General features: G+C 65.3%; 56 protein-coding genes (2 of these 56 running past the window's edge). 34 read left to right on the top strand and 22 right to left on the bottom strand.

All coding sequences use genetic code 11. The features are described 5' to 3' along the window. Positions 1-659: the 5' portion of a LysR substrate-binding domain-containing protein gene (locus FJ430_RS17535; RefSeq protein WP_140652546.1), read on the bottom strand. The gene continues 229 nt to the left of window position 1, outside the view; only the first 659 of its 888 coding nucleotides appear in the window; it begins with the start codon at positions 657-659; the stop codon falls past the left edge of the window. Between the two features lie 170 nt (positions 660-829). Between FJ430_RS17535 and FJ430_RS17530 the strand changes: the two genes are divergently transcribed. The 10 genes from FJ430_RS17530 to FJ430_RS17485 are packed head-to-tail and all read left to right on the top strand — an operon-like array spanning position 830 to position 12,130. Then, complete coding sequence (locus FJ430_RS17530; protein ID WP_226891747.1) at positions 830-2,227, top strand: MmgE/PrpD family protein; 1,398 nt, start codon at positions 830-832, stop codon at positions 2,225-2,227. Between the two features lie 8 nt (positions 2,228-2,235). Continuing rightward, positions 2,236-3,477 carry an FAD-dependent oxidoreductase gene (locus FJ430_RS17525; RefSeq protein ID WP_140711172.1) on the top strand — a complete coding sequence of 414 codons (1,242 nt, stop codon included), beginning with the start codon at positions 2,236-2,238 and terminating at the stop codon, positions 3,475-3,477. A 2-nt stretch (positions 3,478-3,479) separates the two neighbouring features. Further along, entirely contained in the window at positions 3,480-3,746 is a 267-nt protein-coding gene (locus tag FJ430_RS17520) for a sarcosine oxidase subunit delta (RefSeq protein WP_140652550.1), read from the top strand. Further along, a complete protein-coding gene (locus FJ430_RS17515; RefSeq protein ID WP_140711173.1) occupies positions 3,743-6,598 on the top strand; it encodes a 2Fe-2S iron-sulfur cluster-binding protein in 2,856 nt (951 codons plus the stop codon). Before FJ430_RS17520 ends, FJ430_RS17515 begins: the two co-directional genes overlap by 4 nt. Beyond that, positions 6,599-7,186 carry a sarcosine oxidase gene (locus tag FJ430_RS17510; RefSeq protein ID WP_140711174.1) on the top strand — a complete coding sequence of 196 codons (588 nt, stop codon included), beginning with the start codon at positions 6,599-6,601 and terminating at the stop codon, positions 7,184-7,186. Further along, positions 7,183-8,091 (top strand): dihydrodipicolinate synthase family protein, encoded by a 909-nt coding sequence (locus FJ430_RS17505; RefSeq protein ID WP_140711175.1) that lies wholly within the window; start codon positions 7,183-7,185, stop codon positions 8,089-8,091. The genes FJ430_RS17510 and FJ430_RS17505 overlap by 4 nt, the downstream gene beginning before the upstream one ends. Before the next feature lie 7 nt (positions 8,092-8,098). Beyond that, on the top strand, positions 8,099-9,067 hold the full coding sequence (locus FJ430_RS17500; protein WP_140711176.1) for a D-2-hydroxyacid dehydrogenase: 969 nt from the start codon (positions 8,099-8,101) through the stop codon (positions 9,065-9,067). 20 nt (positions 9,068-9,087) lie between these two features. Then, positions 9,088-10,629 carry a trimethylamine methyltransferase family protein gene (locus tag FJ430_RS17495; RefSeq protein ID WP_140711177.1) on the top strand — a complete coding sequence of 514 codons (1,542 nt, stop codon included), beginning with the start codon at positions 9,088-9,090 and terminating at the stop codon, positions 10,627-10,629. 11 nt (positions 10,630-10,640) lie between these two features. Continuing rightward, the gene (locus FJ430_RS17490; RefSeq protein ID WP_226891746.1) at positions 10,641-10,889 is read left to right on the top strand and encodes an amidohydrolase family protein; all 249 of its coding nucleotides are present in this window, start codon (positions 10,641-10,643) and stop codon (positions 10,887-10,889) included. Next, the gene (locus FJ430_RS17485; protein WP_226891745.1) at positions 10,886-12,130 is read left to right on the top strand and encodes an N-acyl-D-amino-acid deacylase family protein; all 1,245 of its coding nucleotides are present in this window, start codon (positions 10,886-10,888) and stop codon (positions 12,128-12,130) included. Before FJ430_RS17490 ends, FJ430_RS17485 begins: the two co-directional genes overlap by 4 nt. Here FJ430_RS17485 and FJ430_RS17480 read toward each other — a convergent pair. Genes FJ430_RS17480 through FJ430_RS17450 form a run of 7 tightly spaced genes read right to left on the bottom strand, consistent with a single transcriptional unit; the run spans position 12,115 to position 19,243 of the window. Then, entirely contained in the window at positions 12,115-12,780 is a 666-nt protein-coding gene (locus FJ430_RS17480) for a cysteine hydrolase family protein (RefSeq protein WP_140711178.1), read from the bottom strand. The genes FJ430_RS17485 and FJ430_RS17480 overlap by 16 nt on opposite strands. Next, on the bottom strand, positions 12,777-14,060 hold the full coding sequence (locus FJ430_RS17475; RefSeq protein ID WP_140711179.1) for a Zn-dependent hydrolase: 1,284 nt from the start codon (positions 14,058-14,060) through the stop codon (positions 12,777-12,779). The genes FJ430_RS17480 and FJ430_RS17475 overlap by 4 nt, the downstream gene beginning before the upstream one ends. Beyond that, the gene (locus FJ430_RS17470) at positions 14,057-15,217 is read right to left on the bottom strand and encodes an NAD(P)/FAD-dependent oxidoreductase (protein WP_140711180.1); all 1,161 of its coding nucleotides are present in this window, start codon (positions 15,215-15,217) and stop codon (positions 14,057-14,059) included. The genes FJ430_RS17475 and FJ430_RS17470 overlap by 4 nt, the downstream gene beginning before the upstream one ends. Further along, positions 15,214-16,533 carry a Coenzyme F420 hydrogenase/dehydrogenase, beta subunit C-terminal domain gene (locus FJ430_RS17465; RefSeq protein WP_140711181.1) on the bottom strand — a complete coding sequence of 440 codons (1,320 nt, stop codon included), beginning with the start codon at positions 16,531-16,533 and terminating at the stop codon, positions 15,214-15,216. The genes FJ430_RS17470 and FJ430_RS17465 overlap by 4 nt, the downstream gene beginning before the upstream one ends. 7 nt (positions 16,534-16,540) lie before the next feature. Further along, the gene (locus FJ430_RS17460) at positions 16,541-17,455 is read right to left on the bottom strand and encodes a nitrilase-related carbon-nitrogen hydrolase (protein WP_140711182.1); all 915 of its coding nucleotides are present in this window, start codon (positions 17,453-17,455) and stop codon (positions 16,541-16,543) included. Beyond that, positions 17,440-18,870 (bottom strand): dihydropyrimidinase, encoded by a 1,431-nt coding sequence (gene hydA / locus FJ430_RS17455; RefSeq protein ID WP_140711183.1) that lies wholly within the window; start codon positions 18,868-18,870, stop codon positions 17,440-17,442. The genes FJ430_RS17460 and hydA overlap by 16 nt, the downstream gene beginning before the upstream one ends. 22 nt (positions 18,871-18,892) lie before the next feature. After that, entirely contained in the window at positions 18,893-19,243 is a 351-nt protein-coding gene (locus tag FJ430_RS17450) for a RidA family protein (protein ID WP_140711184.1), read from the bottom strand. Between the two features lie 234 nt (positions 19,244-19,477). On the opposite strand from FJ430_RS17450, the gene FJ430_RS17445 reads away from it, so the two are divergent. The 10 genes from FJ430_RS17445 (at position 19,478) to FJ430_RS17400 (ending at position 29,670) form a co-directional block, all read left to right on the top strand. Next, positions 19,478-20,725, top strand: a complete 1,248-nt coding sequence (locus FJ430_RS17445; RefSeq protein WP_140711185.1) for an MFS transporter — start codon at positions 19,478-19,480, stop codon at positions 20,723-20,725. Next, complete coding sequence (locus FJ430_RS17440) at positions 20,725-21,489, top strand: SDR family NAD(P)-dependent oxidoreductase (RefSeq protein ID WP_140711186.1); 765 nt, start codon at positions 20,725-20,727, stop codon at positions 21,487-21,489. The genes FJ430_RS17445 and FJ430_RS17440 overlap by 1 nt, the downstream gene beginning before the upstream one ends. 27 nt (positions 21,490-21,516) lie before the next feature. After that, positions 21,517-22,539, top strand: a complete 1,023-nt coding sequence (locus FJ430_RS17435; protein ID WP_140711187.1) for an NAD-dependent epimerase/dehydratase family protein — start codon at positions 21,517-21,519, stop codon at positions 22,537-22,539. Between the two features lie 72 nt (positions 22,540-22,611). Then, positions 22,612-23,535, top strand: a complete 924-nt coding sequence (locus FJ430_RS17430; protein WP_140711188.1) for an allantoinase PuuE — start codon at positions 22,612-22,614, stop codon at positions 23,533-23,535. Beyond that, positions 23,510-24,874 (top strand): dihydroorotase, encoded by a 1,365-nt coding sequence (locus FJ430_RS17425; RefSeq protein ID WP_226891744.1) that lies wholly within the window; start codon positions 23,510-23,512, stop codon positions 24,872-24,874. The genes FJ430_RS17430 and FJ430_RS17425 overlap by 26 nt, the downstream gene beginning before the upstream one ends. Before the next feature lie 5 nt (positions 24,875-24,879). Beyond that, positions 24,880-25,653: an SDR family NAD(P)-dependent oxidoreductase gene (locus FJ430_RS17420; RefSeq protein WP_140711189.1), complete on the top strand. Its 774-nt coding sequence runs from the start codon at positions 24,880-24,882 to the stop codon at positions 25,651-25,653. Positions 25,654-25,864: 211 nt separating this feature from the next. Then, positions 25,865-26,959: an HlyD family secretion protein gene (locus FJ430_RS17415; RefSeq protein WP_140711190.1), complete on the top strand. Its 1,095-nt coding sequence runs from the start codon at positions 25,865-25,867 to the stop codon at positions 26,957-26,959. Continuing rightward, positions 26,956-28,572, top strand: a complete 1,617-nt coding sequence (locus FJ430_RS17410) for a DHA2 family efflux MFS transporter permease subunit (protein WP_226891743.1) — start codon at positions 26,956-26,958, stop codon at positions 28,570-28,572. Before FJ430_RS17415 ends, FJ430_RS17410 begins: the two co-directional genes overlap by 4 nt. Positions 28,573-28,735: 163 nt before the next feature. After that, positions 28,736-29,014 carry a hypothetical protein gene (locus FJ430_RS17405; RefSeq protein ID WP_140647699.1) on the top strand — a complete coding sequence of 93 codons (279 nt, stop codon included), beginning with the start codon at positions 28,736-28,738 and terminating at the stop codon, positions 29,012-29,014. A gap of 224 nt (positions 29,015-29,238) precedes the next feature. After that, on the top strand, positions 29,239-29,670 hold the full coding sequence (locus tag FJ430_RS17400) for a cupin domain-containing protein (RefSeq protein WP_140710697.1): 432 nt from the start codon (positions 29,239-29,241) through the stop codon (positions 29,668-29,670). 42 nt (positions 29,671-29,712) lie between these two features. Here the strand turns inward: FJ430_RS17400 and FJ430_RS17395 are convergent, their stop codons facing one another. Then, positions 29,713-30,168, bottom strand: coding sequence for a carboxymuconolactone decarboxylase family protein (locus tag FJ430_RS17395; RefSeq protein WP_140647695.1), 456 nt, complete (start codon positions 30,166-30,168; stop codon positions 29,713-29,715). Positions 30,169-30,349: 181 nt separating this feature from the next. Here FJ430_RS17395 and FJ430_RS17390 point away from each other — a divergent pair, with 181 nt between their 5' ends. Together FJ430_RS17390 and FJ430_RS17385 are read left to right on the top strand one after the other, a co-directional pair. Next, a complete protein-coding gene (locus FJ430_RS17390) occupies positions 30,350-31,105 on the top strand; it encodes a copper homeostasis protein CutC (RefSeq protein ID WP_140710694.1) in 756 nt (251 codons plus the stop codon). Further along, the gene (locus FJ430_RS17385; protein ID WP_226891742.1) at positions 31,105-31,614 is read left to right on the top strand and encodes a GNAT family N-acetyltransferase; all 510 of its coding nucleotides are present in this window, start codon (positions 31,105-31,107) and stop codon (positions 31,612-31,614) included. The genes FJ430_RS17390 and FJ430_RS17385 overlap by 1 nt, the downstream gene beginning before the upstream one ends. A 134-nt stretch (positions 31,615-31,748) precedes the next feature. Here the strand turns inward: FJ430_RS17385 and FJ430_RS17380 are convergent, their stop codons facing one another. From FJ430_RS17380 to FJ430_RS17365, 4 genes are all read right to left on the bottom strand, one after another. After that, a complete protein-coding gene (locus tag FJ430_RS17380; RefSeq protein ID WP_140710692.1) occupies positions 31,749-32,771 on the bottom strand; it encodes an acyltransferase family protein in 1,023 nt (340 codons plus the stop codon). A gap of 208 nt (positions 32,772-32,979) precedes the next feature. Continuing rightward, a complete protein-coding gene (locus FJ430_RS17375; protein WP_140710690.1) occupies positions 32,980-33,777 on the bottom strand; it encodes an FAD binding domain-containing protein in 798 nt (265 codons plus the stop codon). Between the two features lie 12 nt (positions 33,778-33,789). Next, positions 33,790-36,138, bottom strand: a complete 2,349-nt coding sequence (locus tag FJ430_RS17370) for a xanthine dehydrogenase family protein molybdopterin-binding subunit (protein WP_140710688.1) — start codon at positions 36,136-36,138, stop codon at positions 33,790-33,792. Positions 36,139-36,251: 113 nt separating this feature from the next. Beyond that, positions 36,252-36,752: a (2Fe-2S)-binding protein gene (locus FJ430_RS17365; protein ID WP_140710686.1), complete on the bottom strand. Its 501-nt coding sequence runs from the start codon at positions 36,750-36,752 to the stop codon at positions 36,252-36,254. A gap of 260 nt (positions 36,753-37,012) precedes the next feature. On the opposite strand from FJ430_RS17365, the gene FJ430_RS17360 reads away from it, so the two are divergent. Both FJ430_RS17360 and FJ430_RS17355 read left to right on the top strand, forming a co-directional pair. Further along, on the top strand, positions 37,013-38,197 hold the full coding sequence (locus FJ430_RS17360) for an FIST signal transduction protein (protein ID WP_140710684.1): 1,185 nt from the start codon (positions 37,013-37,015) through the stop codon (positions 38,195-38,197). Between the two features lie 4 nt (positions 38,198-38,201). Further along, positions 38,202-39,539 carry a hybrid sensor histidine kinase/response regulator gene (locus FJ430_RS17355; RefSeq protein WP_140710682.1) on the top strand — a complete coding sequence of 446 codons (1,338 nt, stop codon included), beginning with the start codon at positions 38,202-38,204 and terminating at the stop codon, positions 39,537-39,539. A 10-nt stretch (positions 39,540-39,549) separates the two neighbouring features. Here FJ430_RS17355 and FJ430_RS17350 read toward each other — a convergent pair whose 3' ends face one another. Continuing rightward, positions 39,550-40,233: a response regulator gene (locus tag FJ430_RS17350; protein WP_040981753.1), complete on the bottom strand. Its 684-nt coding sequence runs from the start codon at positions 40,231-40,233 to the stop codon at positions 39,550-39,552. Between the two features lie 204 nt (positions 40,234-40,437). Between FJ430_RS17350 and FJ430_RS17345 the strand changes: the two genes are divergently transcribed. From FJ430_RS17345 to FJ430_RS17335, 3 genes are read left to right on the top strand one after another with little or no spacing between them, the layout of a single operon-like run. Beyond that, positions 40,438-41,136, top strand: coding sequence for a fumarylacetoacetate hydrolase family protein (locus FJ430_RS17345; RefSeq protein ID WP_140710680.1), 699 nt, complete (start codon positions 40,438-40,440; stop codon positions 41,134-41,136). Next, the gene (gene maiA, locus FJ430_RS17340; protein WP_140710679.1) at positions 41,133-41,783 is read left to right on the top strand and encodes a maleylacetoacetate isomerase; all 651 of its coding nucleotides are present in this window, start codon (positions 41,133-41,135) and stop codon (positions 41,781-41,783) included. The genes FJ430_RS17345 and maiA overlap by 4 nt, the downstream gene beginning before the upstream one ends. Continuing rightward, entirely contained in the window at positions 41,773-42,246 is a 474-nt protein-coding gene (locus FJ430_RS17335; protein ID WP_140647685.1) for a DUF4262 domain-containing protein, read from the top strand. The genes maiA and FJ430_RS17335 overlap by 11 nt, the downstream gene beginning before the upstream one ends. On the opposite strand, the gene FJ430_RS17330 is transcribed toward FJ430_RS17335, so the two are convergent. Further along, positions 42,247-42,588 (bottom strand): hypothetical protein, encoded by a 342-nt coding sequence (locus tag FJ430_RS17330; protein WP_319022982.1) that lies wholly within the window; start codon positions 42,586-42,588, stop codon positions 42,247-42,249. It lies immediately after the preceding gene. 3 nt (positions 42,589-42,591) lie between these two features. On the opposite strand from FJ430_RS17330, the gene FJ430_RS17325 reads away from it, so the two are divergent. Continuing rightward, the gene (locus FJ430_RS17325) at positions 42,592-42,783 is read left to right on the top strand and encodes a hypothetical protein (protein ID WP_226891741.1); all 192 of its coding nucleotides are present in this window, start codon (positions 42,592-42,594) and stop codon (positions 42,781-42,783) included. A 103-nt stretch (positions 42,784-42,886) separates the two neighbouring features. After that, positions 42,887-43,927: a zinc-dependent alcohol dehydrogenase family protein gene (locus FJ430_RS17320; protein ID WP_140710678.1), complete on the top strand. Its 1,041-nt coding sequence runs from the start codon at positions 42,887-42,889 to the stop codon at positions 43,925-43,927. Positions 43,928-43,993: 66 nt separating this feature from the next. Here the strand turns inward: FJ430_RS17320 and FJ430_RS17315 are convergent, their stop codons facing one another. Then, on the bottom strand, positions 43,994-44,857 hold the full coding sequence (locus tag FJ430_RS17315; RefSeq protein ID WP_140710677.1) for a DMT family transporter: 864 nt from the start codon (positions 44,855-44,857) through the stop codon (positions 43,994-43,996). Positions 44,858-44,958: 101 nt separating this feature from the next. Between FJ430_RS17315 and FJ430_RS17310 the strand changes: the two genes are divergently transcribed. From FJ430_RS17310 to FJ430_RS17295, 4 genes are all read left to right on the top strand, one after another. Next, positions 44,959-46,380: a PLP-dependent aminotransferase family protein gene (locus tag FJ430_RS17310; RefSeq protein ID WP_140710675.1), complete on the top strand. Its 1,422-nt coding sequence runs from the start codon at positions 44,959-44,961 to the stop codon at positions 46,378-46,380. A 300-nt stretch (positions 46,381-46,680) separates the two neighbouring features. Next, on the top strand, positions 46,681-47,880 hold the full coding sequence (cml, locus tag FJ430_RS17305; RefSeq protein ID WP_140710673.1) for a CmlA/FloR family chloramphenicol efflux MFS transporter: 1,200 nt from the start codon (positions 46,681-46,683) through the stop codon (positions 47,878-47,880). Positions 47,881-48,054: 174 nt separating this feature from the next. Continuing rightward, a complete protein-coding gene (locus FJ430_RS17300; protein WP_140710671.1) occupies positions 48,055-48,636 on the top strand; it encodes a TetR/AcrR family transcriptional regulator in 582 nt (193 codons plus the stop codon). After that, the gene (locus FJ430_RS17295; RefSeq protein WP_140710669.1) at positions 48,633-49,469 is read left to right on the top strand and encodes an EamA family transporter; all 837 of its coding nucleotides are present in this window, start codon (positions 48,633-48,635) and stop codon (positions 49,467-49,469) included. The genes FJ430_RS17300 and FJ430_RS17295 overlap by 4 nt, the downstream gene beginning before the upstream one ends. Before the next feature lie 16 nt (positions 49,470-49,485). Here the strand turns inward: FJ430_RS17295 and FJ430_RS17290 are convergent, their stop codons facing one another. From FJ430_RS17290 to FJ430_RS17280, 3 genes are all read right to left on the bottom strand, one after another. Beyond that, complete coding sequence (locus tag FJ430_RS17290; protein WP_140647679.1) at positions 49,486-49,983, bottom strand: MaoC family dehydratase; 498 nt, start codon at positions 49,981-49,983, stop codon at positions 49,486-49,488. 180 nt (positions 49,984-50,163) lie between these two features. Then, the gene (locus FJ430_RS17285) at positions 50,164-50,592 is read right to left on the bottom strand and encodes a phasin family protein (protein WP_140710667.1); all 429 of its coding nucleotides are present in this window, start codon (positions 50,590-50,592) and stop codon (positions 50,164-50,166) included. Positions 50,593-50,715: 123 nt separating this feature from the next. Continuing rightward, positions 50,716-52,011 (bottom strand): DUF445 domain-containing protein, encoded by a 1,296-nt coding sequence (locus FJ430_RS17280; protein ID WP_140710665.1) that lies wholly within the window; start codon positions 52,009-52,011, stop codon positions 50,716-50,718. Between the two features lie 209 nt (positions 52,012-52,220). On the opposite strand from FJ430_RS17280, the gene rirA reads away from it, so the two are divergent. After that, complete coding sequence (rirA, locus tag FJ430_RS17275; protein WP_140647676.1) at positions 52,221-52,682, top strand: iron-responsive transcriptional regulator RirA; 462 nt, start codon at positions 52,221-52,223, stop codon at positions 52,680-52,682. A gap of 295 nt (positions 52,683-52,977) precedes the next feature. Here the strand turns inward: rirA and FJ430_RS17270 are convergent, their stop codons facing one another. The 3 genes in view from FJ430_RS17270 to FJ430_RS17260 are tightly spaced (at most 7 nt apart) and all read right to left on the bottom strand, a layout consistent with a single transcriptional unit that may run on beyond the window. After that, complete coding sequence (locus FJ430_RS17270; protein ID WP_140710663.1) at positions 52,978-53,766, bottom strand: heme ABC transporter ATP-binding protein; 789 nt, start codon at positions 53,764-53,766, stop codon at positions 52,978-52,980. A gap of 7 nt (positions 53,767-53,773) precedes the next feature. Next, positions 53,774-54,871, bottom strand: a complete 1,098-nt coding sequence (locus FJ430_RS17265) for a FecCD family ABC transporter permease (protein WP_140710661.1) — start codon at positions 54,869-54,871, stop codon at positions 53,774-53,776. 6 nt (positions 54,872-54,877) lie between these two features. Next, on the bottom strand, positions 54,878-55,607 hold the 3' portion of the coding sequence (locus tag FJ430_RS17260) for a heme/hemin ABC transporter substrate-binding protein (protein WP_140710659.1). It continues 164 nt past the right edge of the window; the window shows 730 of its 894 coding nt (coding positions 165-894); the start codon falls outside the window, past its right edge; it ends in the stop codon at positions 54,878-54,880.

Genomic DNA, 55,607 nt, shown 5'->3' with positions numbered 1-55,607 from the left:
TTGGTCGACAGGCCTTTGTCGTGGTCCTCCAGGTCGACGCCGAGCGCATCGGTCACCACCTGCCAATATTCCTGGCGGCCATGCACGAAGATCCAGTCCACCTTGAGCATATCCTGCGGCGTCTTCAGCGCATGCTCGCCCTCGAGCACGGCGGGAGCGCAAAGCAGGACCAGTTCGTCGTTCCAGAGCGGGATTGCCGAAGGCGGCCTGTCGTCGAAGCGCCGCGTCGAGATGGTGATGTCGGCGATCTGCTCGCTCAAGTCTTCCCAGATCGTGCCGTGCAGCACGATCTCGATCTCAGGGTGCTTCTTGCGGAAGGCGGCCATGCAACCGGCCAGCCAGTTCTCGGCAAGGCTCATCGGGCAGGAAACGACCACCGTGCGGTTGCGCGAGGACGCGACGATCGCCTCGGTCGCCTGGTCGATCTGGTCGAGCGCCTGGCGCAAGGTCGGCAGGAACGCCTCCCCCATCTCGGTCAGCTTCAGGCTGCGCGGATAGCGGATGAACAGCTGCCGGCCGATATAATGTTCAAGGGCACGCACATGCGTGCTGACCGCCGCTTGCGTGTAGCCCAACTCCTTGGCCGCCGTGGTGAAGCTCAAATGGCGGGCCGAGCTCTCGAACGAGCGGATATAATTCAACGGTGGCGGCGGCTTCATCCGGGTCTCCTGCTCCACGATCGCCATAGCTATCGCATGGGCAACCGGCCATTCAATCGCAGACAAGCGACATGGCATCAATATTTTTGGTCAAAGCCGCCAAACTAATCGCGTGCTTGCGCGATGAACCCAATTTATTGATGTTGTGGAGAGACAGGGGAGATAAGCGCGTGGCTGTGCCGTCATACCGGCGTGAGGGGCCTGTCGTCAGTTCCGATACGTTCACGCGCCTCGCCGATTTCGTGCTGCGGCGCCCCGCTTCCGTCTTTCCCCAACCGGTGCTGGCACAGGCGCGTTACCTGCTGCTCGACACACTCGGCATCGCCATCGCGGCCGGGCCGATGGACGCGGGCCGGATCGCGCGCGACGCCGCCGTACTGCTCTATGGTTCAAGCGATCCGCAATATTCGGCCCGCATGCTGTTCGACGGACGCCGCGCCAGCATTGCCGGCGCGGCCTACGCCGTTGCCACGCAGACCGATAATCTCGATGGCCACGATGGCTACAGCCCGACCAAGGGCCATATCGGCGTCGCGGTCGTGCCGGCGCTTGCCGCGCTCGCGGAAGCGAGGCCCGACCTTACCGGGCCGGAGGCGCTGGCGTCCCTGGTCGTCGGCTACGAAGTCGCCGGCCGGGCCGGTATCGCCTTGCATGCGACGGTGAGCGACTACCATACCTCGGGCGCGTGGAATGCCTTGGGCGTGGCCGCTGTCGCGGCACGCCTGCGGCGGCTCGACGAAACGCAATTGCGCGAGGCGCTCGGCATTGCCGAGTATCACGGCCCGCGCAGCCAGATGATGCGCGAGATCGCCACGCCGACGATGCTGCATGACGGCTCCGGTCCCGGCGCCCTCATCGGCGTTTCGGCGGCGGTGCTCGCCGAACGCGGCTTCACCGGAGCGCCGGCGATCACGGTGGAGGCGCCGGACGTCGCGACGCATTGGCAGGATCTCGGCGTCTTCTGGCAGGTGCTGCACCAATATGTAAAACCCTACCCGATCTGCCGCTGGGCGCATGCGGCGATCGACGCGGTGCGCGGGCTCTGCCTGGCGCACAATCTCGCTCCGTCCGACATCGCCGGCGTCCAGGTCAACAGCTTCCATTATGCGGCCACGCTGTTCGACGGCATGCCGGACACGACCTCGAAGGCGCAGTACAGCCTGCGCTTCGCCGTCGCTACCTTCATCATCCATGGGCGCATCGGACTGGAGCATATTTCCGGCACCGGGCTCGCCGACGCCGCGGTCGCCGACATGCTCACCCGCATCGCGGTGACCGAATCCGAACGCCACAGCGCCCGCTTCCCGGCCGGCCGCTGGGCCGACGTCGTCATCTCGACGACGGACGGACGCGTGCTGGCGTCGGGCGACGTGCATGCGCGCGGCGGCCCTGAGGCACCGATGACGGCGCAGGACGTCGAGGCCAAATACATGGAGTTCGCCGCACCTGTGCTCGGATCCGGCCGCGCCGCGGCGATCCGCGACGCGGTGCTCTCGCTCGACGACCGCGACAGCCGCTTCTCCGATCTCTCGGCGCTGCTCTACGATCCTCCCAAGACTTTGAGCTGAGCCGTGCAATGCCCCTCAGGCTTCTGAAATACGGTCTCAGCAGGGACTATCCGGTCAGCGGCGACATCCCCGCCACGCCCGAGCTGAAGCCGGCCTACGATGTCGTCATCATCGGCGGCGGCGGGCATGGACTGTCCTGCGCGCATCATCTTACCAAATATCACGGCATAAAGAGTGTTGCGGTGCTGGAGAAAGGCTACCTCGCCGGCGGCAACACGGCGCGCAACACCACCACCATCCGCTCCAACTACATCACGCCTGAAGGCATCGCCTTCTACAAGGAGGGCGTCGAGCTGTTCGAGCGCCTGTCGCAAGAACTGGACTTCAACGTCATGTTCTCGCAGCGCGGCCAGCTCACGCTTGCGCATAGCGAGGCGACGATGCGCAGTTTCCACATGCGCGCCGAAATGGGCAAGCACATGGGCACGCGCACCGAGGTCGTCGACCAGAAGGGCGTCGAGGAACTCTGCCCGCTGCTGAATATGGACTATGGCGGCCCGCTCGAAATCCTCGGCGGGCTCTGGCATGCCGACGGCGGAACGGCGCGCCACGACGCCGTCGCCTGGGGCTACGCCGCCCAAGCGTCGCGGCGCGGCGTCGAGATCCACCAGCGTACCGAGGTGCAGGGCTTCGAGGTCGTCGGCGATCGCGTCCAGGCCGTCAAGACGAACAGGGGCCGCATCGCCTGTGGCCAGCTGCTGATCGCCACCGGCGGCATGAACTACGACGTGGCGCTGATGGCCGGCGTCGAGCTTCCCATCCGCTGCTATCCGCTGCAGGCGATGGTGACCCAGCCCCTGAAACCCTGGCTCAACACGCTGGTCTCGTCGGTGTCGCTGCACACCTATCTCGTGCAGTCGTCGCGCGGCGAGGTCGTCATCGGCGGCGGCTCCGATCCCTACCAGCTCTATTCGACGCGCTCGACACTCGACATGAAGGAGCACCTCGCCGAAGGCGCCGTCCACCTCTTTCCTTTCCTGCAAGGCGTGCGCCTGCTCAGGCAATGGGCCGGCATCACCGACATGACGCCGGACTACAGCCCGATCATGGGTGCGAGCCCGCTCGCCAATCTGTGGCTCGACTGCGGCTGGGGCACATGGGGCTTCAAGGCGACGCCGGTCGCTGGAAAGCGGATGGCCCAAACCATCGCCGAAGGTCGCGTGCCCGACATCCTGAAACCATTTGCATTGGAGCGGTTCGAGACCTTCAGGCTGCTCAACGAAATGGGCGCGACCGCGGCGAGCCATTGACGATGAAGCTTTTGACCTGCCCGATGAATGGCCCGCGCAACATCGACGAGTTCCAGTCCTTCGGACCGGTGCGCGCGAGGCCGGATCCGAACGACACCGCAGACAGGGAATGGTCGCGGCACCTGTTCCGCGCCGAAAACCGCAAAGGCATCGTGGTCGAGTGGTGGCGGCATGTGCCGAGCAACTATTTCTTCCTGGCCGAGCGCGATCTCGTCAGCAACGAGATCATCCGCACCTTCGACGCTTCCGAGCAGCGGGACCGCGCATGAACCGGCTGCCCGCCCCTTTCGGAAGCCGGATCGATAGAAGCCGCCGCATCCGCTTCACCTTCGAGGGCAAGCCCTTCGAGGGCTACGAAGGCGACAGCATCGCCAGCGCGCTCGCCGCTTCCGGTCAATGGGTACTGTCGCGCTCGTTCAAATACCATCGCCCGCGCGGCATCCTGTCGATGACCGGAGCCGACGCCAATGCGCTGGTGCAACTGCCGTCAGAGCCGAACGCCGCCGCCGAGCGCACGCCGATCAGCGAAGGGCTGCGGGTCAGCGCTCAGAACGTCAACGGCTCGCTCGAACGCGACCGCGACGCTGTGATCGACAGGTTCGGCCGCTTCCTGCCGGTCGGCTTCTACTACCGCGCCTTCATGGGTCCGCGCCGCGACAGCTGGCTGAAATTGTGGGAGCCGATCATCCGCCGCAAGGCAGGCCTGGGCGTGGTCGACACCAAGGCTCCGCATCGGCATTTCGACAAGACGCACCTGCATTGCGATGTGCTCGTTGTCGGCGCCGGTCCGGCAGGACTGAGCGCCGCGATTGCCGCAGCGGAGGCCGGCGCCGATGTGGTGCTGTGTGACGAGAACCCCGAGGTCGGCGGCTCGTTGAGCTACGGCCGCTGCGATCCAGCCACCCTCTCCGGCCTGTCATCGCGGCTAGAGGCGCTGCCCAATCTCAAGGTGCTGACCGGTACCGTTTGCAATGGCTGGTACGAAGACAACTGGCTGCCGCTGATCGAGGGCAATCAGCTTCATCGCACGCGTGCCCGCGAGGTGATCCTGGCGACCGGCGCCATCGAGCAGCCGGCTGTCTTCCGCAACAACGACCTGCCGGGAATCATGCTCGGCGGCGCTGCCCAGCGGCTGATCCGGTACTATGGCGTGCGGCCCGGTCACAGCGCCGTGGTGCTGGCCGCGAATGAAGACGGCTACCGGACGGCGCTCGATCTGCTGGACGCAGGCGTATCGGTCGTCGAGCTCGTCGATCCGAGACCGGTCGGCGATGCCGGCCCGCTGGAGGCCGAACTCCGCGGCAAGGGTGTCGCCATCCGGAAAGGCGCAACTGTCGAGGCGGCGGAAGGCATGGCCGGAAACCGCCATCTTGCCCGCGTCCGTGTCGGCGGAAGCTGGATCGCCTGCGACCTGCTGGCTGTTTCGACCGGCCAGGCGCCGGCATGGCAATTGCCGTGTCAGGCCGGCGGCAAGGTCGGCTACGATGCCGGCACGCAAACGATGACGATCATGCTCCCGGAAGGTCCCGTCCAACTCGCCGGCGCCGTTGCCGGAACGGACGAGTTGCAGGACGCAATCGCCAGCGGCCGGCATGCGGCTGCAACCGCGCTTTCGCGGATTGGCCATGCTGTGGCGGCAGAACCTCCGGTCACGCCGAAGAGCGTTCGGCCGCGCTATGTGCAGCCGATCGCCGCCGATCCCAAGGGACGCGACTTCGTCGATTTCGACGAGGACCTCCAGGTCAAGGACCTGCAGAACGCGACCAAGGACGGCTATCGCGAGATCGAGCTGGTCAAGCGCTTCACCACCGTCGGCATGGGCCCGAGCCAGGGACGTCATTCGGCCCTGGCGACGGCCCGTATCGTCGCCGAGGCAACCGGTAGGACTGTCGGCGAGATCGGCATCACCACGGCGCGTCCTCCGGTCGGGCCGGAAACGCTCGGCGTGCTCGCCGGCCACCACGAGGTGCTGGAGCGCCGCACCGCGCTGCATGCGCGGCACGTCGCGCTGAAGGCTGCGATGAAACCGGTCGGCGCATGGTGGCGGCCTTATTACTATGGTGACGCAGGCGGTGCTGAGGAAGCGGTCCGCGAGGAAATCCTCGCCGTGCGCGAAGGCGTCGGCCTGCTCGACGTCTCGACGCTCGGCAAGCTGGAGATCCGTGGGCCGGACGCCGGTGAATTTCTCGACCGCCTCTACACGATGGCGCATGCCAACCAGCCCACCGGCCGCGTCCGCTACTGCCTGATGCTCAACGAGATGGGTTCGGTGATCGACGACGGCGTCGCCTACCGGATGGCCGAGGACCGGTTCTATGTGACGGCGACCACCGGGGCCGTCGCGCGCGTCTATGCCGACATGCTGTTCTGGAACGCCGAGTGGCGCCTGAAGGTCGATGTGCTCAACCTCACCGGCGCATTCTCAGGCCTCAACGTCACCGGACCCAAGGCGCGCCTGGTGCTTGAGGCGCTGGACGGCGACATCGATTTCAGCAGCGACGCCTTCCCTTATCTCAGCGGCCGCGACGGCACCGTCGCCGGTGTCCCGGTGCGGGTGATGCGCATCGGCTTCACGGGCGAGCTAAGCTACGAATTGCATTGCCCTTCGAGCCTGGCGCCCAGCCTTTGGGACGCGGTGACCGCGGCGGGAAGACCACATGGCCTGCGTCCCTACGGACTGGAAGCGTCGCGCATATTGCGCCTGGAGAAAGGCCATATCCTGATCGGCCAGGACACGGATGCGATCACCACGCCCGACGAGCTGGGCTTCGGCTGGGCGGTCTCGAAGAAGAAACCGTTCTTCGTCGGCAAGCGCTCCATCGAGATGCGCGCAAGGCTCGGGCAGACCCGCAAGCTGGTCGGCCTGCAATTCCCCGCCGGCAGTCGCAACATTCCCGGCGAGAGCTGCCTGGTGCTGCGCGGCGGCGCCCCTGTCGGCCAGATCACATCGGTCGGATACTCGCCGTCGCTCAGACGCCATATCGCGCTCGCCTATGTCCATGTCGACGACCAGGCGGAAGGCAGTCGCGTGACGGTGAAGTGCCGCAATGGCGAGTTGGTCGAGGCGCCGGTCGTCGCTCACGCCTTCTTCGACCCGACCAACGCGCGGCAGGAGATCTAGATGGCCGCCGGCACCGCGACACGCGTCTACCCCTTCATGCCCGGCGGCGCGGCCGACGGCACGAAGCTGATTTCCGGCGCGGTCGCGCTGAGCGATCTTACAGACAAGCCGCGCTTCGGCCTGAAAGGCGGCGGCAGCGCCGCCTGGCTCGCCGCGCAAGGGATTCCGCTCCCGGCCGTCAATCGCATCGGCGACCATCGCGGCATGCGGGTCCTGCGCCTAGGCAACGAGGACATCCTGCTTCTCGCCGAGGACGCCGGCGAGACAGTCGCCGACGTCAAAAACACCTGGCATGTCGCGGCGGCGCCGAAAGGCTATTCGTCATGGCGCGAGGAAGGCTGGGCGTGGATGCGCCTTTCCGGTCCTCGCCTTGCCGAAGCGATGAGCGGGCTTTGCGCGCCGGACCTGAGACCCCAAAAATTCGGTGCAGACGATATCGCACAGACGCGCGTCGGCCATATCGAGGCCGTGACGTTCCGTTCGCCGGCAGGTTTCGACATACTCTTCGACATCACCGCCTCGGCCTACTTCGCCCGCGCCGTCGCGGCGATGGCCGGCCACACAGACCAGCATAGAGGACATTCATGACCCGCCCGCAAGGAACCATCGCGCCGATCCTGACGCCGTTCGAAGACGACGGCCGCATCGCGCGCGATCTCTGGATTTCTCATGCCAAATGGGTGCTCGGCCAGGGCGCGCATTTCCTCTCGCCCTTCGGCACGACGGGCGAAGCGCTGTCTGTCTCCCTGCGCGAGCGCATGCAGGCGCTGGAATGGCTGGTCGAGGCCGGCATCGCGCCGGACCGGCTGATGCCCGGCACTGGCGTCACCGCTCTGCCGGAAACGGTCGAATTGTCGGCCCATGCCGTTGGCCTCGGCTGCGCCGCGGTCATGGTGCTGCCTTCCTTCTTCTACACCGGCGCCGGCGACAACGGTCAGGCGCGTTACTACAGCGAGCTGATCGAGAAGGTGGCAAAACCTTCGATGCGCGTGATCCTCTATCACATCCCGCAGAACTCGGGCGTGCCGGTCAGCCCGGCCCTGACGGCAAGGCTGAGCAAGGCATTTCCGGACACTGTGGTCGCCTACAAGGACAGCGCCGGCGACTGGAACAACACGGCCGCCGTTATCGCCGCCGCGCCCGGTATTTCGGTCTTTCCGAGTTCCGAGGCGCAGCTCACCAAGGGTCTGGCGAGCGGCGCGGCCGGCTGCATTTCGGCGACCGTCAATCTCAACGCCGCCGCCATCCGCCACCTCTATGACGCGGCCCGGAAGGGCGAGGACGTCGCCGAAGCGGATGCCGCCATCAAGGCGTTCCGGAAGGTGATCCAGGACGCCGGGCTGATCCCGGCGATGAAGGCGGTGCTTGCGGTCAAGTCCGGCGACCGGCGCTGGCTGAACCTGCGCGCGCCGCATGAGAATGCGACGCTGGAAAACGGCCAGGCGCTGCTTGCCGCCCTCGGCAGCGCCGCCGACCATATCGGCCGCAAGTGAGGTCGGGATGTCGGCGCGCCCAACCGTCATCCTGCACACCGACAAGCCGGCCGGCGCGCTTGCGGTGCTCGCCGAAACGCATCCGGACCTCGATATCCATGCCTGCGACACTTATGCCGGCCTTCCCGCGCTGATCGAGCGGACCGCCGCGGAAGTGGTCTATTCGATCCGTTTCGACGGCACGCCGCGCTATCCGCGCCAGGCGCTCGTCGAGAGCCCGACGGTGAAATGGGTGTCGATCGGCGGCTCCGGCACCGACCATCTCGGGCGTTGGGATCCTGCGCACGTGACGGTGACGAACTCGGCTGGCGTCGCCGCCGGCATGCTGGCCGAATATGCGCTCGGCGCAATGCTCTCCTTCTCGCTCGACCTGCGCGGTTTCGAGCGCCTGCAGCAGACCCGCCAATGGGGCGGCGGCCGCGTCGAGCCGATCGAGGGCAAGACCGTCCTCATCCTCGGCCTCGGCAAGACCGGCGAGGCCGTCGCGCGCCGCGCTCAGGCAATGGGCATGCGCACGCTCGGCATCCGCGCGCGACCGAAAGCGATGCCGGCGCTCGACGAGGTGCGTGGTCCCGACGCATTACTGGCATTGGTTGGCCGTGCCGATTTCATCGTCTGCTGCGTGCCATTGCTGCCCACAACGCGCGGCTTGCTTGGCGAGGCCGCCTTTGCCGCCATGAAGCCGTCCGCCGTGCTGATCGACATTTCGCGCGGCGGCGTCGTCGAGGAAGCCGCACTGCTCGGCGCGCTCGACAGCGGGCGGATCAAGGGCGCGGCGCTCGATGTCTTCGCCACCGAGCCGCTGCCGGCCGGGCATGCTCTCTGGGCCTACGACAACGTCGCCATCACCCCGCATTGCGCGGCGGTCTATGACGGCTGGGACATCAAGTCGGTGCGCATGTTCGCCGACAATCTGGCGCGCTACCGCAAAGGCCGGCCGCTGGAAAACGTGGTCAATCCGGAGCGCGGGTACTGAAGCCGGAAGGGAACAAACTTATGTCACAGGACAGGCGTGGCGGCGGTCGCCGATCGAAACTCGGGCGCAGCGGTGGTGGCATCGCGCAACTGCCTTGGCAGAGCGTGAAAAACCCCTACCCGCCCATGCAGCTTCTCGACGAAGAGCGCATGGAACAGCTGCACAAGACCTCGATGCGCATCCTGTCGGAGCTCGGCATCCGCGTCATGAGCGAGAAGGTGATGGACCTGTTCGCCGCTGCCGGCGCCATCGTCGATCGCGAGGAAAAGACCATCAGGATCGATGAAAGCCTGGTGACCGAGGCCCTGCGCAACGTGCCGTCGTCCTTCACGCTGACCAGCCGCAACCCGGAGAAGCAGGTCCATCTCGGTGACAATTCGCTGGTTTTCGGGCTGGTCGCCGGCCCGCCCAACGTGCATGACCGCATCAATGGCCGCCGCCAGGGCAATCTTCCCGACTACCAGAACTTCATCCGGCTGGCGCACCACTTCAACGCCATCCACATCATCGGCAACCAGGTGGTGGCGCCGATGGAACTGCCGGCCAATGCGCGTCACCTCGACACTTACCACGCCAATCTGACGCTCAGCGACCTCTCCTTCCACTGCACCGCGATCGGCCGCGCCAGGGCAATGGACGGCATCAACATGATGGCGATCGCCCGCGGCATCAGCGTCGAGGAGATGCGCGCCTCGCCGGGCGTGACAACGATTATCTCGATCAACTCGCCTCGGCTGTTCGACGACGCGATGGCCGAAGGCCTGATCGCCATGGCTGAGCACGGCCAGCCGGTGACCGTCACGCCCTTCACGCTGATGGGCGCGATGACGCCGGTGACGTTGGCCGCAGCACTCTGCCAGCAGAACGCCGAAGCGCTGTTCGGCGTCGTGCTGACGCAGCTCGTCAATCCCGGCACGCCGGTGATGTACGGCGCCTTCACCTCCAATGTCGACATGAAGTCGGGCGCGCCGGCCTTCGGCACGCCGGAGAACGCCAAGGCCAACATCATCGCCGGCCAGTTGGCGCGGCGCTACAACCTGCCCTACCGCACCTCCAACGCGAACGCCTCCAACGTGGTCGACCTGCAGGCGGCCTACGAGACCGAGATGGCCACATGGGGCGCGGTGCTCGGCGGCGCCAACCTGATCTACCACGCGGCCGGCTGGCTGGAGGGCGGGCTGACAGCGTCCTACGAAAAGCTCGTGCTCGACGTCGAGATCCTGCAGAACATGATGGAGTTCCTGCGGCCGCTGCCGTTCCAGGAAGACGATCTCGGCTTCGAGGCGATCAAGTCGGTGCCGGCCGGCGGCCATTTCTTCGGCGCCGAGCACACCATGTCGCGCTACACCACCGCCTTCTACCAGCCGATGCTTTCCAACTGGCAGAACCATGGCGCGTGGCAGGAAGCGGGCGGCAAGGATGCGCTGGAGCGGGCGACCGAGCTCTGGCAGCAGGCCCTGCACGACTACGAGGAACCGGTGATGGACCCCGCGATCCGCGAAGAGCTCGACGCCTATGTCGCGCGCCGCCGCGAGGAGATCGCCGCCAACCCGGAAAGCTAGGAAGCCGCCCAATGCCCTATGATCTCCTCATCCGCCGCGCAACGCTGATTTCCGGAGACGGTTCTGACCGCTTCGAGGCAGACATCGCCGTCACGACGGGCCGGATCGCCGCCATCGGTCGGCTAGAAGACGCGCAGGGCATCGAGGAAATCGATGCAAAGGGCAAGGTGGTCGCACCTGGCTTCATCGACGTGCACACCCATGACGACGGCGCGCTGCTGGCACCGCGCGGCATGGATCCGAAGATCAGCAGGGCGTGACCACAGTGATCGCCGGCAATTGCGGCGTCAGCCTTGCACCGCTGCTGCTCGACAGGACGCCGCCGCCACCCTTCACGCTGGTCGGCGGCCGCGAGAACTTCCGTTTCGACCGCTTCGCCGATTATGTCGCGGAGCTGAAGCGGCGCGGCATCGCCACCAACGCCGCCCTGCTCGTCGGCCACACGACCTTACGCCAGCGTTGCATGCCGGTGACCGATCGGCCGGCCAACGAAGCGGAAACGGTGGCGATGCAGGAAGCGGTCGCCGAGGCAATGACCGAAGGCGCATTCGGCCTCAGCACCGGGCTCGACTATCCGCCTGCCGTCAACTCATCGACCGACGAAGTAAAGGCCTTAGCCGCCACGGCGGCCGGCCTCGGCGGTCCCTATGTCACTCATACGCGCAACTATTTCGAGACGATGGACGAGGCGATCGAGGAAGCGATCGACATTGCCGATCATGCTGGCGGCAAGCTCTTCATCTCGCACCACCAGTGCACCGGCCGCGCCAATTTCGGCAAGAGCCGGCCCTCGCTGGAAAGGATCGACCAGGCGCGCGAGACGATGGACATCGGCATGGACGTCTACCCCTATGCCGCGAGCTCGACCGTGCTCCGGCTGGAGCGCTGCGACACCGGCTTGAAGATCCTCGTCACCTGGTCCGAACCGCATCCGGAGATGGCGAGGCGCGAGATGGCCGACATAGCCCGCGAATGGAACTGCACCGAGCGTGAGGCCGGTGAGCGTCTGCTGCCGGCCGGTGCTGTCTATTTCCAGCTCGACGAGGACGACGTCCGCAACATCATCGCGCATCCGCGCACCATGATCGGCTCCGACGGCCTGCCGCACGACATCCATCCGCATCCGCGGCTGTGGGGCACCTTTCCACGTGTGCTCGGGCACTACGCGCGTGACATCGGGCTATTCAGCCTGGAGGAAGCCGTATTCCGAATGACCGGCCTGCCCGCGCGTGAATTCGGCATCCAAGAGCGCGGCATTCTGGCGGAAGGCAATTTCGCCGACCTCGTCATCTTCGATCCCGAGACGATCATCGACAGCGCCACTTTCGAGGAGCCGCGCCGACCCGCCGCCGGCATCGAACATGTCTTCGTCAACGGCGTATCGGTCTGGCGCGGCGGCAGGGCGACCGGAGCGCTGCCGGGGGCGGTTCTCAAGCCCTCGGCTTCAAAGACGGTCGTCAGAGGCGCGTGCGGCTGCGGCGCCGATCACAGCGCCTCGTAAATCCGGTCGACGCTCTCCAGCGTGTAGGCGAACTCCACCGGCCGCGTGCAGCGCCAGCCATCGAAGGACTGGCCGGCCAGCGCCTTCAGGGCTTCGGGCAGATGCAATATACCGCCGCCATAGAGCCGGTTCGCCATGTCGAGCATGCCGGTGCGGTGCATCGCCTCCGTCATGCTGCCGCAGGCTTCCATCACCAGCCACACGCGAAAGCCCTGGTAAACCGCATCGAACACGCTTTCGGTCACGCAGCTATCGGTCAGCACGCCGGCGACGACGAGGTTTTCGATGCCGAGCACGGCGAGCCGCTGCGAAAGCTCGGTGCGGCGAAAGGCGCTCGGCCAGTGCTTGTGGATGACGATGTCGCCCGGCTGCGCCGCTACCTCGGCGCAGATCGCGGCGCCGTCGCTGCCCGCGACGGCAGAGCGGAATTCCTCGGTGAGTATCTCTTCCTGCCGCGCATAGCCTTCACGCTCTTCCGGCTTGACCCAGGCCTGCGCATGGATGACGGACACGCCAGCCTTGCGGGCGGCCTCGATCAGGGCGGCAGCGTTGGCGAGCACGGCGTCGTAGCCGACGACCGGCCAGGCCGCGCCGGGACGGTATTCATTCTGCAGGTCGATGACGAGCAAGGCAGTCTTGGCGAGGTTCATCGCTGGTCCGGTGAGTTGTCGAAATCCGTGACGAAACGCAGGAGCAGCCGGATCGCCTGATCGAGGTCGGCGATCTCCATCGCTTCATGCGGATTATGGCTGCCATTCTCGTTGCGCACGAAGAGCATCGCGGTCGGAATGCCGGCGCCGGCGAAGGTGGCCGCATCGTGCCCGGCCCCGCTCGGCACATGCGGGGCGCGCATTTGCAGTTCGGTGGCAGCACGGTCGAGCCTGCCGATCAGGTCCAGCGACATGGTCGCCGGTTCCCAGGTGAAGCGCGGCCCGGGCTCGAAGGTGACGCCGCGCGTGGCGCCAACCTTGGCGAAAATGGTCTGAAGCCGATTTTCGATGCGATCCAGAACGGCCGGCTCGGCGCTGCGGACATCCAGCGTGAAACCAAGCTCGCCCAGCACCCGGCTGCCGCCATGCTGTGTCGGATCGGACTGCACGCGGCCAAAGGTGATCGTCGCCTCGTGGCCGTCGCGTTCGAGCGCGTCCCACTCTGCCTCAAAGCCCGCAACCAGATCGGCAAAGCCGAGCACGCTGTCATGGCGGGCGAAGCGCGGCTCGGCGCCGGAATGGGCATAGGCGCCAAGGCATTTCGCGTCGACATAGCGGAAGCCGCCGGCGATCCCCGTAACGATGCCGACCGGCGCTCCGGCGGCGACCAGACGCGGTCCCTGCTCGATATGCACCTCGACGAAGGCAGCGATCCGGCCTGCATCGATGCCTGGCACGCCGCGTCGGACGGCGTCAGGGTCGAAACCTTCCTCGCGCATGTGGTCGGCCAGCGTGCGGCCGCTATCCGAACGCCTGGCTTCCAGCGCCTGCAGATCGAGCAGGCCAAGCGCCGCCTGGCTGCCGGGATAGGAGAGCGGAAACCAGACCGCTTCCTCGGCGCGAGCTGCCAGCACGATGAGATCGCGCGCCAAGCGGATATTTTGCTCGACCAGTTCGGCCATTACCGCGAGCCCTGCCACGACGCCGGCGGCGCCATCGAAATTGCCGCCATGCGCCACGCTGTCGAGATGCGAGCCGATGACGATCGCCGACAGGTCAGGGTCACGGCCTTTCAGCGTCAAATAGAGATTGCCGGCGGCATCGACGCGCGCGACGGCGCCGAGTTTTTCCCCCTCGTTGCGCACGAAATCGTGGGCGAAGCGCTCGCCCGGTCCGTAAGCGACGCGCGTGATTCCCGGCGCGTCCGTCGTAGCTTCGGCCAGCGCATCCAGGATGCGTACCGCCAGTTTGCCACCGGCCGCCAGTGCGGCCTTGCTCATGAAGCGACCTGTCGAGCTTCGTCCTCGGTGCCGCGCAGCCGATGCGGCGTGAGTTCCGCAAGCGAAACGCCTTGCCTCGCGACATCGTCCGGCAGGCTGCCGTCGGCGATCAGGCTGGCGCAGACGCGCGACAGCGCCGGCGAGGTCTTGATGCCGTAGCCACCCTGCCCGACCAGCCAGACGAAATCCGGAAACTCGTCGTCCGGACCGACCACCGGCGAGCCGTCGGCGACGAACGTCCTCAAACCCGCCCAGGAACGCGAAACGCGTTGCACCTCGATCATCGTTGCCCGTTCGAGACGCTCGGCGCCGATCGCCACATCGATGTCTTCCGCAAAGGCGTCCATCGGCGCCGACGCTGTCGCATCGGCCGGCGAGACGAAGAGCTGCCCGGCATCCGGCTTGAAATAGAACTCCGCGCCGACATCGTTGACCAGCGGCCAGTCGCTAATGTCGAGACCGGCCGGCGCCGGAATGTTGAAGGCGGTGCGGCGCTTCGGCTGCAGGCCGACCGGATGCACTCCGGCCATCGCCGCGATCTCGTCGCCCCAGGCGCCGGCCGCGTTGACGATCAACGGCGCAAGGAATGTTCCCGCTTCCGTCTCGACCCGCCATTGCCCGCCCTGCCTGCCGATGGCTCTCACGCCGGCCTTGGTGACGATGCGGGCGCCGCGCGCCCGCGCTCCGCGCAAGAACCCCTGATGCAGGCCGTTGACGTCGATGTCCATCGAATGCGGTTCGATATAGGCGCCGGCGATATAGTCCTGGCGCAGCACCGGCACGCGCGCGATCGCTTCGGCCGGCGTCATCGCCACGATCGATGGCACCAGCGCCTGCGCCGCCTCCAGATCCTCGCGCAGCAGGTCGAGCTGGTCGGCCCGCGCCACGGTGATCATGCCGCGCTTGCTGAGCAGCGGATAATCGCAAAAACCTGTCGGCGGCTCGGTGAGAAACGCCCGGCTTGCCAGCACGATGCGGCGGATGACGCCATTGCCGTAGTTCTCGGTGAAGCTTGCGGCCGAACGTCCCGTGGTGTGGTAGCCGCAATGGCTCTCGCGCTCGAGCAGCACGACTTTCGAAGTGCGTGAAATCTCGAAGGCAGCACCGGCGCCGGCCATGCCGCCGCCGATGACGATCACCTCGGTCTGCTCGCTCATGGTTGCCCATCCTTTGAAACTGTTTCGCGCTGCACCGCAGGCGGCTCGCCCAGGCGGCCGCGCCGGGCTCGATCGCGGGCGCCACGTCCCTCGGCCAGATTCTCGGCCGCTGAATTCTGTGACGCGCATTCGCGCAAGGCGAGACCGGTAACGAAAGGCACCGGCTTGCCGGCGATCTCCATGCCCTTCAGCCGCGCCCAGACCGCGCGGCGTTTGCGCACCTGATGCGACTGCAACTCGCTGATCTCGGCGATCCCGCTCTCCCGCTTGATCTGCACCGCGCCGGCCTCGACAGCCGCGTCGAACAGCTCCCGCCCGCGCTTGGTGCGCACGATGATACCGTTGAGCGGCTCATCCTCGACAGCCGGTCCGCCATTCAGCCAGGAATCCGATACCGCGATATCCGCCACCTGGCCGATCGCGTCGGGGCAGATCTTGCAGCGCGGCTGGATCATCCATTTGTCCTCGTCCTCCCAGAGCTGCCGGTAGCTGATCTCGAAGGCGCGGCCGTCTTTGGTTTCGATGCGGTTGAGTCCGGGATTGCCATGGCCCCGGTAGCGGAACAGAGCAAGCTCCTCCTCGCCGAGGCCAAAACGCTGCAGCACCTGTTCCGACTTGGTCAGCTCCGAGGCGCCGCCGCAGACGAAGGCGAGCGCATAGCGCATCTGCTCGTCGACGCGCGGATCGAGCCGCGCCAGATTGCGCACGGCGGTGATGTCGCAGGGCTTGGCGATCAGCGCGAAAGGCTCGCCGCGGTCGAGAATGGCGTTGAAATCCACCAGCGTCGCCGCCGGCCCATAGCGCGAGCCGGCGCCTTCGAGCACGGAAGCGGCGTCGTAGCTCAGCTTGCGTTCCGTGCGCATCGGCATGGAACGCGAGGCCGCGACATGCAGCACGAACTTGACCCGTCCCGAACTGAGCAGGAACTGTCCGAGCGCCGTCAGCGCCCCGCCGCCGGAGCCAATATACCGCACTGTGGGATTTCCAGCGGAGCCAAGCACAAGCCGTTCGACCGATCCCCAGACCGTGTCCGCCAACGCGGCGTCATTCATCTGCGCCGGTGGCGGACCGGCGATGCGCGTTCCCGGGCAGATGGCGTTGATCTTCGCCAGTGTCGACTTGTTCAATTCCTGCAACGCCACGGGCCGCTCGCGCCCCTCCGGCGTCATCACCATGTCGACGTGGCCCGCACCTGCGATCGAACGGCAGAGGCCACAGCCGATGCAAAGGCCGTTTCCGACGATCTCGCCGAGCGTCAGCGGATCGGTCGAGGGCGGCGGTGTGCCTTGGCGTTGGCTTGTTTCGACGAGGCCCATCGCGGTCTCAGACCGGTTCCGAGATGCGCTTGTATTGATCGGGGCGGCGATAGAGCGCGAAGTTGAAATTCACTTTCCGGCAGGTCTCGATCAGGTCCAGATCGGCGCGATGGACGATGACTTCGTCGTCGAGCGACATTGCCAGTGCCGCGATCTCGCCGGTCGGCGCGATGATGCAGGAGCCGCCGATCAGCGCCTGCCCGTCTTCCAGACCCGCCTTTGCCGCGGCGGCGACCCAGAGCGTGTTCTGGTAGGCACCGGCCTGCATCGGCAGATGGTTGTGGAACATTCTCAGATGCGCCAGAGCCGGCGCTTCGTCGAGCAAAAGCGGCGTGTTGTAGCCGAGCAACGCCACCTCGGCGCCGTTGAGACAGAGCATGCGATAGGTTTCCGGCCAGCGGCGGTCGTTGCAGATGGCAAGCCCAACACGCACGCCGCGATAGTCGAAGACCGGAAAGCCGAGATTGCCCGGCTCGAAATAGCGTCGTTCGAGATGCGTGGTCGTGCCCGCCTCCGGCTCGCTCGAACCCGGCACATGCATCTTGCGGTAACGGCCGATGAAGGCGCCGTCCGGCCCGACCAGATCCATTGTATTGAAATGGCGCGTGCGGCCCTCTTCCTGCGCAAGCTCGCAATAGCCAAGCGCGAAGCCAACCTTCAGGCGCGCGGCGGCATCATAGAGCCGCTGCGTTTCCGGCCCCGGCATCGAGGCTTCGAAGAAGGCGTCGATCTCGGCCTGGTCGTCGATGCGCCAGCGCGGGAAGAAAGTGGTGAGCGCCATTTCGGGAAACACCGCGATCTCGGCGCCGCCGGAAGCGGCTCTCTCCAGGAGATGCACCAGGCGCCCGACCGTCTCGGCGCGCGTGGCGCTGCGCTGGATCGGTCCGGTCTGGCAAACGGCGATGGTCAGGCATCGAGCCATGGTGTCCAATCCTCGACTGGTTTTCTGAGATGCGCCAGATCGGCGGCGGTCCGTGCCACAAAACGCCCGAAGCCCGGTTTGGCCTGCAGCTTGCCGTCGGCGACCACCGGTACGCCGCGCACCAGGACGGTGGTTGGCTTGCCGGTGACAACCCTGCCCTCATAGGGCGTGAAGTCGACGCGCGAGTGCAGCGCCCTGTACCCGAGCGTCCAGCGCGCCGTCGGATCCCACAGCGCCAGGTCCGCGTCGAGCCCGATGGCGATGCGACCCTTGCGATCGGCGAAGCCGTAGATCGAGGCCGCATTGCGCGAGGCGAGGTCGAGATAGCGCTCGAGCGTCAGGCGGCCGGTGAGCAGCCCTTCCGAAAACAGCAGCGGCAGACGTGTCTCGATGCCTGGAATGCCGCTCAGCGTCGTGGTGAAACCGGGTGTTTCGGAGTGCCCGATCTTGTCGGCGAAATAATATGGCGAATGATCGGACGACCACAGGTCGATGCCGCCATTGATCAGCTCTTGCCACAGATGCTCGTGGCTGCGCGGCGACCGCGGCGGCGGCGAGAAGACGAAGCGCGCCGCATCGATTGCCGGGCGATCGAGATCGGCCGCGCCGAGAAAGAGATATTGCGGGCAGGTCTCGGCGATAGCGTCGACGCCGCGCATCTTTGCCCGCGCCACCTCCTCGGCCGACTGCCAGGACGAGACATGCACGATGGTCATGCGCGCGCCGGTCATCTCGGCAAAGGCCAGCGCGCGATGCGTCGCCTCGCGCTCCATCGTCTCGCTGTGGGCAACGACATGATAGCGGATATCGCTGCGGCCGAGATCGATCAGCCGCTGGCGCGTGCGCCGGATCGCGGCGTCGTTCTCGGCATGGACCATGACGATCCAGCCCAACCGCCTTGCCGTATCGAGAACCTTGAAGAAGAGGTCGTCGTCGACGGCGAAACCCTGATAGGTCATGAACAGCTTGACCGAGGCGATGCCGCGCTGGGCGAGCGCGCCAAGCTGAGCCTCGACATCCGCGCCGGTGCCCATGGTGACCACGGCATGCAGCCCGTAGTCGATCACCGCGCGTCCCGCCGCGCGCTCCAGCGCGCGGTCCATGGCGCCGACAGTCGTCATGTCCTGCCCGGGCATGCCGAATGGGACTATGCAGGTCGTGCCGCCAAAAGCGGCGGAGATCGTGCCGGAATAGAAATCGTCGGCATTGCCGGCTCCACCCCAGACCGGCTGGTCGAGATGGCAATGCGCGTCGATGCCGCCGGGCATCACCCAGCGGCCGCCGGCGTCGATCGCCTTCTCGCCGGAAAGACCCTTGCCGATGGCGGCGATGCGGCCATCGTCGATGCCGACGTCGCACTCGGCCCAGCCGTCGTCGAGCGCCACGCGGCCGCCCTTGATCACCAGCTCATGCATTGGCGTACCCTCGCCGGCCGGCTCAGCCGACGGCCGCCGTCACCATGATCTCGACACGATACTGGTCGCCGGCAAGCCGCGCTTCCACCGTGGCGCGCACCGGCATGGCGCTCCTGTCGATCCAGGCGTCCCAAGCCTTGTTCATCATCTCAAAGTCGGCGATGTCCCTGAGCCATATCTGCGCGCTGAGCAGCTTCGACTTGTCGCTGCCGGCCTTGGCGAGAAGCGCGTCGATCTTGGCAAGGATCTGCTTGGTCTGGCTGGTGGTGTCGCCCGAAAGATCGTCCGCGGTCAGTCCGGCGATATAGACGGTGCCGTTATAGCGGAGCACCCGGCAGAAGCGCTGGCCGTTTTCGAGGCGTTCGATCGTCATGATGTTCCCTTCCGCTGGTTTCCAGATTTTGGTTTTTGCCTATGGTAAGGAGGGTGCAAAACCGCTGTAAAGCCCACAGCGCGCCGAGATGCCGCTTTCCCTCGCCAGCATGGCCAAAAAAATTTGAGCCATAGCCGCGCCAATCTTCGTTTGTGGCAATCGCCACAAAGTGTAGCTTCTGCCCGGGCTGCCGTCGGTCAACGGTGCCGCCAGGGAGCCGCCGCAGCCGCATTCATGAGGTCGATCGCTCAATCCGCGACGCGGCTCTGGCAAAATGCAGAGCGGTCCCGTGCCCTGCTGCCGATCATGGTCGGCATCTGCCTGGCCTGCATCGGCAGCGCCATGCTGACCACCGCCGTGTCGCTGCATCTTGGCAAGCCCGGCATTTCTCCCCAGGTCGTGCAGATCGTCTTGACGGCCTATCCCGTGGGCTTCCTCATCGGATGCCTGGTGACCCGCCCGGCCGTCGCCCAATACGGCCATGAGCGAACCTTCGTTGCCATTGTCGTCGTCGCCCTGCTGGCGGCTTCCGGTTTCGTCTTCACCGACTTCCTGCCGAGCTGGATCTGCTTTCGCCTGCTCGGCGGCCTCGCGATGGCATCGCTGTTCGTCGTCTGCGAAAGCTGGATCAACCTCTATGCCGAGCACCACAATCGCGGCGCGATGTTTTCGATCTATATGCTGACAACGGCAATCGCCGTGCTGCTCGGTCAGGTTCTGGTCGCGATGGTCGGCCCGCAATCGCCGCATCTGTTCCCGGTGGCGGCGGCGACGGTGCTGCTGGCGCTGATCTCCAAATTCGCCGGTGGGCGCTGGCCGGCACTGCCTGCCACGGATCCGGAGCACGCAAGTTCGGCAAGACCGGTCAAGCGCCTCGGCCCGCTGGCGCTTTTCCGGCTGGCGCCGGTAACGGTCGTGGCGATCTTCCAGGGCGGCATCACCAATATGAACATCTTCGTGCTGACGCCGATCTACGGCACGCAGATCGGGCTGTCTGCGGCAACGACGGTCGGGCTGGTCACGACCATCAGCATCGCCGGCATGCTGGCGCAGACGCCGGTCGGCTGGCTGTCCGACAGGTTTGAGCGCAGGATCATACTGCTTGTCCAGGGCATCCTGTCGGTCACGCTCTGCGCCGCGATCGCCTGGCTCGGCAACTTTTCGGCCTCGCTGCTCTTCGTGCTGTTCTTCCTCTATGGCGCGACGGCGCTGACGGTCTATCCGGTGGCGATGGCGTTCGGCGCCTCGCAATTGCACAGCCGGCACATGGTCGGGGCCTCCGGCACGCTGCTCCTGCTCTATTCGATCGGCAATGTCGCGACGCCGGGCATTTCGGCCGGCCTGATGGAGCATATGGGCGCGCCGGCCATGTTCCTGCTTCTGGGCGGCGGCGCCGTGCTGGTGACTTTAGCCGCCTGCTACAATTTGTTGCGCCGTCCGGTCACGCTGGCGGCCATGCCGGCATTGGAGGAGCAGGCCTGATGACAGCGCCAGACATGAGGGGTCTCGAAGGCAAAGTCATCCTGATCGCCGGCGCCGCCAGCGGAATCGGCGCGGCGATAGCGCGCCGCTGTGTTGCCGAAGGCGCAAGCGTCGTCTGCGCCGATTACGGCCCAGAGCCGGCCACCGAGCTTGCCCAGACACTTGGGCCTTCAGCTGCCGCTTGCCAATGCGACGTGACGGATATCCAATCCGCGGAGGCGGCCGTCGCGTTCGCCCGGCAAAAATTCGGCCGGCTCGACGGACTGGTGCACAATGCCGCGGCGCCCTCGACCAGCGCCACCGTCGTCGATCTCGACGAAAGCGCATGGCGGCACGAGATCGATGTCGGGCTGACCGGCGCCTTCCTGATGAGCAAGTTCGCCGTGCCGCTGATCGCGGCAAGTGGCGGCGGTTCCGTCGTCTTCATCGGCTCGCAATTCGGGCGCGTCGCCACCACCAGGGCCGTCGCCTATTGCGCCGCCAAGGCCGGCCTGATCCACCTCGCCAAGGCGATGGCCGTGGACCACGCGCCCGACAAAATCCGCGTCAACAGCCTGTCGCCCGGCGCGGTGGCGACGACGCGGCTGCTGCGCCGGTTTGCCGATTTCGAGGCCGCCAATGCCGGCCTTGGTCCCGCCCATCTGCTCGGCCGTATCGCCGAGCCCGACGAGATCGCCGCGGCGGCGGCTTTCCTGCTTTCGTCCGACGCATCCTTCGTCACCGGATCAGACATGCTCGTCGATGGCGGCTATGCGACGCGCTGAGGCAGCAACCTTTCCAGAGGAGTTTCCATGACCTTGCTCGTCACCGGCGGCACCGGCTTTGTCATGAGCGTGGTCGCGCGCGCATGGCTGGACCGCGATCCGCAAGCCCGCGCCGTGATCCTCGACCGGTCGGGCCTCGACGCGGCGGCCGAAAAACATTTCGCTCCGGTGCGCGACCGGCTGACCGTGATTGCCGCCGATATCCTCGACCCACAAGCCTGGTCCGAGACGCTCGACAAGCAAGGCATCACGGCAATCGTGCATGGCGCGACGATCACGCCGATCTCGCGCGGCAGCGCCTCGGAGGCAAAGCGCCAGCCGGAGGCCGCAGACCCGGCCCGAATCGTCGACGTCAACCTCATGGGCACCGTGCGCATGCTGGACTGGGCGCGCGAGAGGCCGGACGTGAAACGCTTCGTCTATGTCAGCTCCGGTTCCGTCTATCGGCACAACGGACCCGACTGGGGTGGCGAGCCACTGCCGGAAGACGGTTATGTCGCGCCGCTGACGCTCTACGGCATCTCGAAATTCGCCTCCGAGATGGTCACCAACCGCTATGCCGATTTGTTCGGCCTGTCGGCGGCCTCGGTGCGGCTCGCTTCCGTCTACGGTCCGATGGATCGCGCCACCGACAGCCGCAACTTCCGCCATGTCCCCAACCGCGTCGCGCATATGGCTTTGGCCGGCGAGACGATCAGGCCGAACAGCCTGGAGCCCGTCGGCGACTATGTCGCCTCGACCGACGTCGCCGCCGCGATCCTCGCGCTGATCGATGCGCCCCGCCTCAATTACCGCCACTACAATATCGGCTCCGGTTCCAGCCAGACCATCGGCGAGATCATCGGCTGGGCAAGGGAACGCGTCCCGGGCCTGAAGGCGGAGGTGACGCCTGGAGACGACGCCAACATCGTCCAGGATGTGAGGCTAAAAGGCGGCATGTGGGGCGCCTATGACATCGCCCGCATCATGCGCGACACAGCATGGCGGCCGCGTCCCGGCAAGGAAGCGTTCCACGACTACATGGACTGGATTGTCGCTAACGAGAGCTAGAGCAATTCCAGGAAAAGTGTGAGCGGTTTTCCGTTCGGAATTGGGTAAAAACAAAGAGATGGAGAACGCAAGATGCCGATCGATTTCCAGCAGCCGCGCGATTTCGTCGGCTACGGCCCGCACCCGCCCTTCGTCACCTGGCCGGGCGGCGTCAAGCTCGCCGTCAACCTCGTGCTCAACTATGAGGAGGGCTCGGAATACTCCTGGCTCGAAGATGGCCGCAACGACAATTGGGGCGAATACAATCTCAGCGGCAGCATGCCGGTGCGCGATCTCGGCACCGAGACGCATTTCGAATATGGCAGCCGCGCCGGCGTCTGGCGCCTGGCCAGATTGTTCGACCGCTACGACATCCCGGTCACCTTTTCCGCCTGCGCCGTGGCGTTGGAGCGCAACCCGCCCTTGGTCGAATGGATGAAGAACCGCCGGCATGACCTGATGGGCCACGGCCTGCGCTGGATCGACCACACGACCATGGAGCGCGGCGAGGAAGAGCGCCATCTGCACGAGGCGATCGCGCTTTACGAAAAGCTGCTGGGAAAGCGGCCCTTGGGCTGGAACTGCCGCTCGCTGCCGAGCGTCAACACGCGCGACCTGCTGGTCGAGGAAGGCGGCTTCCTCTACCACTCCGATCCCTGCAACGACGACCTGCCCTATTTCCTCGATCACCGGGGCACGGAAATCCTGGTCGTCCCCTACTCCAAGACGCTCAACGACAGCCGCTATCTGGTGGCTCCGGGCTACAGCAATCCGCGCGACTTCGCCGAGGACTGCCGCGCGGCCATCGACTATATGCTTAGCGAAGCCGACGAGACCGGCGGCCGCATGCTGACCATCGGCATCCACGCCCGCTGGACGGGTCAGCCGAACCGCGCCTCGGGCCTGCGCGAGGTCATCGAGCATGTCCAGAAATCCGACGGCGTCGCCTTCATGCGCCGCGAGGACATTGCCCGCTTCTGGCACGCGAACCATGCGCGCTTCGAGCAGCGTGGCTGAGGGCATGTTCGAGACGCTGATCCGCGGCGCAACGGTTGTGAACGCCGATGGCCTCAGCCGCAACGATGTCGGCATCGCGGCAGGCAGGATCGCGGCGCTCATCCCGCCTGGCGAAGCCGCCGAAGCCAGCACGCTCATCGACGCCGCGGGTTGCTTCCTGCTACCGGGCCTTGTCGATGCGCATGCGCATCTGCGCGACCCCGGCCTGACCCACAAGGAAGACTTTTCCTCCGGTACGCATGCGGCGGCGCTCGGCGGCGTGACCACGGTGCTCGACATGCCGACCGATGAGCCATGGACGGCCACGCCCGAGCAACTTGCCGACAAGATGGCGATTGCGAAGGGCCGCATCCATGTCGATGTCGGCCTGCAGGCCGTGGTCAGCCGCGACCTGTCGATCGTCCCTCGCCTGCTCGACCTCGCACCGGTCTCCTTCGAACTGTTCACGGCCGACGTGCCGGACGCCTTCCTTTTTGCCTCGCTCGACAATGTCGCTGAGGCGCTGAAGGCTTTCGCCGGCGCCGACACGACAATCGGCATCTCGCCCGGCGACCAATCGATCCTGGCCGGCAGCACGGCGCGGGATCGCTCCGGCAGCATCGCCGCCTTCCTGGACAGCCGGCCGCCGCTCGCCGAAGCCAATGGCATCGCCCGCGCCCTTGTCGCCGCAGCGGCGACCGAGGCGCGGATTCACGTCCGGCAGATCAATTCCGAGCTCGGTGTCGAGACCTGGAGCCGGCTGCGCGGCGTCGCCGACGCCAGCGTCGAGACCACGCCGCAGAACCTGTTCTTCACCGCCGACGATTACGAAACGCGAGGCGCCAAGCTGAAGGCTTCGCCGCCCTTGCGCTCGCCGCATGATGTCGACGCATTGCGCGCCGCTCTCAGCGCGGGACTGATCGACATCGTCGCCACCGATCACGCACCGCACGCGCCGGCCGAGAAGGCAGCGGCTTACGCGGCTTTCGCCGACATCCCGGGCGGCATGCCAGGATTGCAGACGCTGCTTCCAACCATGCTGCGGCTGGTCCACGAAGGGCTCATCGCCCTGCCCGATCTGGTGCGCATGTGCTCCCGCAATCCAGCCGAGCGCTTCGGCCTCGGCCGGCGCAAGGGTCGCATCGCCGCCGGATACGACGCCGATCTGCTGATCCTCGACCCGCGCCAGTCCAGCACCATCGCCAATGCCGATCAGGTGTCGCGGGCAGGCTATACGCTCTTCGACGGCTGGACCGTGAAAGCGCGGCTGACCAGTGTCTTCCTGCACGGCCGCGAGATCGTGCGCGACGGGCGACTGGTCGGCGCGGCGCAAGGAAAGATCGTCACCCGGGAGAGCTGAACACCATGGCCCTGCTCGCCAACAAAACCGCCATCGTCACCGGAGCGAGCTCCGGCATCGGCCGCGCGATCGCTCTGAAATTCGCCACCGAAGGCGCCAACATCGTCGTCGCCGACACGGCGGAGCAGCCGATCGAGGGCGGCCAAGGCACCGTCGACATGATCCGTTCGGCCGGCGGCACAGCGACCTACGTGAGAACCGACATCTCTGACTGGAGCGCCGTCGACGCGCTGGTCAGCGTGACGGTCACGCAATTCGGCCGGCTCGACGTGATGGTCAACAATGCAGCGATCTACACCAGCACCAACCTGATCGAGACCACGCCGGAACAATGGGACCGCGTCATCGGCGTCAACCTGACAGGCTTCTTCTATTGCAACAAACGCGCGGTCATGCAGATGCTCATCCAGGCGCCGGTCAACGAGGTGCGCGGCCGCATCATCAACATCTCCTCGCAGCACGGCATGGTCGCCTGCCCCGGCGACCTGCCCTATTCGGTGAGCAAGGGCGGCATCGTGCAGATGACGCGCCAGATCGCCGTCGACCATGCCGACGACCTGATCGTCTGCAATACGATTGCTCCGGGCAAGATCATCACCGGCAAGCCGGGCGTCGCCAACGACCCTGATGCGCTCGACTATTCGCGCCGCCGCACGCCCTGGCCACGGCTTGGGCATCCGAACGACGTGGCGGGCGCGGCGCTCTTTCTCGCCAGCGATATGGCGAGCTATGTCACCGGCATAAACCTGATGGTGGACGGCGGCTGGATGGCGGGCTGACGCTGCCAGCCGGGCCACGGCCGCATCCGGGGGCAGGAACCTTTGCGGAAACCGCCCGTTGACCCTGCTGCGAGGGGGCCAACGATATCTGGGACCCGTTGCCTTGGACGCAAAAACTGAAAGAAAAGAGCGCGAAACCGCTCCCGCCGAGGAAGCGCGGGTTCAGCCCCGGTCCGATCGGCAGCAACGCCCGCCGGACGCCGAAAAGCGCATGGATAACGAGCGCGACGGCGAGCGAGCGCAAGACACGCAGTCGAATGACAGTCCGTCGGACGGCAACGAACCCGGCCTCATCAGACGCCATCCCTACATAGCGGCGATCGTCGCCATCCTCATCCTGTTGGTCATCGCGGCCGTGGTCATCTGGTGGATCAACGCGCGGCAGTATGAATGGACCGACGACGCCTTCATCGACGCCCGCACGGTGACGATCGGCGCGGAAATTGCCGGACGCATCACCGATGTCGCCGTCACCGACAACCAGCCGGTCGAGGCCGGCGCCGTGCTTCTGCGCATCGACGACAGCGATTATCAGGCCTCGCTCAAACAGGCACAAGCCGGCGTGGTTGCGGCGCGGGCCGATATTGCCAATGTGCAGGCCCAGACCGAGGCGCAAAACGCCAAGATCGATGCGGCCGAAAGACAGGTGGCGCAGGCGCAGGCAGCACTCGAATTCGCCAAATCCGAGGACCAGCGCAACCGTGAGCTCCTGGCCAAGGGCACGGCGACGCAACAGCAGGCACAGCAGGCCGCTTCGACCTTACGCCAGGACCAGGCAGCACTCGATACCGCCAACGCCAATGTCGAGGCGGCGAAAAGCCAGGTGGCTGTTCTGCAGGCACAAGGCAAGAGCGCCGAGGCCAAGCTTCGGCAAGCTGAGGCCACCGAGAACCAAGCCAAGATCACCCTCACCCGCACGACCATCACGGCGCCCGTCGCCGGCCATGCCACCAACATCACGGTGGCGAAAGGCACCTATGCGCAGCCCGGCCAGGTGCTGATGATGTTCGTGCCCAACGACGTCTGGGTGAAAGCCAATTTCAAGGAGACACAGCTCGACCTGATGCGACCGGGCCAGCCCGTCGATATCGCCATCGACGCCTATCCGGAAAAGACCTTCCATGGCCATGTCGACAGCGTTCAGGCCGGCAGCGGCACGGCCTTCAGCCTGCTTCCAGCCGAAAACGCCACAGGCAATTTCGTCAAGGTGGTGCAACGCGTGCCGGTCAAGATCGTGTTCGACCAACCGCCCGGCGTCTATCTCGGTCCCGGCATGTCGGTGGTGCCGACGGTCAAGGTACGATGAGCGATGCCGCAGCAGCCCAGGGTAACGAAAGCCGGTCGGCGGCCGGCGGGCGCAACCCCTGGCTGATCGCGATCGTCGTCTCGATCGCGACCTTCATGCTGGTGCTCGACACCTCGATCGCCAATGTCGCGCTGCGCAACATCGCCGGCAGCCTGGCCGCCGGCATGGACGAGAGCACATGGGTGATCACCACCTATCTCGTCGCCAACTCCGTCATCATCCCGGTCAGCGGCTGGCTTACCAGCATCATCGGTCGAAAGCGCTACTACATGATCTGCGTGGCGACCTTCACGCTGGCGTCGCTGCTGTGCGGGCTGGCGCCCAATCTGCCGACGCTGATCGCCTTCCGCATCCTGCAGGGGCTCGGCGGCGGTGGCATGGCGCCGAGCGAGCAGTCGATCCTGGCCGACACGTTCCCGCCTGAGAAACGCTCCCAGGCCTTTGCGCTCTACGGCATCGCGGTGATCGTCGCCCCGACGGTCGGGCCGACCATCGGCGGCTGGCTGACCGACAATTTCTCCTGGCACTGGATTTTCTTCATCAATGTGCCGTTCGGCATCATGTCGCTGGCGCTCGTGCAATGGCTGGTGATCGAGCCCGACATTCTCGAACGCGAGCGCCGCGAGCGGTTGAGCAAGGGGCTGAAGGTCGACTGGATCGGCTTCATCCTGGTGGCGATGGCGCTCGGCTGCCTCGAAGTCTTTCTCGACGAAGGCCAGCGCAACGACTGGTTCGCCTCGACCTTCATCACCACTTTCGCCGTGATCTCCGCGGTGTCGTTCCTGCTGCTTGTTCCGTGGGAGTGGACAAGGCGCGACCCCATCGTCGACATCCGCCTGCTTTTCAGCCGGCAGTTCGGCATGTCGTTCCTCGTCATGATGGCGGTGGGCGCCGTGCTCTTCAGCACCACGCAGCTTTTGCCGCAACTGCAGCAGACCACCTTCGACTACACCGCCACCCTTTCCGGTCTGTCGATGATGCCGGGCGGCATCGCCATGCTGATGCTGATGCCGATTTCGGGCCTTGCGGCCGGTGTCGTTCAGCCGCGCTATCTCATCATGATGGGCATGTCGGTGATCGCGGTCGCGCTTTGGCACATGACCTCGCTGACGCCCGACGCCAGCTTCGGTTTCTTCGCCTATGCGCGCATCTACATGATGATCGGCCTGCCGTTCCTGTTCATCCCGATCTCCACCGCCGCCTATGTCGGCCTGCCGCCGCAAAAGACCGACCAGGCATCCTCGCTGATCAATGTCGCCCGCAACATCGGCGGCAGCATCGGCGTGTCGCTGTCTAACACTGTCATCGCCCAGAACGCCCAGTTGCATCAGTCGGTGCTGGTCGGCCACACGGCGCAGTCGAGCGAGGCCTATCAGCAGACTCTCCGCCAGGTGACGGACCATTTCGTCGCCGAGGGCTCGCCGCTGATCGAGGCCAGGCAACAGGCCGTCGGCTGGATCGGACAGGAAATCGGTCGCCAGGCTTCACTGCTCGCCTATGTCGACGTCTTCTTCTATTGCGCGATAGCGACAGCGCTGCTCGTGCCGTTCACCTTGCTGCTCCGGGCGCCGAAGCCCGATCCTGCCAAACAGCAGGACAGCCCCGCCGTCTGACAGAGCCGCTTGGAGTGTTTCACCGCAACGTGATGGCGTGCTCATCAAGCGCAACTCCCGGTAACGACAAAGTGTCCACCCCGCGCTGCGGCTCGGCACGGTGGAGCCTCAGTCCGATGCTAGTCCCCCCGCTTGGGGGAAACTCGAAACAATGGAGATCGCAATGAAAGCCGCAGCACGTCTTCTTGCTTCTTTCGCTCTCGCGGGATTTGTCACCACCGGAGCCATGGCGGCGATGTCGACAACGACAACCACGCCCGCCGCCACCACGACAACGACCATGGCGCCAACCACAAAGAAGCCGAAAACCGCCATGACGCCCGAAAAGACCGCAATCTCGAAACAATGCTCGACGCTCGCTGATCAAAAAGGCCTCCACGGCAAGGATCGCGAGAAGTTCCGCTCGGACTGCAAGAAGAACGGCGGCAAGGCACCGAGTTGATCCGCCGGATCACCTTCCCGGCACGTCCCTGATTTCCATCGCACAGCGAATCAGCCGGCCGAGCGGCTGAGGCGATGATACAGTGCTGAGGCCCCGGCATGTCCGGGGCCTTTCACGTCTTCCAGAGCAGCTTAGACCGCAACGCCCGAAAATTCGGCGCATGCAAAAGGATGCTTGCGCGTCAATTTCCGTCGGGCGATGGTGCGGCAACTTTGGAGGGGACCATGCGCAACATCACGATATCGGCACTGCTGGCGATAGCCACCGTCCATGCGACCGCGGCCAACGCGTTGGACAGCAGCAATACGCCGGTCGTGGTAACGACGTTGGCTTCGAAGACCACGACCGCGTCGGGCCAGCCGATCACGCTGCCGCAGAAGAACGTCGAGGTTCAGGTCTTGTCCTACCAGATCGCTCCGGGGGCGACCTTGCCTGTGCACAAGCACCCCTTCCCGCGCTACGCCTATGTCGAGCAAGGCACGCTCAAGGTGACCAATGTCGAGACCGGCGCTGCCAATACCTACAAGACCGGCGACTTCATCGTCGAGATGATCGGCCAGTGGCACCAGGCCACCAATATCGGTGCCGATCCGGTGAAGCTTCTGGTGATCGACCAGGTCGAGCAAGGCGCCAAGAACACGATCCTGAAACAGTAGCCGGCGAAGTGCCGGCTTCGAAGCGGGCACCCGCCTCTCGCCTCACCCCCAGGCGCCCACCGGTTGCCGCGTGGTGGCGTTCAGCCGGTTGAACGCATTGATCAGCGCGATCTGGATCACCAGGGCGGCGAGCGCCTTGTCGTCATAATGGCGCGCGGCCTCGTCCCAGACCTCGTCCGGCACCGCGTCGGAACGATCGGCCAGGCGCGTCGCGGCTTCCGTCAGCGCAAGCGCCGCGCGTTCGGCTTCGTTGAAGTACGGCGTCTCCCGCCATGCCGACACGGCGAAAATCCGCTCGTCCTTCTCGCCGGCCTTCTTCAGCTCACGCGCATGCATGTCGACGCAAACGGCGCAGGCGTTGATCTGGCTGGCGCGCAGATGAACGAGCTTGCGCGTCACATAAGGCACGTCGCCGGCTTCGGTCGATTTGTCGAGCGCCAGAAGCGCCTGCAGTGCGCCGGGAATGAGCATCACCGGGTTCTTCAATCTTGCTTCCATCGTCGATCTCCTTGGCCAACAGGGCTCGCACCAATCAATAACTTTTCAGTTATGAGTTATCCATAACTTTGCAGTTATGTATTGTCAAGCACCTCCATGACTGGACCGATCGTTGCGGCTTTCGCGGCGGCCCGCCCGATGCTAGGGCTGCGCATCTCGTCGAAAGCATGGATGGAAACCCGTGGCGGACACGCAAAAACCCCTGATCGAAATCTGCGTCGAAGGCATTGACGGGCTGCTTGCCGCCCAGGCCGCCGGCGCCGACCGGGTCGAGCTCTGCGCCAGCCTCATCGAAGGCGGCATCACGCCGAGCATGGGCACGGTGCGCGCCGCGCTCCAAAGCGCGACCATTCCCTTTCATGTCATCGTGCGTCCGCGCGGCGGCGATTTCCTCTACAGCGAGGCCGAATACCGCTCGATGCTCGCCGATGTCGAAGCGCTTCGCGAGCTCGGCGTGGCCGGCGTCGTCGTCGGCTGCCTCACCGCCGACGGCGCCATCGACGAGGCGCGCATGAGCGCGCTGGTTGAGGCCGCCGGCCCGCTCAACGTCACCTGCCATCGCGCCTTCGACATGACGCGCGATCCGGTCGAGGCGCTCGAAGCCTTGATCCGCTGCAAGGTCGGCCGCGTGCTGACCAGCGGCCAGCGCGATACGGCGGTCGAAGGCGTCGAGCTTTTGGCGGAGCTCGTTCGCCAGGCGGGCGGGCGCATCATCATCCTCGGCTGCGGCGCCCTCGCGCCCGACACGATCGGCGAGGTGCGCAGGCGGACCGGACTGACCGAGATGCATTTCGCAGCACTAGCGGACGTGCCGAGCGCCATGCGCTACCGCAACCCGAATGTCGGCATGGGCGGCGCCGACCTCGATCGCGAATACCGCAACACGGTGACCGACCAAGCCAAGGTGGCGGCGACGATCGCAGCCGCGAGAACCTGATGGCGAAGACGATGAGCAAGGAATTGTTGCCGATCGAACAGGTCTCGCCCGCCGATGAGGCCGCCATCCTTGCCCTCAACAATGAGCATGCGGCGGAGTTGTCCTGGCTCGAGCCGGAACGGCTCTCATTCCTGCTCGGGCAAGCTTTCTACACCCGCCGCATCGACGCGCTCGAGGCCTTCATCATGTGCTTCGACCAGGAAGCAAACTACGACAGTCCGAACTTCCTCTGGTTTCGCGAGCGCTATCCGCGCTTCGTCTATGTCGATCGCGTCGTCGTGGCCGCGGACGCCCGCGGCCGCGGCCACGCCCGCCGGCTTTATGAGGACCTGTTCGAACAGGCTCGCCTCGCCGGCCACACCATAGTCACCTGCGAGGTCAATGCCGATCCACCCAACCCGGCCTCCGACGCCTTCCACGCAGCGCTCGGCTTCGCCGAGGTCGGCGACGCGGTGATCCACGGCGGCAAGAAATCGGTGCGCTATTGGGCGAAGCCCATCGCCGCCTGAACGCTGCTGGCCAGGAAAACAGGCCGCAGCTAATATATCGGCTCCGCTGGCTGGGGGCGACATCATGGCGAGCAATGTCTTCCGCTTCGACGAAAGCTGGGACATCCCCGAAGGCACGCCGCAGGAACCTGATCTCACCAGTTGCGGTTGAGCCAGCCGCGTGCGGGTTTTTCGACGATGTAGTAGCTGGCCAGCGCGCAGGCGAATACAGCCGCCAGCATCGGAATCGCTGCGCTCCCCTTCTCATCGACGAATTTGTAGAAAGGCTGCTGCCAGAGATAGAGCGAATAGGACCACAGGCCGAGCATCACCATGGGCCGCGACGACAACGGCCCCGTCAGGTAGCCGCCCGCGAAGTCGATCGTGTTGACGGCGAGCGCAAGCAGCGGCACGCCGACAAGATAGTGGATCGTCGTCGGCACCGGATCGAGGAACAGCAACAGGCCGCCAACCGCCGCCGCCAGCGCCACATGCTGGCTTTGCAGGAAAGCCGGCAGGCGCCCGTCGGCCTTGAGCAGGCAGATCGCGGCGGACAGCAGGATCGAGGCGATATGCACGTCGGTTCGCCAGTAGGTGGTCTCGTAGCCCATGCCGAGAACCCCGTACGAAATGGCGCCGTTGGCCATTGCCAGCAGCGCCAGCACGACCAGCAGCCGCACGACGTTCGTTCTTCCGGTTACCATCACGCTGATCAGCGCGAGCAGGATATAGGAATGCTCCTCGACACAGAGCGACCAGATGTGGTCGAGCGCGCCGGCGCGGGTGATCAGGATGCCGGCGTAATTGTAGGTGAAGGTCAGCGCCGTCAGCGCCGCCTTCCACTTGAAGGCGATGAAGGTCCCGGTCAGGCCGATCATGGCGGCAATCACGAACACCAGCAGCGCTGGATAGATGCGCGAGAAGCGGCGCTTGAAGAATTTCTTCAGCGGAAAGCGCTCGATGAACAGGATTTCGCCCATCAGCCGGCCGCTCAGCACGAAGAAGAACTCGACGCCGAGCACGCCGAGATTGAGTCCCGGGACCGGAAAGAAATGGCCGATCAGCACCATCGCGATCGACAGGCCTCGCCAGCCGTCGAGATAGGCCAGTCTTGTCCTGGCTTCCCTGTCGATTGCGGCCCGCGGCAGGACAACGGACGCTGCGGAGATGTCGGTCATACCGTGCCTTCGCAACTCGAGGTCCGGATGCGAAGCGTTGCCCGCGTCTCGGACCGTCTGGTATTCCCGCCGCGGTCATTTTGCAGTGCGGGATATTGTTGTGCAAGTGCGAAACTGCGAATACTCAGGTAATTCCCGCCAAGTCGTTGCGAGTACAAAAGAAAAAGGGGCCGCGAGGGCCCCTTTCCTTCACCCAGGCTGAGAGCGTTCAGGCGTTGGCGGCGGCCACGGCACGCTTGGCCATCACCGCGATCAGATTGGCGCGATAGTCGGCGGAGGCATGGATATCGCTCATCAGCCCCTTTGCCGACACTTTGAGGCCGCCGAGCGCCGCGACGTCGAAATTCTTCGCCAGCGCCGCCTCGATTTCCTTGGAGCGGAAAACGCCGTCCTCGCCGGCGCCGGTCACCGCCGCCCTCACCCCGTCCTTGCCCTTGGTCACGAACACACCGACGATGGCGTAGCGCGAAGCCGGGTTGCGGAATTTCTGGTAGGCCGCCTTGGCCGGAGCGGTAAAGCTTACCGCGGTGACGATCTCGCCTTCCTTCAGCGCTGTCTCGAACAGGCCCTTGAAGAATTTGTCCGCCGCGATCTCGCGCTTGTTGGTGACGATCATCGCGTCCAGAGCCAGCAGCGCGGCCGGATAGTCGGCGGCCGGATCGTTGTTGGCGATCGAGCCGCCGATCGTGCCTTTATAGCGCACCGCCGGATCGCCGATCAGGGATGCCATATGCGCAAGCGCCGGGCAGGCCTTCTTCAGCTTGTCGTCGGTGGAGACGTCGTAATGCGTCGTCGCGGCGCCGATGGTGACCGTCTTGCCGGACACCTTGACGCCTTGCAGGTCCTTCAGCCGCGAGACGTCGACGAGGTCCGAGGGCGCCGCGAGCCGCGTCTTCATGGCGGGGATCAGTGTCATGCCGCCGGAGAGCAGCTTGGCGTCGCCGTTCTTGAGTTGCCTGGCGGCGTCGGCGACGGAGGAAGCGCGATGGTAGCTGACGGAATACATGCTCGTTCCTCCTCAGTGCTTCGTCGCGCGGATGGTTGCCCACACCGTCGCGGGCGACGCCGGCATGGCGATGTCGACGACGCCGAGCGCATCGGTGATGGCGTTGATGACCGCCGGCGGCGAACCGATGGCGCCGGCCTCGCCGCAGCCCTTGATGCCGAGCGGATTGCCAGGGCATGGCGTATTCGAGGTCGAGACCTTGAAGGACGGCAGGTCGCCCGCGCGCGGCATGGTGTAATCCATGTAGCTTGCCGTCAGAAGCTGGCCGCTTGAGTCGTAATGCGCGCCTTCCAGCAACGCCTGGCCCACGCCTTGGGCGATGCCGCCATGCACCTGCCCCTCGACGATCATCGGATTGATGATGTTGCCGAAATCGTCCGCCGCGACGAACTGGACGATCTCTGTCGTGCCGGTTTCGGGGTCGATCTCGACCTCGCAGATGTAGCAGCCGGCCGGGAAGGTGAAGTTGGACGGATCGTAGAAGGCCGTCTCCTTCAGCCCGGGCTCCATGCCCGCCGGCAGGTTGTGGGCGGTGTAGGAGGCAAGCGCCACCTGGAACCAGGGCAGGCTCTTGTCGGTGCCCGCGACCTTGACCTCGCCATTCTCGATGACGATGTCACCCTCGTCCGCTTCGAGCAGGTGCGCGGCGATTTTCTTGGCCTTGGCCTCGACCTTGTCGAGGGCCTTGACGATAGCCGACATGCCGACGGCGCCGGAACGCGAACCATAGGTGCCCATGCCCATCTGCACCTTGTCGGTGTCGCCATGCACGATCGAGACCGAGTCGATCGGCACGCCGAAGCGCTGGGTGACCAGTTGCGCGAAGGTCGTCTCATGGCCCTGGCCATGGCTGTGCGATCCGGTCAGCACCTCGATCGTGCCGACGGCATTGACGCGCACCTCTGCCGATTCCCAGAGGCCGACACCGGCGCCGAGCGAGCCGACCGCCGACGACGGCGCCAGGCCGCAGGCCTCGATGTAGCAGCTCATGCCGATGCCGCGCAGCTTGCCCTGCTTGGCGGCGTCGGCGCGGCGCTTGGTGAAGCCGGCATAGTCGGCGGCTTTCATCGCCGCATCGAGCGAAGCGTTATAATCGCCCGCGTCATAGGCCATGATCACCGGAGTCTGGTGCGGGAAGGACGTGATGAAGTTGCGGCGTCTGAGTTCCGCCGGCGGCACGCCAAGCTCGCGCGCTGCGGTTTCCATCATCCGCTCGAGCACGTAGGTGGCCTCCGGACGCCCTGCCCCGCGATAGGCATCGACGGGCGCGGTGTTGGTATAGACGGTGCGCACATTGGCGTGGATCGCCGGGATGTTGTACTGGCCCGACAGCAGCGTGGCATAGAGATAGGTCGGCACGCAGGACGAGAACAGCGACATGTAGGCGCCGAGATTGGCTATTGTGTCGACCTTCAGACCGGTGATGCGGTTGTCCTTGTCGAAGGCCATCTCCACCGTCGAGACATGGTCGCGGCCATGCGCGTCCGACAGGAAGCTTTCGGTGCGGTCGGCGACCCATTTGACGGGAACGCCGGTCTTCTTCGATGCCCACAGGCAGACGATCTCTTCCGGATAGATGTAGATCTTGGAGCCGAAGCCGCCGCCGACATCGGGCGCTATCACGCGCAGCTTGTTTTCCGGCGCGACATTGTAGAAGGCGCTCATCACCAGCCGCGCGACATGCGGGTTCTGCGACGTCGTCCAGCAGGTATAGTGGTCCTCCGCCTTGTCGTAGTGCCCGAGCGCCGCGCGCGGCTCCATCGCATTCGGCACCAGCCGGTTGTTGACGATCTTCATGCGCGTGACATGGGCCGCCGACCTGATCGCCGCGTCGGTCGCCTTGCCGTCGCCGAGCTCCCAGTCGAAGATCAGGTTGTTCTCTGCCTCGGCATGGACCTGCGGCGCTCCGGGTTGGATGGCCTTGGTGGCGTCGACCACGGCCTTCAGTTCCTTGTAGGTGATGTCGACCGCTTCCGCCGCGTCGCGCGCCTGGCCCTTGGTGTCGGCGACGACGATGACCACCGCATCTCCGACATAGCGCACCTTATCGACGGCTAAAGGCGACCATGCGCCCATCTTCATCGGCGTGCCGTCCTTGGAATGGATCATCCAGCCGCAGATCAGGTTGCCGATCCCGTCGGCCTTGAGCTCCTTGCCGGTGAGCACGCCGACGACGCCGGGCATCGCTTGCGCCTTTTTCACATCGATCTTCTTGATCTGCGCATGCGCGTGCGGACTGCGCACGAACACGGCATGTTTCATGCCGGGGACCACCATGTCGTCGACATAGCGGCCACCGCCGGTGATGAACCTCTTGTCTTCCTTGCGCGCCACGCGGGCGCCGACGCCTTCAATACCCATTTGCGGAAATTCCTCCGGAATTAAGGGAATAGGCAGTAGGGGGTTAGGCAGTAGTGAGGGGCTCGCGGTCGTATCGCCGTTTGCCTTATTCCCTATTGCCTACTGCCTACTCCCTAAGCTGCCTGCTTCGCCCTGCCCTTGGCGCCCTTCGCCATCGTCTCCGATGCGGCGAGGATCGCCTTGACGATGTTGTGGTAGCCCGTGCAGCGGCAGATATTGCCTTCGAGCTCGGCGCGCACCGTCGCCTCGTCGAGGCCCTCGGGATGGCGCGCGATCATGTCGGTCGCCGCCATGATCATGCCCGGCGTGCAGAAGCCGCATTGCAGCCCGTGATGCTCCTTGAACGCGGCCTGCACCGGATGCAGCTCGGCCCCGTCGGCGAGCCCCTCGATGGTGACGATGGTCGAGCCAGAGGCCTGCGCGGCCAGCATGGTACAGGACTTCACCGCCCGGCCGTCGACATGCACGACGCAGGCGCCGCATTGCGATGTATCGCAACCGACATGCGTTCCGGTGAGTCCGAGATGTTCCCTGAGGAAATGCACCAGAAGCGTTCGGTCCTCGGCGTTCCCGCTGACCCGCCTCCCGTTCACAGTCAACGACACGTCCGACATGCAACCTCCCTGGGTATCAACCTTGGTCATTGCCGAATGCCGCGCTTGTGCTTCGGCAGTGCGTTATTCAGGTAGCGTACAACGGGCAAAACAGCGCTGCCAGCGCCGGTTCCATTGTACTTTCGATCATGGCGAAAGCTATGTGCAGCGCAGCAACCGGCCCCATTGCCAAAACCGGGATTGAAGGCAAAGATGCCTTCGACGCGAAGCGTGCCTGACACGCATAAGAAAAGACACGCACAAAACAGCGTTGGAGGAAATTGCGGAGACGGCAGCTGGCCAGTTCGAGCACACGCTATGCATCGGGCCTTTCGGCGCTCACCACGGATGAGCCCGACCCGAATGCCTTTGCGCGGGCCATCGCGGCCGAAGCAGCGGCTGTCGACGCCGGCTTTGCGCTTCTGTTCTTCTCCCAAAGCCTGGTCGACGCGGCGGGGCTCGCGCAAGCGCTGAAGGTCCATGCGCCGTCGCTCGCCTATGCCGGCTGCTCGACCGCCGGCGAAATCACGCCGCAGGGACTGGAGGAAGGGCATGCCCTTGCCCTGCTTTTGCCGTCGGCCTCGTTTTCGACCGTCAGCACCATGGTCGAGAACCTCTCCTCCTCCGGCATGGACGGGATCACCGGCGAGGTCGTGGAGCTGCGGCGCCTGCTGCGCTGCCGCGCCGGCCAGGAGCGGGCGAAGAGCGTCTTCGCCCTCTGCTTCATCGACGGGCTTTCCTATGCCGAGGAAGCGGTGACCTCGGCCATCCACTGGGGGTTGGACGACATTCCGCTGATCGGCGGCTCCGCGGGCGACGACCTGAAATTCGAGACGACCAGCCTGATTTCGAACGGCAAGGTCACGTCCGACAGCGCCATCATCGTGCTGGTCGCGACCGAGATCCCCTTCCACGTCTTCAAGACCGACAATTTCATTCCGACCGACGAGAAGCTGGTGGTGACGTCGTCCGACCCGGACCATCGCATCGTGCGCGAATTCAACGCCACCAACGCGGCGGAGGAATACGCGGCCTCGGTCGGCACCGTGGCGCAGGCGCTGACGCCGCTAAGCTTCGCCTCCCATCCCGTCGTGGTGAAAGTGGCCGGCGAATATTACTGCCGCTCCATCCAGCGCATGCATGTCGACGGCTCGCTGTCGTTCTTCTGCGCCATCGACGATGGCGTCGTTTTGTCCATCGCCCAGCCGAAGAACATGGTGGAAGCGACGCGCGCCGCGTTGCAGGACGCCGAACGCAAGCTCGGCGGCATCGACATGATCCTCGGCTTCGACTGCGTTCTGCGCCGGCTCGATGCGCGCAACCGCCAGGTTTACCGGGACATTTCGGAGCTCTACCGGACCAACAAGGTCATCGGCTTCGGCACCTATGGCGAGCAGTACCGCTCGATGCACCTCAACCAGACCTTTACCGGCATCGCCTTCGGCGAGCCCCAGGCAGCCGAGTAGCGAGATGCCGCTTCGCGACATCAATGACCTCGAAAGGCTGAAGAAGATCAACGCGGCCCTCGTCAGCCGCGTCGAGCGTTCGATGGACCAGCAGGGCAATGCCTTCTCGCTGTTCCAGACCGCCATCTCGCTGGAAAACCGGGTGCGCAACCGCACCGAGGAACTGCACGCGACGCTGCGCCGGCTCGAACAGTCGAACATCGACCTCAGCGAGGCGAAGGAGAACGCCGAACTGGCGAACCTCTCCAAGACCAGGTTCCTCGCCGCCGCCAGCCACGACGTGCTGCAGCCGCTCAACGCCGCGCACCTGTCGGTCTCTGCGCTGGCCGAGGTCCAGGCCAGCGAGGAAGGCAGGAAGCTTGTCCGGCAGGTCGAGCGCTCGCTGGAGACGATGGAAGACCTCTTGCGCACACTGCTCGACATCTCGAAGCTCGACGCCGGGGTGGTGCAACCGGAAGTCGTCGACGTCAGCCTGGAGGCGCTGTTTTCCTCGCTGCGCTCGGATTTCCTGCCCGAAGCGGAAAAGAAAAGCCTGTCGCTGAAATTCAGGCCGGTGAACGTGGTGGTGCGCTCCGACCGCACGCTGCTCAGGCGCATCCTGCAGAACATTCTCTCCAATGCGCTGCGCTACACCCGCTCGGGCGGCGTGCTGGTCGGCACCAGGCATCGCGGCGACATCATCCGCATCGACGTCGCTGACACCGGCTGCGGCATTCCCGAGGACCAGCGTGAGGCGGTGTTCGAGGAATTCCACCGCGGCACCTCGACGCTTAACAATGCGGAACTCGCCGGCGGGCTCGGCCTCGGCCTCGCGATCGTGCGCCGCATGGCGGCGGCACTCGGCCACCCCATCACCTTTTCCTCGAAGGTCGGGCGCGGCACCATCTTCCATATCGACGTGCCGGTCGGCATGGCCACGGCCGAGCCGGCGATGGCCGCCGCCGACATGGAGCGGCCGCGCGGTTACGGCCTGTTCGGCACCAGGGTGCTGCTGGTCGAGAACGACGTGGACGTGCTCTCGGCCATGACCTCGCTGCTCGAGCGCTGGCAATGCCTGGTCCGCGCCGCCACCTCGACCGACGATGCGCTCGACCTGCTCGGCGACACCGCCTGGGTGCCCGACATCATCATCGCCGACCAGCATCTCGACGGCGGCGACCTCGGCACCTCAACGATAGCCGAAGTGCGCGACTATCTAGGCCGCCCGGTGCCCGCGCTGATCGTCACCGCCGACGGCTCCGAGCTCGTCGCCAAAGCGGCGCGAGCAGCCGGCATCGAACTGATGCGCAAGCCGCTGAAGCCTGCGCAATTGCGTGCGCTGCTGGCGCATCTTCTGGCTTAGAAATGCCGCCTCAAAACCCGGCCTGGTCCCGAAACAGCTCCGCATTGTCGAGCTTCGACACCTCGATCACCGCCTGCGTGCGGCTGTAGACGTTGAGCTTGCGCAGGATCTCCGAGACATGTGCTTTCACAGTAGTCTCACCCACCTGCAGCTCGTAGGCGATCTGCTTGTTGAGCATGCCTTGGCGCAGCATCTGCAGGACCCTCAGCTGCTGCGGCGTCAGCCTGGCCAGGCGCTGCACCATGTCGGCGCGGTCGGTGCTGTCGGGATCGGGCGGCTGGCCTTCGTAATTTTCCGGCACATAGACCGCGCCATCCATCACCGAGCGGATGGCGGCGGCGAGATCGCTCTTGCGGGCCGATTTCGGGATGAAGCCGGCGGCGCCATAGGACAGTGCCTCCGAGATGATCTTCGGCTCCTCGTAGCCCGACACGATCACCACTGGCAGCCGCGGATAACGGGTCCTCAGCTGCAACAGCCCCTCGAAGCCATGCACGTCGGGCATGCTCAAATCGAGCAGCGCGAGGTCGAACGGCTTGGCATCGGCAAGAAGCTCGATCGCTTCCGCGATCGAGCGCGCCTCGACCGTATCGACATCCGGATAGGCCATCTGCACGGCGCTGTGCAGCGCCTCGCGAAACAGCGGGTGGTCGTCGATGATCAGGAAGCGGGCGCGATCGCTGACGGAGGTCATTGCACGGGTTCAGGCTTCGGTTCGGTTTCAGCCGGCACAGGATAGTCCCGTGATCATGGCCAGATTATTGGCAAATAGTACACGCCCAATGGTACGGCGCATTGTCACTGAAACGACAGGTCGGTGTGCAGGGACGTCGAGTCTTGCCCGCGGGTCGAAATCGGCCGAAGGTGCTAACGATTCATGCCAGCACAGAGAAAAATCATGCCAGAATTCGTCCTTCCGCCGCCGACGATTGCTTCGGTTGCCGTCGCGGACTCGGCAGAGCGGTTTGCCGTGCGCCGCATCTTCTGCGTCGGCCGCAATTACGCCGCGCATGCGCGCGAGCTCGGCAATGACGAGCGCGATCCACCCTTCTTCTTCACCAAACCGGCCGACGCGGTGGTCGACAGCGGCGCCGAGATCCCCTACCCGCCGCTGACCTCGAACCTGCACCACGAGATCGAGCTGGTCGTCGCCATCGGCGAGGCCGGTTTCCGCATTCCGCGCGCCGAGGCGCTCGCTCATGTCTGGGGCTATGGCGTCGGCGTCGACCTCACCCGCCGCGACCTGCAGGATCAGGCAAAGAAAGCAGCCCGTCCCTGGGACTGGTCGAAAGCTTTCGACCAGTCGGCGCCTTGCGGCCCGCTGGTTCCAGCCGCGAAATCAGGACATCCGGAAAAAGGCCGTATCTGGCTTGCCGTCAACGGCGCGGTGAAACAGGACGGCGACCTTGCCGAGCTGATATGGCCGATCGCCGATATCGTCTCGATTTGCAGCGAAGCGGTCGAGCTTCGGCCCGGCGACCTGATCTTCACCGGTACGCCGGCCGGCGTCGGAGCGGTCCAGGCGGGCGACAGGATCACCGGCGGCGTCGACGGCATCGGCGAGATCACGGTGACCATCGGGCAGCCGAGGCGATGAGCGACCTCGTCCTTCACAACTACTACCGCTCCTCCACCTCCTACCGGGTGCGGATTGCGCTGGTGATGAAGGGGCTGGACTACACTTATGTGCCGCATCATCTGCGCCACGGCGAACATCTCGAGCCCGCTTATCTCGCGGTGAACCCGCAAGGTCTGGTGCCGGCGCTGGTTCTGGACGGCGGCACGCTTTTGACCCAATCGCTGGCGATCATCGAATATCTCGATGAAATCCGGCCGGAGCCGCAACTGCTACCGAAGGATGCGTTGGGCCGGGCGCGAGTGCGGATGCTGGCGCAGATGATCGCCTGCGACATCCACCCCGTGAACAATCTGCGCGTGCTGACCTCGCTGCGCACCTTGTTCGGCGCCGGCGACGAGGACGTCGTCAACTGGTTCCGGCATTGGGTGAATGAAGGTTTCCAGCCGCTTGAGAAGATTCTGGCTTCGTCGCCCGAGACCGGCGCGTTCTGCCATGGCGACACGCCGGGCCTGGCCGACATCTGCCTCGCCGCCCAGGTGACCAACAATGCCCGTTTCGGCGTCGACATGGCCCCCTATCCGGTGATCGCGCGCATCAACGCCGCCTGCATGGCGCTGCCGGCGTTCCAGAAGGCTGCGCCGCAGAACCAGATCGATGCCGAGTAGGGAAGCCAAAGACGCCGAGGAGGCCAAGGCACTCGCCGACATCGAAGAGTACGGCTGCCACATTCTCTATGTGCTGGAGGAGGACGAGCATCCGCCATTCGCATACTCGGTCGGGATAGAGCACAATTTTGGCGTCCCTGAATTGGTCGTTATCGGGCTCAAGCCGGACCTTTCGCTAACCATCATCAACGAGTACTGCAGACGCGTGCGCGGCGGCGAGAGGTTCAGCGTCGGTGCGCGGGCGTCGGGTTTCCTGGGAGGAGGCTTCGATTGTCAGTTCGGTGCGGTCCATCCCGATCACTACCCGGAATATTTCGGTTGGGACATATGGTTCTACGACGGGCCGGATTTCCGGATCGTGCAGCTTATTTTTCCGACAACCTCCGGGATTTGGCCGTGGGATGTCGAGGCTGATGAATGGTTTCGCGAACGGCAGCCGCTGCTCGATACTCCGCCGCCATAACTAGCGCCCTACCCTCACCGTCGCGGCCCAGAACGCCAGCGCCGCCAGACCGATACCGGCGCCAAGCAGGCAGACGCCGGTCCAGCCCCAGGCACCATAGGTGCTGGTCGAGGCAATCGAGCCCAGCGCGCTGCCCAGCGAGTAAAAGATCATATAGCCGCCGACCAGCCGGCTGCGGGCATCCGGCCGTCGGGCGAAGATCAGGCTTTGATTGGTGACGTGCACCGCCTGGATGGCGAGGTCGAGCATGACGATGCCCAGCACCAGCAGCCAGAGCGAGGACCCCATGAGGGCGATCGGCAGCCAGGCAGCAGCCATCAGCGAGAGGCTGAGGCCGGTCACCAATTGGCCCTCTACGACCTGATGGCGCTGCGCCAATGGGGCGAGACCTATTTCTCCGGGCCGGGCGAGCCCTACACCTTCATGGTCGACACCCGGACCGGCAGGCCGATCCGGCGGCTGGAGCATGCGGAGGACGGACGCCAGCTTGCGCCCGGCGAAACGCGGCTGGCCGACTTCCGCCAGAAAGCGGAGTAATGATCCGTCTGCCAGTCCCGGCCCTGGCAGAATCGATTTCCGGTCGACCAGCGGTGGAATCGGCTATCGTCAACTCAAAACGCACCAATGGTGGGAGTTGCCGATGAAAGCCGTCGTCTTCGAGAAATTCGGCGAGGCGCCGACGATCCAGACCGTTCCCGACCCGAAGCCGGCCGCCGACGGGGTGGTCATCAAGGTCGAGGCAACCGGTCTTTGCCGCAGCGACTGGCATGGCTGGTTGGGCCATGACGACGGCATCACGCTGCCGCACGTTCCCGGACACGAGTTGGCGGGCGTCATTGTCGCCGCCGGCAAGCAGGTCAGCCGCTGGAAGGCCGGCGACCGTGTCACGGTGCCCTTCGCGGTCGGCTGCGGCCGCTGCTTCGAATGCACCTCCGGCAACCACCAGGTCTGCGAGCATCAGTCCCAGCCGGGCTTCAACGCCTGGGGCTCGTTCGCCGAATATGTCGGCATCGAGCACGCCGACACCAATCTCGTGCGCCTGCCGGAAGAGATGGAATTCGCCACCGCCGCCAGCCTCGGCTGCCGCTTCGTCACTTCGTTCCGGGCCATTGTCGACCAGGGCCGGGTGACGCCCGGCGAATGGGTGGCGGTGCATGGCTGCGGCGGCGTCGGCCTGTCGGCGATCATGATCGCCAGCGCCATGGGCGCCAATGTGATCGCCATCGACCTCACCGACGAGAAACTGGCATTTGCGAAGAAGATCGGCGCGGTGGCGACGATCAACGCCGCGACGACGCCGAACGTGGTCAAGGCGGTCAAGCAGATCACCAATGGCGGCGCGCATATGTCGATGGACGCGCTGGGACACCCGACCACGTCCTTCAACTCGATCGCCAATCTGCGCCGGCGCGGCCGCCACGTTCAGGTCGGCCTGATGCTAGGCGAGCACGCCCGGCCGCAGGTGCCGATGGACAAGGTGATCGCCTTCGAGCTCGAAATCCTCGGCAGCCACGGCATGCAGGCCTACCGCTACTCCGCGATGATGGAGATGATCCGCACCGGCAAGCTGAAACCCGAACTGCTGGTCGGCAAGAAGATCAGCCTCGAGGAAGCGCCCGCGGCCCTGATGGCGATGGGCGGTTTCGAGGGCATCGGCATCGGGGTGGTGACGAAGTTCTGAGCAATTCCAGGAAAAGTGTGAAACGGTTTTCCGTCCGGAATTGCGTCAAAACAAATCAGTAGGCGCCTACCGCGCGAACTTCTTCGCCCCGAACACGCAGGCCACGACGCCCAGCGTGACGACCACCATCATCGGGCTGACCTTTTCGTGCAGCAGGCTCGCCGCCAGCGCCAGGCCGAAGAAGGGTTGCAGCAGCTGCAACTGCCCGACGGCGGCGATGCCGCCTTGCGCGAGGCCCCGGTACCAGAACACGAAGCCGATCAACATGCTGAACAGCGAGACATAGGCGAGGCCGATCCAGGCGCCGGAGCCGATGCCGGCGAAGGATGGCGGCAGCGTCAAAAAGCTCAGCGCCAGCATGACCGGCAGCGACAGCGCCAGCGCCCAGCATATCACCTGCCAGCCGCCGAGCTTGCGCGACAGCTTGGCCCCTTCGGCGTAGCCCAGCCCGCAGACGATGATGGCGCCGAGCATCAGGCCGTCGCCGACCGGCGAGGCAGTCAAGCCTTGCGACAGGGCAAAACCCGCGACCAAAGCGCTTCCCAGGCACGAGAACAGCCAGAAGGCCGGGCGCGGACGGTCGCCGCCGCGAAGCACGCCGAAGATCGCGGTCGCCAGCGGCAGCAGGCCGACAAAGATGATGGAATGCGCCGAGGTGACGTGTTTCAGCGCCAGCGCCGTCAGCAACGGGAAGCCGACCACGACACCCAGCGCGACGACGACGAGCGAGATCAGGTCGCTTCGCTCCGGACGCCTCTCGCGGAATAGCAGCAGCATCGCAATCCCGAGCAGACCAGCGATTGCCGCCCTGGCCGCCGTCAGGAAGGTCGGATCGAAATCCATCACCGCCACCCGCGTCGCCGGCAGCGACCCGCTGAAGATCAGCACCCCGATGAAGCCGCTGAGCCAGCCGTCAAAACTCTTTTCCATCATCTGCTCCGTTTGCGCTTCCGTACGAGGCAGATCATGGCGTTACCAGAGACAATGGGGTACAATTCCACAAAACTGTAATGGTATTTCGGGCAGTACGGATGACAGATCTCGCTCTTGAAAATGACGGCTCGCGCACGCTCGTCGAAAGCGTGATGGCGACGATCCGCCATCGCATCGCGGCACGCACGCTGACGCCCGGCGCGCGCCTGCCATCGATCCGGGCTCTCGCCAAATCCTTGCAGGTGTCGAAATCAACGGTGGTCGAAGCCTATGAACGGCTTGCGGCGGAAGGCGCGATCCGTTCGCGGCCGGGCTCGGGTTTCTACGCCGCCGGCCAGCTCGCGCCGCTGTCGCTTGCCGAGATCGGTCCCAAGCTTGACCGGGCCGTCGATCCGCTCTGGGTGTCCAGGCAATCGCTGGAAGCGGGCGAGGAGATGCTGAAGCCCGGCTGCGGCTGGCTGCCCGCGTCCTGGATGCCGCAGGCCGCCTTGCGCCGGGCACTGAGGACCGCGGCCCGAGCGGACGACGTGGCGCTTGCGGACTACGGCACGCCGCTTGGCCTGCCGCCGCTTCGCCAGTTGCTGGCGCGGCGCATGGCCGAGCACGGCGTCGAAGCCTCGCCCGACCAGATCATGCTGACCGATTGCGGCACCCAGTCGATCGACCTTTTGTGCCGTTTCCTGCTCGAGCCCGGCGACGCGGTGCTGGTCGACGACCCCTGCTATTTCAACTTCCACGCCCTGTTGCGCGCCCACCAGGCCAAGGTGATCGGCGTGCCGTACACGCCTTCGGGTCCGGATATCGAGCTCTTCGCGCAGGCGCTCGCCGAGCACCGGCCGCGCCTCTACATCACCAATTCCGGCATCCACAACCCGACCGGCGCGATCCTGTCGCCGGTCACCGCGCATCGGCTCCTGAAACTCGCCGACCAGGCGGATCTCACCATCGTCGAGGACGATATCTTCGCCGACTTCGAGCACAGCCCTGCCCCAAGGCTCGCGGCCTTCGACGGGCTGCAGCGTGTCGTCCAGATCGGCTCCTTCTCCAAGACGCTGTCGGCCTCGGTGCGCTGCGGCTTCATCGCCGCGCCATCCGACTGGATGGAAGGCCTGACCGATCTCAAGATCGCCACGACATTCGGCGGTGCGCGGCTGTCCTCGGAACTGGTGCTGAGCCTGTTGAAGGACGGCAGCTACCGCAAACATGTCGAGCAATTGCGCACGCGCCTGTCGCGCGCCATGGCCGAGACCGCCGGCAGACTGAAAATGATGGGCATCACGCCCTGGATCGACCAGCCTGCCGGCATGTTCCTCTGGTGCCGCCTGCCCGACGGCATCGACGCCGCCGACGTCGCCCGCCATGCGCTTTCGGACAATGTCGTGCTGGCGCCCGGCAATGCCTTCAGCCTGTCGCACACCGCCGGCCGCTTCATGCGCTTCAACGTGGCCCAGTGTGCCGACGGGCGTATTTTTTCCGCCCTGGAAAGAGCAGTCGCCGCGTCCCGCCGCAAAGCGGCATAAGCGCGACCGTCGGTTGCCCGAGCGATCTTCGGCTGGTAGTGAAACGCGAGCACGCATGCCAGCCGGCATGCGCATCGTCACCGGGACCGACAGCCATGGGATCCAGCAAGTCAGCAGACAAGTAAGCCGCAACAGCGCTTCGTTGTTGCGGCAGTCTGTCCGTCATTCCCGTGAGCAATTCCAGGAAAGGTGTAAAGCGGTTAGGCTCGGCCCTGCGTCGTAGCCTTCCGTCCGGAATTGCGTCAGAAAAGACTCAGGCAGATCGCCGCCGAATGTCACCATTTGAGCGGAACTCTCCTCATGTCTTCTCCGAACCAGCCGACATGGACCTTGTCCATGCCAGCAGCCTTGCTGCTTTTGTCTCCCTTCGACGTCCTGGCCTCCCTCGCCATGGATATCTACTTGCCCGTAGTGCCGATCATGCCGGGCGCGCTCGGCACCTCGACGGCCGTGGTGCAACTGACGCTCAGCCTCTACATGATCTGTCTGGGGCTCGGCCAACTTGCTTTCGGACCGATCTCCGACAGGATCGGTCGGCGCCCGGTGCTGATCGGCGGCGCCCTGTCGTTCGCGGCCGCCTCCTTCCTGCTCGCCCTTACGTCGCTTTCACCGGTCTTCCTTGCCCTTCGCATCGCGCAGGCCCTGAGCGCCTCGGCCATGCTGGTCGCTGTCTTCGCCACCGTCCGCGACATCTATGCGCAAAGGCCGGAAGGCGCCGTCATCTATGGCACGCTCGGCTCGCTGCTGTCCTTCGTGCCGGCGCTGGGACCGATCGCCGGGGCTTTGATCGCCAACAGTTTCGGCTGGCGGGCGATCTTCGTGGCGCTCGGCATTCTTGCCGTGGCCGCCACGCTCAACGCCTGGCCAAGATGGCGAGAAACGCGCCCGCTGACCCATGGCCCTGCCCGGGCTGGTTTCGGGCCGATCCTGCGCAGCTTCGGCTTCTGGACCTACACGCTGGCCTTCGCCGCCGCCATGGGCTCGTTCTTCGTGTTCTTTTCGACGGCGCCGAGAGTGCTCATCGGCAAGGCCGGCTTTTCCCAGATCGGCTTCAGCCTGGCCTTCGCCAGCGCGGCGCTGGTGATGATCGTCGCCACCCGCTTCGCCAAAAGCTTCGTCGCGCGCTGGGGCATCGAAGGCAGCGTCAGGCGCGGCATGGCGATGCTGCTCCTGGGTGCTGCCCTGCTGGCTGCAGGACAGTTGTTCGCCGAGCCATCCTTCGCGAGCTTCGTCATGCCGATGTGGATCATCGCCATCGGCATCGTCCTCACCGCGTCGGTGACGGCCAACGGCGCGCTGGCGCCGTTCGGCGAGGTCGCCGGCACGGCCGTCGCGCTCTATTTCTGCCTGCAGAGCGTGATCGTTTCCGCGGCGGGCACGATGTTCATCATCTTCCTGGATGGCGACACGGCATGGCCGCTGGCCGGTTATTGCTCGCTGATGGCGGCGATCACGCTCGCCGCGCTCGGCGTATCGCTCAAACGAGCGGAAGCAGCCTGATCCAAGGCCACACAGGCGGAGAGGCCTCCCAATGCCAAGGCGTCTCCGCCTACCGCCGCTGCGCGTATTTCCCGCCCTTGCTTGCCCGGCCTTCCCGACGAGTAGCCGGCAATTGACACGTATTTGTCTTCCGCATAGAAAGGGACAGACCTGTCTCATCACCAATCGCTTGCCATGACCGAACCGACCAGGACCGACAAGCGCCAGCACATCGTTGAAACCGCCTACGGGCTGTTCAAGCGCGTCGGCTTTCACGCCACCGGCATCGACCGCATCATCGCCGAAGCCGGCGTGGCCAAGATGACCATGTATCGTCACTTCCCCAGCAAGGACGATTTGATGGTCGAGGTCCTGGCCTACCGTGCAGAGCGGTTCGATCGCCAGCTCGACCGCCTCGCCGAACAGGCGGCCACGCCCGAGCAGAAGATCGGCACAATCTTCGACTGGTACGGGCGCTGGTTCCGCAGCGCCGATTTCCACGGTTGCCTGTTCGCGCATGCCTTGGCCGAGTTCGGCGATCCGGCGCACCCGGTGTTCCAGGCCGCCGTCAGACAAAAGAACGGCCTGAAGCGGCGCATGCGCCTGATCCTCGAAGAAACGATGCCCGCCGATGCGGCGGAAAGCGTTTCGGCCGCCCTGCTGATGCTGCTTGAAGGCGCGACGCTGATGGCCCGGATGGGCCAGCCCGACGCCGCCATTCGCGATGCCCGCAGTGCAGCAATGGCCATTCTCGCCACGCGGGAGAGACCGCAATGAGCGCGACAGTCATCAGCCTGGCATTGTTCGCCGCGATCCTGCACGCCGGCTGGAACGCGTTTCTGCGAACCGGCAGCGACAGGCTTTGGACCGTCACGGTCATGAGCTTCTCGGCAACGATCGCCGCCATTCCGTTGGCGATCTTCAACCCCCTTCCGGCGGCGTCGGCCTGGCCCTATGTCATGCTCTCGGCCTGCCTTCAGGTCGGCTACAGTCTCTTTCTGGTGGCGGCCTACCGCTACGGCGAATTGGGACAGGTCTACCCGATCGTTCGCGGCTCGGTGCCGCTTCTGGTGACGCTAGGCGGTTTCGTTCTGGCGGGCGAGCGTCTGAGCTGGCATCAGTCGCTTGGCGTCGTTCTCGCCGCGCTTGGCATCATGAGCCTTTCGCTTGGCAAAGGGCGCGCGGCAACGACATCAATCCTATATGCCCTGGCGACCGGCACGATCATCGCCGCCTATGCGACGGTCGATGCTATCGGTGTCCGATCGGCGGGAAGTTCAGGCGCCTACACGGCTTGGGTGCTGTTGGTCTACGGCGTGCTGCTGCCGGTCACCTTCATCATCTGCCGCGGCAAGCTCACCGTTGACTTTCGTTCGCCCGATGCGCTGAAGGCGCTCGGCGGCGGGATTTTCGCCTTGGTAGCCTATGGCGCCGTGGTCGCAGCCTTCGCGCTCGGGCCGGCCGGTCCGATCACCGCCATACGCGAGACGAGCGTAGTTTTCGCGGCGCTGATCGGCCGGCTCTTCCTGGGAGAGACCCTGACGCCGAGGCGAATTGCGGCTTGCGGCGTTGTCGCTCTAGGCGCGATCTGCCTCGGCTATCAAGGGTAATGCCGTTCCCGCCGCACTAAGCCCCTGCCCGCTTGCGGCGCTCGTACATCATCACCAGCGTTTCGGCCGTCAGCGCCGGCTTCTGCTCGCCCTCGATCTCGACGGTGTTGGCTGCCTTCATAAGATACTGGCCGGGACCACGGTCCTCCATGGAAAGCAGCGTGGTGCGCAGCCTGATGCGCGCGCCGGCTTTGACCGGCGCCAGGAAGCGCACCTTGTCGAAGCCGTAGTTGAAGGCGGCCTGGGTGTTCTCCGGCACGATGCCCATCTCCAGCGCCAGCGCGCCGATGATCGACAAAGTCAGGTAACCATGCGCGATCGTGGTGCGGAACGGGCTCTGCCGTTTCGCCCTTTCGGGGTCGACATGGATCCACTGATGGTCGCCCGTGCATTCGGCGAACTGGTCGATGCGCTGCTGGTCGACCGTCGTCCAGTCGGACACGCCGAGTTCCTGCCCGGACATCGTGCGCAACTGTTCGAAGGTCGGCGGCGTTCTCGGCCGTGCTTCCGTCATTCCGGCTTTCCCATCACTCTTGCCTGTCTCCCGACCATGAAGCGGCGGCTTCTGTCAATTCGCCGCCCCGCGATTTTCGCCGGTAGAGTTGATGCTTTTGGGGCAAGCCGAGAACGCTCGGGCGACAGGGCCGGTTGCATCGCATATCGGTCGATGGTGGGTCCGAAACCGCCGGATAGGCTATTTCTTTTCGTAACCGGCGCGGATCTCCGCCATCGCATCCCTGATCCGCTCGCGCAGTATCTCGACCGATTCGGTGCTGGATTTCCGCACAAGGCCAGCCACTTCGCTGGCATTCTTCAGCGTCGTCTCGAACGACCTGCGGGCAAATTCAGCCTGCTTGGTCATGAGGTCCTGCGGATTGCCGGGCGTCTGGTAATTCTGCGCCATCCGCGTGATCTCGTGCATGGCATTCTGCACCATCTCATGCTGCCTCGCCAGCACCGAGGATGCCCCTGCCGCACCCGCCCTTGCCGACTTTTCCAGGGCTTCGAGATTCTTGCGATGATGATCCAGGATCGCCTGGACATCGACATTCGGCAGCTTGAGGTCGCGACCGAACCTGCTGAACATGTCGAGGAACGAATAGGATTCCGGTTGTTTTGCCATGCTCTGCCTCCCGTTTTGCCGCGTTCGCGGCGCCCTCAAACGCAATTCCAGGAAAAGTGTGTAGCGGTTTTCCGCCCCGAATTGCTTAAGACCCAAGGCAGAATAGTGCGCGCCGGGCTGGCGTCAATTGACGAGAAACAGCCGCTCCGCCGTATAGAGCGCCAGCCCGGCAAGCCCGCCGATGATCATGCCGTTGAAGCGGATATATTGCAGGTCCTTGCCGATGTTCGTCTCGATCAGCCGCGTCAGCTGCGCCAGGTCCCAGCGCTTGACCTGGTCGGCGATGAATTTCGACACGCCGCTCTTCTGGCTTTCCACGAACGAAGCCAGCGCCACGACAAAACCCTGGTTCATGTCGGCCCTGATCTGGGCGTCGTCGGCCAGATGCCTGCCGACCTCGACGAACATGTTGGCGAGGTGCGCGCGGATCGTCGAATTCGGAGCATTGATGTCCTGCTCGATGAACAGGCGCAGGCTTGTCCACGCATCGCCGGCCAGCGCCCTCACCTCCGGACGGCCGAGAAAATCGCGCTTCAGCTTCTCGGCGCGCCTTGCATATTGCTTCGAGGTCCTGAGCCGCTCGATGAAGCCGAGCGCGAAGCGGTCGAATTCGGCGCGCATGGGGTGATCTGGATCGGCCCGCACCTCATCGAGCAGAGAGCCCGCCGACGCGACGATCTTCTTCAAGAGATAGGCATCGGCGCGAAACAGGTTGAACAGCGATGGCAACTCCTCGCGGATCTTTTCGCGCATCGTCTCGAGCGCCTGCTCGTCGTTGAGGAAACGCCCGATCACCCTGGTGAACTCGTCGAACAGCTTCTGGTGCCGGCGATCGTCGGTCAGCGCCGACAAAAGATCGGCCGCGAGCGGCGCCAGCGGCACCTTTTCGATCTGCTCCAGCATGCGGCTGGTGACGAAGTCGCGCAGGCCGGATTGCTCCACCGCCGTCAATGTCTGCGGCACCAGCCGCGCGACGAATCGCGACAGGGCGGCGGAGCGCTCGGCATCAGCCAGCCAGTCGGCGACCAAAGCGGCGAAATCGACCTCGGCGAGCTTCTCGCGCACCGGCTCGGGCGCCAGGAAATTGGCCTCGATGAAGCGGCCGAGATTGTCGGCGATCCGGTGCTGGTTCTCCGGTATGATGGCCGTATGCGGGATCGGTAGCCCGAGCGGCCGTCTGAACAGCGCCACCACGGCATACCAGTCGGCGAGCCCGCCGATCGTCGCCGCCTCGGCGAAGGCCGCGACGAAGCCGAGCCACGGATGGCTGCCCTCGAAGGACTTAGCGAGCGCAAAGACGAGGATGCACAGCGCGAGCACTGCCGCGGCGATGAACTTGGTCCGCCGCAACGCCGAGAGCTTCGCCTTGGCATCGGCGTCGAATCGAACCGGCGCGAAAGCCGGAGCTGACTGTGACATGGAAAGGCCGTTTCCTGTTTGCACCCGCATCTATCTAGTGGCTGCGCCGCCAAAACGCTCGCTCGAAGCGCAGGAGCGATATCCGGCGACTATCCGCGTCGGCTTGCACAAAAAGTTGACACGATTATTCAGCTATGTACCGGTCCAGTCTGGAATTGTTCCAAACTATGGGCCATATTCGGCCCAAGCTAATATTTCGCGAGGATACCATGCGGCTCACGCGCCAGACCAACTATGCGATGCGCATCCTGATGTATTGCGCCGCAAACACCGACAGGCTGAGCCGCATCCCTGAGATCGCCGCCGCCTATTCGGTGTCGGAACTGTTCCTGTTCAAGATCCTGCAGCCGCTGGTCGAGGCCCGCTTGGTCGAAACCGTGCGCGGCAGGAATGGCGGTGTGCGGCTCGGCCGTCCGGCCGAACAGATCAACCTGTTCGATGTCGTGCGCGTCACCGAAGAGAGCTTCGCCATGGCCGAGTGTTTCGAGAACGACGCCGCCGAATGCCCGCTGGTCGACAGCTGCGCCCTGAATTCGGCGCTGCGCGAGGCGCTCAACGCCTTCTTCGCCGTGCTTTCACGCTACACGATCGCAGATCTCGTCGCGGCGCGTCCGAATGTGCGCAGCCTGCTTGGCATCGACCTTCTGGAGCAGCGCGCGCCTGCTGCGTGATCAAGACCTGGCGACCTGTTTCTCAAAGGCCACCGCCCACGGCTTCCCGGGTGTGGCGCCACCCTCGACTTCGTCATTCTAGGGCGGAGCAAGGAGCGCAGCGACGCAGCGCAGACCCTAGAATCCATTCCGTGACGTGCGAGCGCCGCGGCGATGCAGAACGAGCGGCGTAGGCGCCAGCGCTCCTTCTGGACCGCTGCTTTCTTCGGTTGATGTCACGGAATGGATCCTCGGGTTTGCGCTGCGTCCGCTTCGCTCCCGCTCCGCCCGTGGATGACGAAGTTCACCGCCAGACCTAAGCGGCCGATTGCGGCAACACGAACGGCATGTTCGCGGCCGGCAGCGCGCCGACCTTCAGCCTGCAGTCGAACACCTTCTCGATCAGCTCGTCATTCAGCACGTCCGTCGGCGAGCCGGCGGCGGCCAGCTGGCCGTGGGAGAGCACGAAAATGCGGTCGGCATACATGGCCGTCAGATTGAGGTCGTGTAGGATCGCCACCACGCCGCCGCCGCGCCGGGCGAAGTCGCGGGCAATGTTCATGATGATGAGCTGGTGCTTGACGTCGAGGCTGGAGACAGGCTCGTCGAGGAAGAGATAGCGCGGCCTGCCCTCGAGCACCGGCGCCCAGACCTGGCAGAGCACACGGGCAAGCTGCACGCGCTGCTGCTCGCCGCCGGAAAGCTCTTGGTAGAAGCGGCCGGCAAAACCGTCGAGGTCGACGCGCGCCAGCGCCCGCTCCGGCAGGCGCGCATCCTCGCCCGGCAGCACGCCGGAGCGCCCGCCGATCAGGCCGAGGCGCACGATCTCGCGCACGGTGAACGGGAAGGACAGCGTCGTGGCCTGTGGCAGCACGGCGCGCAGCGTAGCTGCCTCGACCGGCTTCATGGCCGACAGGTCGCGGCCGTTGAGCGTGACGGTGCCGGTATAGGCGAGCTCGCCGGTCAGCGCCTTGAGCAAGGTCGTCTTGCCGGACCCGTTCGGTCCGACGATGGCCGAGACCTCGCCGGGCCGCGCGGCGAAATCGACATGCGAGACGATGCGCTTGCCGCCGATCGCCACCGAGATGTCGCGCGCTTCGATCATGGCAAGCTCACAGATCGATGACGCCGCGCTTGCGCAGCAGAATCCACAGGAAGAACGGCGCGCCGGCAACCGCCGTGACGATGCCGATCGGCAGCTCGGCCGGCGCGACGATGGTGCGCGCGACCGCGTCGGCGATGAGAAGCAGCGAGGCGCCGAGCAGGGCGGAAGCCGGCAGCAAATAGCGGTTGTCCGGACCGATCGCCAGCCGCAGGACATGCGGCACGACGATGCCGATGAAGCCGATGCCGCCGCTGACCGCGACCGAAGCGCCGACCGCCGCCGACACCGCGACGATGGCCGTGTATTTCAGCCGCTGCACCGGAATGCCGAGATGACCCGCGGTCGCTTCGCCCAGCGCCAGCGCGTTGAGGCCCCGCGACAGGAACGGCATCGCCGCCAGCGCCAGCACGATCACCGGCCCCACGGTGCCGATCTTCGGCCATGTCGAGCCGGCAAGCGAGCCGAGCTGCCAGAAGGTCAGGTCGCGCAGTTGCCGGTCGTCGGCCATGAAGATGAGGATGCCGGTGAGCGCCATGGCAAGGGCGCTGATCGCGATGCCGGCAAGCAGCATCGTGGCGACCGACGTCCGCCCCTGGCGCGTGGCGATGGCATAGAGCAGCAACGTCACCGCTAGCCCGCCGAAGAAGGCCGCGAGCGGCAGCGCGAGCGTGCCGAATGCAAGCGTGACGGGCGCAAGCCACGTGGCGCCGAGCACGATGATCGCTACCGCTCCCAGGCTGGAGCCGGCGGAAACGCCGATCAGGCCGGGATCGGCAAGCGGATTGCGGAACAGCCCCTGCATCACCGCGCCGCAGACGGCGAGCGCGGCGCCGATCAGCGCGCCGAGCAGCACGCGCGGCATGCGGATGTCGTAGACGATCAACTGGTCGCGCGCGGCCAGCGCCGCGTCGGCGGGCATGGCGCCTGTAAACCGGTCGTGGATGACGCGGACGGCGGAGGCGTCGGAGGCGCCCGACGTCAGCGACAGGAACACGCAGAGCGCGAGCGCCAGGCACAAGAGCAGGATGACAAGCCTTGCCCGGGCCGAGCGGTCGCCATCGGCCGCCATCACCCTGACCGCGCCGGCAATGGACTGTTCGGCCATCGCCGCTCAGTCCGTGACCTGGTTGCCATAGAGCGAGACGGCAAGATCATGGATGGCTTCGGCCGTGCGCGGGCCGAAGCCGAGCAGATAGCCGCCCCACATGCTGATCATCTTGCGGCTCGTGCCCGCCGGTGTCGAAGCGACGGCCGGGTTGGCGAACAGCTCCTCTTCCGAGATCGGCGGTCCGCCGCCCTTCATCGTCAGGATGACATCCGGCCTGGCGCTGACGATCGCCTCGTCGGTCATCCCTTTGTAGCCGGAAAAGCCCTCGACCGCGTTGACCGCGCCGGCAAGCTTGATGATGCCGTCGGCCGCGGTGTCGCTGCCCGCGGCAAGGATCTTGCCGCCTTGCGTCGACAGCACGAACAGCACGTGCTTGCGATCCTTGATCGCAGCCGTCTGCCTTTCCGCCGCCGTCAGCTTCGCGTCCGTCTCCGCGGCGAGCTTCTCCGCCTTCGCCTCGACCCCCAGCGCCTTGCCGACGATGCGTATCTTTTCGAGGATGCCCTCATGATTGTAGTGGTCCGGCACTTCGATGAAGGGCACGCTCGACTTCTTCAGCACGTCGACCGCTTCTTTCGGACCGCTGCCGTGCAGCGCCAGGATTCCGGTCGGATTGACCGACAGGACACCCTCGGGCGAGAGCGCGCGCATGTAACCGACATCCGGCAGCTTCACCGCCGCCTCGGGATAGTTGCTGGTCGAATCGCGGGCCACGAGACGGCCTTCCTCGCCG

The organism is Mesorhizobium sp. B2-8-5, from assembly GCF_006440675.2.
In the GTDB taxonomy this organism is placed as follows: domain Bacteria; phylum Pseudomonadota; class Alphaproteobacteria; order Rhizobiales; family Rhizobiaceae; genus Mesorhizobium.
The sequence above is the reverse complement of the archived record's forward strand: the minus strand, read 5'-3'. Positions and strand labels throughout refer to the sequence as shown.

Excerpts from the sequence above, each read along its gene's own strand:
- maiA (WP_140710679.1), top strand. The coding sequence starts at position 41,133 with ATGAGCGACCTCGTCCTTCACAACTACTACCGCTCCTCCACCTCCTAC.
- FJ430_RS17270 (WP_140710663.1), bottom strand. The coding sequence starts at position 53,766 with ATGATCGAAGCGCGCGACATCTCGGTGGCGATCGGCGGCAAGCGCATC.
- FJ430_RS17465 (WP_140711181.1), bottom strand. The coding sequence starts at position 16,533 with ATGGGCCTCGTCGAAACAAGCCAACGCCAAGGCACACCGCCGCCCTCG.
- FJ430_RS17480 (WP_140711178.1), bottom strand. The coding sequence starts at position 12,780 with ATGAACCTCGCCAAGACTGCCTTGCTCGTCATCGACCTGCAGAATGAA.
- rirA (WP_140647676.1), top strand. The coding sequence starts at position 52,221 with ATGCGGCTCACGCGCCAGACCAACTATGCGATGCGCATCCTGATGTAT.
- FJ430_RS17405 (WP_140647699.1), top strand. The coding sequence starts at position 28,736 with ATGAAAGCCGCAGCACGTCTTCTTGCTTCTTTCGCTCTCGCGGGATTT.
- FJ430_RS17395 (WP_140647695.1), bottom strand. The coding sequence starts at position 30,168 with ATGGAAGCAAGATTGAAGAACCCGGTGATGCTCATTCCCGGCGCACTG.
- FJ430_RS17415 (WP_140711190.1), top strand. The coding sequence starts at position 25,865 with ATGGATAACGAGCGCGACGGCGAGCGAGCGCAAGACACGCAGTCGAAT.
- FJ430_RS17470 (WP_140711180.1), bottom strand. The coding sequence starts at position 15,217 with ATGAGCGAGCAGACCGAGGTGATCGTCATCGGCGGCGGCATGGCCGGC.
- FJ430_RS17320 (WP_140710678.1), top strand. The coding sequence starts at position 42,887 with ATGAAAGCCGTCGTCTTCGAGAAATTCGGCGAGGCGCCGACGATCCAG.
- FJ430_RS17520 (WP_140652550.1), top strand. The coding sequence starts at position 3,480 with ATGAAGCTTTTGACCTGCCCGATGAATGGCCCGCGCAACATCGACGAG.
- FJ430_RS17430 (WP_140711188.1), top strand. The coding sequence starts at position 22,612 with ATGCCGATCGATTTCCAGCAGCCGCGCGATTTCGTCGGCTACGGCCCG.
- FJ430_RS17295 (WP_140710669.1), top strand. The coding sequence starts at position 48,633 with ATGAGCGCGACAGTCATCAGCCTGGCATTGTTCGCCGCGATCCTGCAC.
- FJ430_RS17370 (WP_140710688.1), bottom strand. The coding sequence starts at position 36,138 with ATGGGTATTGAAGGCGTCGGCGCCCGCGTGGCGCGCAAGGAAGACAAG.
- FJ430_RS17515 (WP_140711173.1), top strand. The coding sequence starts at position 3,743 with ATGAACCGGCTGCCCGCCCCTTTCGGAAGCCGGATCGATAGAAGCCGC.
- FJ430_RS17475 (WP_140711179.1), bottom strand. The coding sequence starts at position 14,060 with ATGAGCAAGGCCGCACTGGCGGCCGGTGGCAAACTGGCGGTACGCATC.
- FJ430_RS17425 (WP_226891744.1), top strand. The coding sequence starts at position 23,510 with ATGCGCGCTTCGAGCAGCGTGGCTGAGGGCATGTTCGAGACGCTGATC.
- FJ430_RS17450 (WP_140711184.1), bottom strand. The coding sequence starts at position 19,243 with ATGACGATCGAACGCCTCGAAAACGGCCAGCGCTTCTGCCGGGTGCTC.
- FJ430_RS17385 (WP_226891742.1), top strand. The coding sequence starts at position 31,105 with ATGGCGAAGACGATGAGCAAGGAATTGTTGCCGATCGAACAGGTCTCG.
- FJ430_RS17420 (WP_140711189.1), top strand. The coding sequence starts at position 24,880 with ATGGCCCTGCTCGCCAACAAAACCGCCATCGTCACCGGAGCGAGCTCC.
- FJ430_RS17410 (WP_226891743.1), top strand. The coding sequence starts at position 26,956 with ATGAGCGATGCCGCAGCAGCCCAGGGTAACGAAAGCCGGTCGGCGGCC.
- FJ430_RS17400 (WP_140710697.1), top strand. The coding sequence starts at position 29,239 with ATGCGCAACATCACGATATCGGCACTGCTGGCGATAGCCACCGTCCAT.
- FJ430_RS17525 (WP_140711172.1), top strand. The coding sequence starts at position 2,236 with ATGCCCCTCAGGCTTCTGAAATACGGTCTCAGCAGGGACTATCCGGTC.
- FJ430_RS17445 (WP_140711185.1), top strand. The coding sequence starts at position 19,478 with ATGAGGTCGATCGCTCAATCCGCGACGCGGCTCTGGCAAAATGCAGAG.
- FJ430_RS17365 (WP_140710686.1), bottom strand. The coding sequence starts at position 36,752 with ATGTCGGACGTGTCGTTGACTGTGAACGGGAGGCGGGTCAGCGGGAAC.
- FJ430_RS17290 (WP_140647679.1), bottom strand. The coding sequence starts at position 49,983 with ATGACGGAAGCACGGCCGAGAACGCCGCCGACCTTCGAACAGTTGCGC.
- FJ430_RS17265 (WP_140710661.1), bottom strand. The coding sequence starts at position 54,871 with ATGGCCGAACAGTCCATTGCCGGCGCGGTCAGGGTGATGGCGGCCGAT.
- FJ430_RS17435 (WP_140711187.1), top strand. The coding sequence starts at position 21,517 with ATGACCTTGCTCGTCACCGGCGGCACCGGCTTTGTCATGAGCGTGGTC.
- FJ430_RS17375 (WP_140710690.1), bottom strand. The coding sequence starts at position 33,777 with ATGTATTCCGTCAGCTACCATCGCGCTTCCTCCGTCGCCGACGCCGCC.
- FJ430_RS17500 (WP_140711176.1), top strand. The coding sequence starts at position 8,099 with ATGTCGGCGCGCCCAACCGTCATCCTGCACACCGACAAGCCGGCCGGC.
- FJ430_RS17310 (WP_140710675.1), top strand. The coding sequence starts at position 44,959 with ATGACAGATCTCGCTCTTGAAAATGACGGCTCGCGCACGCTCGTCGAA.
- FJ430_RS17505 (WP_140711175.1), top strand. The coding sequence starts at position 7,183 with ATGACCCGCCCGCAAGGAACCATCGCGCCGATCCTGACGCCGTTCGAA.
- hydA (WP_140711183.1), bottom strand. The coding sequence starts at position 18,870 with ATGCATGAGCTGGTGATCAAGGGCGGCCGCGTGGCGCTCGACGACGGC.
- FJ430_RS17380 (WP_140710692.1), bottom strand. The coding sequence starts at position 32,771 with ATGACCGACATCTCCGCAGCGTCCGTTGTCCTGCCGCGGGCCGCAATC.
- FJ430_RS17495 (WP_140711177.1), top strand. The coding sequence starts at position 9,088 with ATGTCACAGGACAGGCGTGGCGGCGGTCGCCGATCGAAACTCGGGCGC.
- FJ430_RS17285 (WP_140710667.1), bottom strand. The coding sequence starts at position 50,592 with ATGGCAAAACAACCGGAATCCTATTCGTTCCTCGACATGTTCAGCAGG.
- FJ430_RS17335 (WP_140647685.1), top strand. The coding sequence starts at position 41,773 with ATGCCGAGTAGGGAAGCCAAAGACGCCGAGGAGGCCAAGGCACTCGCC.
- FJ430_RS17355 (WP_140710682.1), top strand. The coding sequence starts at position 38,202 with ATGCCGCTTCGCGACATCAATGACCTCGAAAGGCTGAAGAAGATCAAC.
- FJ430_RS17300 (WP_140710671.1), top strand. The coding sequence starts at position 48,055 with ATGACCGAACCGACCAGGACCGACAAGCGCCAGCACATCGTTGAAACC.
- FJ430_RS17315 (WP_140710677.1), bottom strand. The coding sequence starts at position 44,857 with ATGGAAAAGAGTTTTGACGGCTGGCTCAGCGGCTTCATCGGGGTGCTG.
- FJ430_RS17490 (WP_226891746.1), top strand. The coding sequence starts at position 10,641 with ATGCCCTATGATCTCCTCATCCGCCGCGCAACGCTGATTTCCGGAGAC.
- cml (WP_140710673.1), top strand. The coding sequence starts at position 46,681 with ATGTCTTCTCCGAACCAGCCGACATGGACCTTGTCCATGCCAGCAGCC.
- FJ430_RS17345 (WP_140710680.1), top strand. The coding sequence starts at position 40,438 with ATGCCAGAATTCGTCCTTCCGCCGCCGACGATTGCTTCGGTTGCCGTC.
- FJ430_RS17510 (WP_140711174.1), top strand. The coding sequence starts at position 6,599 with ATGGCCGCCGGCACCGCGACACGCGTCTACCCCTTCATGCCCGGCGGC.
- FJ430_RS17440 (WP_140711186.1), top strand. The coding sequence starts at position 20,725 with ATGACAGCGCCAGACATGAGGGGTCTCGAAGGCAAAGTCATCCTGATC.
- FJ430_RS17280 (WP_140710665.1), bottom strand. The coding sequence starts at position 52,011 with ATGTCACAGTCAGCTCCGGCTTTCGCGCCGGTTCGATTCGACGCCGAT.
- FJ430_RS17460 (WP_140711182.1), bottom strand. The coding sequence starts at position 17,455 with ATGGCTCGATGCCTGACCATCGCCGTTTGCCAGACCGGACCGATCCAG.
- FJ430_RS17350 (WP_040981753.1), bottom strand. The coding sequence starts at position 40,233 with ATGACCTCCGTCAGCGATCGCGCCCGCTTCCTGATCATCGACGACCAC.